48 protein-coding genes, 1 other RNA gene and 1 pseudogene (2 of these 50 running past the window's edge) are annotated in these 57,671 nt (G+C 56.5%); 18 read left to right on the top strand and 32 right to left on the bottom strand.

The genetic code is table 11. The features are described from left to right. From secG to rlmE, 6 genes are all read right to left on the bottom strand, one after another. Window positions 1–130, bottom strand: partial view of a preprotein translocase subunit SecG gene (gene secG / locus JFU04_RS25140; protein WP_010206600.1) — the 5' end (the start) only. Its footprint begins 254 nt before the window's first position; 130 of the gene's 384 nt are visible here — the first part of the coding sequence; its start codon is at window positions 128–130; the stop codon falls past the left edge of the window. A gap of 4 nt (window positions 131–134) precedes the next feature. After that, window positions 135–890 (bottom strand): triose-phosphate isomerase, encoded by a 756-nt coding sequence (gene tpiA, locus JFU04_RS25145; RefSeq protein ID WP_058427650.1) that lies wholly within the window; start codon window positions 888–890, stop codon window positions 135–137. 66 nt (window positions 891–956) lie between these two features. After that, window positions 957–2,294, bottom strand: coding sequence for a phosphoglucosamine mutase (glmM, locus tag JFU04_RS25150; protein WP_065910270.1), 1,338 nt, complete (start codon window positions 2,292–2,294; stop codon window positions 957–959). 16 nt (window positions 2,295–2,310) lie between these two features. Next, on the bottom strand, window positions 2,311–3,162 hold the full coding sequence (gene folP, locus JFU04_RS25155; RefSeq protein ID WP_201145892.1) for a dihydropteroate synthase: 852 nt from the start codon (window positions 3,160–3,162) through the stop codon (window positions 2,311–2,313). A gap of 8 nt (window positions 3,163–3,170) precedes the next feature. After that, window positions 3,171–5,081, bottom strand: coding sequence for an ATP-dependent zinc metalloprotease FtsH (ftsH, locus tag JFU04_RS25160; protein ID WP_032803717.1), 1,911 nt, complete (start codon window positions 5,079–5,081; stop codon window positions 3,171–3,173). 200 nt (window positions 5,082–5,281) lie between these two features. Then, window positions 5,282–5,932 carry a 23S rRNA (uridine(2552)-2'-O)-methyltransferase RlmE gene (gene rlmE / locus JFU04_RS25165; RefSeq protein WP_010206606.1) on the bottom strand — a complete coding sequence of 217 codons (651 nt, stop codon included), beginning with the start codon at window positions 5,930–5,932 and terminating at the stop codon, window positions 5,282–5,284. Between the two features lie 106 nt (window positions 5,933–6,038). Here rlmE and JFU04_RS25170 point away from each other — a divergent pair, with 106 nt between their 5' ends. Continuing rightward, window positions 6,039–6,347 carry a YhbY family RNA-binding protein gene (locus tag JFU04_RS25170; protein WP_010206607.1) on the top strand — a complete coding sequence of 103 codons (309 nt, stop codon included), beginning with the start codon at window positions 6,039–6,041 and terminating at the stop codon, window positions 6,345–6,347. 9 nt (window positions 6,348–6,356) lie between these two features. Here JFU04_RS25170 and JFU04_RS25175 read toward each other — a convergent pair whose 3' ends face one another. From JFU04_RS25175 to grpE, 8 genes are all read right to left on the bottom strand, one after another. After that, on the bottom strand, window positions 6,357–6,761 hold the full coding sequence (locus JFU04_RS25175; protein WP_120449941.1) for an MFS transporter: 405 nt from the start codon (window positions 6,759–6,761) through the stop codon (window positions 6,357–6,359). A gap of 28 nt (window positions 6,762–6,789) precedes the next feature. Further along, complete coding sequence (gene greA, locus JFU04_RS25180; RefSeq protein WP_003235048.1) at window positions 6,790–7,266, bottom strand: transcription elongation factor GreA; 477 nt, start codon at window positions 7,264–7,266, stop codon at window positions 6,790–6,792. Next, on the bottom strand, window positions 7,263–10,484 hold the full coding sequence (gene carB / locus JFU04_RS25185; RefSeq protein WP_065910267.1) for a carbamoyl-phosphate synthase large subunit: 3,222 nt from the start codon (window positions 10,482–10,484) through the stop codon (window positions 7,263–7,265). The genes greA and carB overlap by 4 nt, the downstream gene beginning before the upstream one ends. 105 nt (window positions 10,485–10,589) lie before the next feature. After that, the gene (carA, locus tag JFU04_RS25190; protein WP_065910266.1) at window positions 10,590–11,726 is read right to left on the bottom strand and encodes a glutamine-hydrolyzing carbamoyl-phosphate synthase small subunit; all 1,137 of its coding nucleotides are present in this window, start codon (window positions 11,724–11,726) and stop codon (window positions 10,590–10,592) included. A 259-nt stretch (window positions 11,727–11,985) separates the two neighbouring features. Next, window positions 11,986–12,792 (bottom strand): 4-hydroxy-tetrahydrodipicolinate reductase, encoded by an 807-nt coding sequence (dapB, locus tag JFU04_RS25195; RefSeq protein ID WP_106802602.1) that lies wholly within the window; start codon window positions 12,790–12,792, stop codon window positions 11,986–11,988. Between the two features lie 9 nt (window positions 12,793–12,801). Continuing rightward, a complete protein-coding gene (gene dnaJ, locus JFU04_RS25200; RefSeq protein ID WP_065910262.1) occupies window positions 12,802–13,926 on the bottom strand; it encodes a molecular chaperone DnaJ in 1,125 nt (374 codons plus the stop codon). Between the two features lie 317 nt (window positions 13,927–14,243). Continuing rightward, window positions 14,244–16,160 (bottom strand): molecular chaperone DnaK, encoded by a 1,917-nt coding sequence (dnaK, locus tag JFU04_RS25205; protein WP_065910260.1) that lies wholly within the window; start codon window positions 16,158–16,160, stop codon window positions 14,244–14,246. Window positions 16,161–16,262: 102 nt separating this feature from the next. Continuing rightward, window positions 16,263–16,823, bottom strand: coding sequence for a nucleotide exchange factor GrpE (grpE, locus tag JFU04_RS25210; RefSeq protein WP_106802601.1), 561 nt, complete (start codon window positions 16,821–16,823; stop codon window positions 16,263–16,265). Window positions 16,824–17,077: 254 nt separating this feature from the next. Between grpE and recN the strand changes: the two genes are divergently transcribed. Next, window positions 17,078–18,751 carry a DNA repair protein RecN gene (gene recN / locus JFU04_RS25215; protein WP_065910256.1) on the top strand — a complete coding sequence of 558 codons (1,674 nt, stop codon included), beginning with the start codon at window positions 17,078–17,080 and terminating at the stop codon, window positions 18,749–18,751. A gap of 87 nt (window positions 18,752–18,838) precedes the next feature. Here recN and fur read toward each other — a convergent pair whose 3' ends face one another. Next, on the bottom strand, window positions 18,839–19,243 hold the full coding sequence (gene fur, locus JFU04_RS25220; RefSeq protein WP_003194220.1) for a ferric iron uptake transcriptional regulator: 405 nt from the start codon (window positions 19,241–19,243) through the stop codon (window positions 18,839–18,841). A gap of 98 nt (window positions 19,244–19,341) precedes the next feature. Between fur and JFU04_RS25225 the strand changes: the two genes are divergently transcribed. Beyond that, entirely contained in the window at window positions 19,342–19,869 is a 528-nt protein-coding gene (locus JFU04_RS25225) for an outer membrane protein assembly factor BamE (RefSeq protein ID WP_065910254.1), read from the top strand. Between the two features lie 63 nt (window positions 19,870–19,932). Here the strand turns inward: JFU04_RS25225 and JFU04_RS25230 are convergent, their stop codons facing one another. After that, a complete protein-coding gene (locus JFU04_RS25230; protein ID WP_201145893.1) occupies window positions 19,933–20,235 on the bottom strand; it encodes an RnfH family protein in 303 nt (100 codons plus the stop codon). Continuing rightward, window positions 20,228–20,662 carry a type II toxin-antitoxin system RatA family toxin gene (locus tag JFU04_RS25235; RefSeq protein WP_005791512.1) on the bottom strand — a complete coding sequence of 145 codons (435 nt, stop codon included), beginning with the start codon at window positions 20,660–20,662 and terminating at the stop codon, window positions 20,228–20,230. Before JFU04_RS25235 ends, JFU04_RS25230 begins: the two co-directional genes overlap by 8 nt. A gap of 167 nt (window positions 20,663–20,829) precedes the next feature. Here JFU04_RS25235 and smpB point away from each other — a divergent pair, with 167 nt between their 5' ends. Then, window positions 20,830–21,312 carry an SsrA-binding protein SmpB gene (gene smpB / locus JFU04_RS25240; RefSeq protein ID WP_060752280.1) on the top strand — a complete coding sequence of 161 codons (483 nt, stop codon included), beginning with the start codon at window positions 20,830–20,832 and terminating at the stop codon, window positions 21,310–21,312. Window positions 21,313–21,347: 35 nt separating this feature from the next. On the opposite strand, the gene JFU04_RS25245 is transcribed toward smpB, so the two are convergent. Further along, window positions 21,348–22,115, bottom strand: coding sequence for a GntR family transcriptional regulator (locus JFU04_RS25245; protein WP_065910250.1), 768 nt, complete (start codon window positions 22,113–22,115; stop codon window positions 21,348–21,350). A 251-nt stretch (window positions 22,116–22,366) separates the two neighbouring features. Here JFU04_RS25245 and JFU04_RS25250 point away from each other — a divergent pair, with 251 nt between their 5' ends. From JFU04_RS25250 to JFU04_RS25270, 5 genes are all read left to right on the top strand, one after another. After that, window positions 22,367–24,061 (top strand): lactate permease LctP family transporter, encoded by a 1,695-nt coding sequence (locus tag JFU04_RS25250; protein WP_201145894.1) that lies wholly within the window; start codon window positions 22,367–22,369, stop codon window positions 24,059–24,061. Window positions 24,062–24,131: 70 nt separating this feature from the next. Further along, window positions 24,132–26,942: an FAD-binding and (Fe-S)-binding domain-containing protein gene (locus JFU04_RS25255; protein ID WP_201145895.1), complete on the top strand. Its 2,811-nt coding sequence runs from the start codon at window positions 24,132–24,134 to the stop codon at window positions 26,940–26,942. Window positions 26,943–27,077: 135 nt separating this feature from the next. After that, the gene (locus JFU04_RS25260; RefSeq protein WP_065910245.1) at window positions 27,078–27,359 is read left to right on the top strand and encodes a hypothetical protein; all 282 of its coding nucleotides are present in this window, start codon (window positions 27,078–27,080) and stop codon (window positions 27,357–27,359) included. A 102-nt stretch (window positions 27,360–27,461) separates the two neighbouring features. Then, window positions 27,462–27,858, top strand: a transfer-messenger RNA (tmRNA) gene (ssrA, locus tag JFU04_RS25265). 185 nt (window positions 27,859–28,043) lie between these two features. Next, a complete protein-coding gene (locus JFU04_RS25270) occupies window positions 28,044–29,300 on the top strand; it encodes an integrase domain-containing protein (RefSeq protein ID WP_201145896.1) in 1,257 nt (418 codons plus the stop codon). A gap of 76 nt (window positions 29,301–29,376) precedes the next feature. On the opposite strand, the gene JFU04_RS25275 is transcribed toward JFU04_RS25270, so the two are convergent. The 9 genes from JFU04_RS25275 to JFU04_RS25310 form a co-directional block, all read right to left on the bottom strand. After that, window positions 29,377–31,455 carry a UvrD-helicase domain-containing protein gene (locus JFU04_RS25275; RefSeq protein WP_201145897.1) on the bottom strand — a complete coding sequence of 693 codons (2,079 nt, stop codon included), beginning with the start codon at window positions 31,453–31,455 and terminating at the stop codon, window positions 29,377–29,379. Beyond that, a complete protein-coding gene (locus JFU04_RS25280; RefSeq protein ID WP_242485928.1) occupies window positions 31,455–34,328 on the bottom strand; it encodes a site-specific DNA-methyltransferase in 2,874 nt (957 codons plus the stop codon). The genes JFU04_RS25275 and JFU04_RS25280 overlap by 1 nt, the downstream gene beginning before the upstream one ends. Before the next feature lies 1 nt (window position 34,329). Next, the gene (locus JFU04_RS25285; RefSeq protein WP_201145898.1) at window positions 34,330–37,419 is read right to left on the bottom strand and encodes a BPTD_3080 family restriction endonuclease; all 3,090 of its coding nucleotides are present in this window, start codon (window positions 37,417–37,419) and stop codon (window positions 34,330–34,332) included. Between the two features lie 208 nt (window positions 37,420–37,627). After that, window positions 37,628–37,930, bottom strand: coding sequence for a hypothetical protein (locus tag JFU04_RS25290; RefSeq protein ID WP_201145899.1), 303 nt, complete (start codon window positions 37,928–37,930; stop codon window positions 37,628–37,630). 352 nt (window positions 37,931–38,282) lie between these two features. Continuing rightward, window positions 38,283–38,606: a hypothetical protein gene (locus JFU04_RS30355; protein WP_242485929.1), complete on the bottom strand. Its 324-nt coding sequence runs from the start codon at window positions 38,604–38,606 to the stop codon at window positions 38,283–38,285. Continuing rightward, the gene (locus JFU04_RS25295) at window positions 38,603–39,583 is read right to left on the bottom strand and encodes an integrase domain-containing protein (protein ID WP_201146449.1); all 981 of its coding nucleotides are present in this window, start codon (window positions 39,581–39,583) and stop codon (window positions 38,603–38,605) included. The genes JFU04_RS30355 and JFU04_RS25295 overlap by 4 nt, the downstream gene beginning before the upstream one ends. Beyond that, window positions 39,567–39,920, bottom strand: a complete 354-nt coding sequence (locus JFU04_RS25300) for a hypothetical protein (protein ID WP_201145900.1) — start codon at window positions 39,918–39,920, stop codon at window positions 39,567–39,569. The genes JFU04_RS25295 and JFU04_RS25300 overlap by 17 nt, the downstream gene beginning before the upstream one ends. Next, window positions 39,907–41,313 (bottom strand): YfjI family protein, encoded by a 1,407-nt coding sequence (locus tag JFU04_RS25305; RefSeq protein ID WP_201145901.1) that lies wholly within the window; start codon window positions 41,311–41,313, stop codon window positions 39,907–39,909. Before JFU04_RS25305 ends, JFU04_RS25300 begins: the two co-directional genes overlap by 14 nt. A 1,069-nt stretch (window positions 41,314–42,382) precedes the next feature. Further along, a complete protein-coding gene (locus tag JFU04_RS25310) occupies window positions 42,383–42,919 on the bottom strand; it encodes a LasR-specific antiactivator QslA (protein ID WP_201145902.1) in 537 nt (178 codons plus the stop codon). A 531-nt stretch (window positions 42,920–43,450) separates the two neighbouring features. Between JFU04_RS25310 and JFU04_RS25315 the strand changes: the two genes are divergently transcribed. The 3 genes from JFU04_RS25315 (at window position 43,451) to JFU04_RS25325 (ending at window position 46,680) form a co-directional block, all read left to right on the top strand. After that, window positions 43,451–43,750 carry a hypothetical protein gene (locus JFU04_RS25315; protein ID WP_201145903.1) on the top strand — a complete coding sequence of 100 codons (300 nt, stop codon included), beginning with the start codon at window positions 43,451–43,453 and terminating at the stop codon, window positions 43,748–43,750. A 457-nt stretch (window positions 43,751–44,207) separates the two neighbouring features. Next, window positions 44,208–44,723: a DUF6367 family protein gene (locus tag JFU04_RS25320; protein ID WP_201145904.1), complete on the top strand. Its 516-nt coding sequence runs from the start codon at window positions 44,208–44,210 to the stop codon at window positions 44,721–44,723. A 472-nt stretch (window positions 44,724–45,195) separates the two neighbouring features. Continuing rightward, window positions 45,196–46,680, top strand: coding sequence for a reverse transcriptase domain-containing protein (locus JFU04_RS25325; protein WP_201145905.1), 1,485 nt, complete (start codon window positions 45,196–45,198; stop codon window positions 46,678–46,680). Window positions 46,681–47,009: 329 nt separating this feature from the next. Here the strand turns inward: JFU04_RS25325 and JFU04_RS25330 are convergent, their stop codons facing one another. Both JFU04_RS25330 and JFU04_RS25335 read right to left on the bottom strand, forming a co-directional pair. Further along, on the bottom strand, window positions 47,010–47,606 hold the full coding sequence (locus JFU04_RS25330; protein WP_201145906.1) for a hypothetical protein: 597 nt from the start codon (window positions 47,604–47,606) through the stop codon (window positions 47,010–47,012). A 282-nt stretch (window positions 47,607–47,888) separates the two neighbouring features. Next, complete coding sequence (locus tag JFU04_RS25335; protein ID WP_201145907.1) at window positions 47,889–48,053, bottom strand: hypothetical protein; 165 nt, start codon at window positions 48,051–48,053, stop codon at window positions 47,889–47,891. A gap of 516 nt (window positions 48,054–48,569) precedes the next feature. Between JFU04_RS25335 and JFU04_RS25340 the strand changes: the two genes are divergently transcribed. The 6 genes and pseudogenes from JFU04_RS25340 to JFU04_RS25365 all read left to right on the top strand — a co-directional run bounded on the left by JFU04_RS25340 (window position 48,570) and on the right by JFU04_RS25365 (window position 52,702). Beyond that, the gene (locus JFU04_RS25340) at window positions 48,570–49,322 is read left to right on the top strand and encodes a hypothetical protein (RefSeq protein ID WP_201145908.1); all 753 of its coding nucleotides are present in this window, start codon (window positions 48,570–48,572) and stop codon (window positions 49,320–49,322) included. 312 nt (window positions 49,323–49,634) lie between these two features. Continuing rightward, window positions 49,635–49,949, top strand: a complete 315-nt coding sequence (locus tag JFU04_RS25345) for a hypothetical protein (RefSeq protein ID WP_201145909.1) — start codon at window positions 49,635–49,637, stop codon at window positions 49,947–49,949. Window positions 49,950–49,977: 28 nt separating this feature from the next. Further along, complete coding sequence (locus JFU04_RS30485) at window positions 49,978–50,535, top strand: pyocin activator PrtN family protein (RefSeq protein ID WP_342389451.1); 558 nt, start codon at window positions 49,978–49,980, stop codon at window positions 50,533–50,535. A 57-nt stretch (window positions 50,536–50,592) separates the two neighbouring features. Continuing rightward, window positions 50,593–50,801 (top strand): annotated as a pseudogene (locus tag JFU04_RS25355) (hypothetical protein). A gap of 150 nt (window positions 50,802–50,951) precedes the next feature. Continuing rightward, window positions 50,952–51,200 (top strand): helix-turn-helix transcriptional regulator, encoded by a 249-nt coding sequence (locus JFU04_RS25360; protein ID WP_201145910.1) that lies wholly within the window; start codon window positions 50,952–50,954, stop codon window positions 51,198–51,200. Next, window positions 51,197–52,702, top strand: a complete 1,506-nt coding sequence (locus JFU04_RS25365) for a YfjI family protein (protein WP_201145911.1) — start codon at window positions 51,197–51,199, stop codon at window positions 52,700–52,702. The genes JFU04_RS25360 and JFU04_RS25365 overlap by 4 nt, the downstream gene beginning before the upstream one ends. 174 nt (window positions 52,703–52,876) lie before the next feature. Here the strand turns inward: JFU04_RS25365 and JFU04_RS25370 are convergent, their stop codons facing one another. The 3 genes in view from JFU04_RS25370 to JFU04_RS25380 are tightly spaced (at most 9 nt apart) and all read right to left on the bottom strand, a layout consistent with a single transcriptional unit that may run on beyond the window. Continuing rightward, window positions 52,877–53,788 carry a restriction endonuclease gene (locus JFU04_RS25370; RefSeq protein ID WP_201145912.1) on the bottom strand — a complete coding sequence of 304 codons (912 nt, stop codon included), beginning with the start codon at window positions 53,786–53,788 and terminating at the stop codon, window positions 52,877–52,879. 9 nt (window positions 53,789–53,797) lie between these two features. Beyond that, window positions 53,798–57,007 carry a type I restriction endonuclease subunit R gene (locus tag JFU04_RS25375; RefSeq protein ID WP_201145913.1) on the bottom strand — a complete coding sequence of 1,070 codons (3,210 nt, stop codon included), beginning with the start codon at window positions 57,005–57,007 and terminating at the stop codon, window positions 53,798–53,800. Further along, window positions 57,007–57,671 carry the 3' end of a restriction endonuclease subunit S gene (locus tag JFU04_RS25380; protein WP_242485930.1) on the bottom strand. The gene runs 775 nt beyond the window's last position, so the window shows 665 of its 1,440 coding nt (coding positions 776–1,440); its start codon lies off the right edge, out of view; the stop codon is at window positions 57,007–57,009. The genes JFU04_RS25375 and JFU04_RS25380 overlap by 1 nt, the downstream gene beginning before the upstream one ends.

A 57,671-nucleotide genomic window follows, 5' to 3' on the forward strand; every position in this document is an offset into this window, starting at 1 on the left:
ACACAGTATTTGAAGCACCTGCACCGAAAGACGCACCAGCATCCGCACCTTTACCCTGTTGCAACAAAACCAGGGCAACTACGCCCAGGGCAGCCAACAGATGAAAAACGACTACGACTGTTTCCAGCATTTTTTCAGTTTCCCGCGGCGCGACAGATCGCACCGAACTCATCTGCATTCAGGGAAGCTCCACCAATGAGCCCCCCATCGATATCCGGCATGCCGAACAGTTCGACCGCATTGGCCGCCTTCACGCTGCCGCCGTATAGAAGACGCACACCTTGTGCGACTTCAGAATTCTCTGCCGCCAACTGCGCGCGGATGGCTGCGTGCACATCCTGCGCCTGTTGCGGTGTAGCAGTCAGCCCGGTACCAATGGCCCAGACCGGCTCGTAAGCAATAACTGCCTTTGCAAACGCACCAACACCCAGCTCCTCGATGATGCTGCCCAGCTGACGCGAGACAACTTCAAGAGTCTTGCCCGATTCACGCTGCTCCAGGGTCTCCCCTATGCACAACACTGGAATCAAGCCACAAGCCTGTGCCGCTGCGAACTTGCGATTGAGTGTCCCATCACGCTCGCCCATCATCTGACGGCGCTCGGAGTGCCCGACAAGCACATAGGAACAACCCGCATCGACCAATTGACTCGGTGCAATCTCACCGGTCAACGCACCTTGCATGGCTTCCACCGCAGAGTTCTGCGCGCCGACCTGAATCGACTTGCCTTTCAAGCCATCAACTACTTGAGTGATATGCAAGCAAGGCGGGAAAACCGCGACATCAACACCGCTAGGCAAGGCCAAGTGACGAAGGCCATTGATCAGCTCAGCGACACTGGCGCGGGTACCGTGCATCTTCCAGTTACCAGCTACCATAGTGCGACGCATGCTGTACCTCGTCGGTCAAAGTGGGCGCAGATGTTACCCAACCACATCATCACTGGCAAGCCGAATTCAGGCGCAAACTTCAGTTACCAGTTTTGCCAGGTCTTCGGCGTGGCCGCGAACCTGAGTTTCGTCGTCACCTTCGACCATGACACGCACCAGAGGCTCTGTGCCGGACTTGCGCAACAACACCCGGCCACGCCCCGCCATTGCCAGGGTCACACGCTCGCACGCCTCTTTGACAGCGGGATGCTCGATCGGGTTTTCGCCACCGGCAAAACGCACGTTGAGCAATACTTGTGGGCACTTGCGCAGGGCCTGGCGCGCCTGGGCCAGGCTCTCTTCACGGCGACGCAGGGCCAATAGCACCTGCAGCGCAGCAATGATCGCGTCACCGGTGGTGGTGTGCTGGAAGCAAACAACATGCCCCGAGTTTTCCCCACCGATCTGCCAGTTACGCTCAAGTAGCTCGGCGATCACATAGCGGTCACCGACATTGGCACGCACGAATGGAATGCCAAGATCTGCCAGGGCCAACTCCAACCCCAGGTTACTCATCAGCGTACCGACGACCCCCCCTTGCAGCTTGTTACGCTCATGGAGGTCGCGAGCAATGATGAACAACAGGTCATCCCCGTCGACCACGGCGCCGGTGTGATCCACCATGAGCACGCGATCGCCGTCACCGTCGAAGGCAATGCCCAGGTCCGCATGCTCGGCCAGGACCGCCGCCTGCAGTTGGCCCATATGCGTCGAGCCACAGTTGTCGTTGATGTTCAACCCGTTAGGCTGGGCCGACAGCACTGTCACATCAGCCCCAAGCTCCTTGAATACGCTCGGGGCCACCTTGTAGGTCGCACCATGGGCGCAGTCGACAACAATTTTCAGCCCGGCAAAATTGGTGCTGCTTGGTACGCTGCTCTTGCAGAATTCGATGTAGCGGCCAGAGGCGTCGTTGATACGCGACACCTTGCCCAGCTTGCTGGACTCAACCACCGTCATCGGTGCGTCCAGGAGCTCTTCGATCATCAACTCGATCTCATCCGGCAGCTTGGTGCCCAGACCCGAGAAAAACTTGATGCCGTTGTCATCATGGGGATTGTGAGAAGCACTGATGACAATCCCGGCTTCCGCGTGGAAGGTACGCGTGAGGTAGGCGATAGCCGGCGTCGGCATCGGCCCCAACAGCATCACATCGGCGCCCGCGGCGGACAAACCAGCTTCCAGTGCGGATTCAAACATGTACCCGGAAATTCGAGTGTCCTTACCCACTAGGATGCGGCAGGCGCCCATGCTACGGAACGCCATACCTGCCGCCCACCCCAGCTTGAGCATGAAGTCCGGAGTAATCGGAAACTCGCCGACCCGCCCACGGATACCGTCGGTGCCAAAATATTTTTTAGTCATAAGTGCTCCATCATTCTTATTCGGCTGATTCTACCGCGGCAATCATGCGCACCACATCCACCGTCTCGGCGACATCATGCACGCGCAAGATACGCGCACCCTTGGTCATAGCAAGCGCCGCGAGTGCGAGACCGCCGTACAACCGCTCACCTACCGGACGATTCAGTGCCATCCCTATCATGCTCTTGCGCGAAACACCGACCAACAGGGGCCGACCAAGGGCATGCAGGGACTCCATGTGCTTGAACAGGCTTAAGTTGTGCTGCAAGGACTTGGCGAAGCCAAACCCTGGATCCAGGATAATCTTTTCAGGCGCAATCCCGACTGCGGCGCATTGGGCGACCCTTTCAGCCAGGAAGCTGCTCACTTCACCCACCAGGTCATCATAGTGCGGGTTGTCCTGCATATTGCCGGGCTCACCCAGCATATGCATCAGGCACACCGGCAGACCGGTAGCCGCCGCCGCGTCCAGGGCGCCGTCACGCCGCAGGGAGCGCACGTCGTTGATCAACCCCGCCCCCAGGCGCGCCGTCTCACGCATGACTGCCGGGGTGGAAGTATCGACCGAGATAATGACATCCAGCTCGCGAGCAATGCGCTCGACAATCGGCGCCACACGCTCCAGCTCCTCCAACGGAGAAACCACCCGAGCGCCCGGCCGAGTCGACTCACCGCCGACATCAATCAGGGTCGCCCCCGCCGACACCATTGCTTCGGCATGGCGCAACGCAGCATCGAGCTGGCTGAAGCGGCCGCCGTCGGAAAAGGAGTCAGGGGTGACATTAAGAATGCCCATCACTTGCGTATGGGCCAAATCAAGAACCCGGTTGCCGCAAGGCAACCGGGTGGAGGACAACACAGAAGTCATTTCAAACCTTAGTGGTCAGCTGCCGGACCACCGATCGGGGTTTCAGGGCGTTCGTTCTGCACGACAGGCGGAGTGCCAGAGGTGCCCGAACCACCTTCCCAATCACGCGGCTCACGCGGCGTACGGCCCGCCATGATGTCGTCGATCTGGTCAGCATCGATAGTCTCGTACTTCATCAACGCGTCAGCCATGGCGTCCAACTTGTCACGGTTGTCGGTCAGGATCTGCTTGGCCGTGCCATAGCACTGGTCAATGATGCTGCGCACTTCGGAGTCGATCAGCTTGGCTGTCTCGCCGGAGAAGCTGGCACTCTGACCACCACCCCCACGACCCAGGAATACCTCACCCTCTTCCTCGGCGTACATCAACGGACCGAGTTTCTCCGACAAGCCCCACTTGGTCACCATGTTCCGCGCAATCTGACTGGCACGCATGATGTCATTGGAAGCACCGGTCGTTACGCCATCAAAGCCCAGGGTCATCTCTTCAGCAATTCGACCGCCGTACAGTGAGCAGATCTGGCTGATCAGCGCACGCTTGGAGAGGCTGTAACGGTCCTCTTCCGGCAGGAACATGGTGACACCCAGCGCCCGCCCCCGAGGAATGATCGACACCTTGTAGACCGGGTCATGCTCTGGCACAACGCGACCCACAATGGCGTGGCCGGCTTCGTGATAAGCGGTGTTCTGCTTTTCTTTCTCGGACATGACCATGGATTTGCGCTCTGCGCCCATCATGATCTTGTCTTTTGCCAGTTCGAACTCTTTCATCTCGACGATGCGCTTGCCTGTACGAGCCGCGAACAACGAAGCTTCGTTGACCAGGTTGGCCAGGTCGGCACCGGAGAAACCCGGCGTACCACGCGCAATAACTGCCGGAGCGACATCGTCACCCATTGGCACTTTGCGCATGTGGACTTTGAGGATTTGCTCGCGACCACGGATATCCGGCAAGCCTACGACAACCTGACGGTCGAAGCGGCCTGGACGCAGCAGCGCAGGGTCCAGCACGTCAGGACGGTTGGTCGCAGCGATGACGATGATGCCGTCATTCATCTCGAAACCATCCATCTCGACCAGCAACTGGTTGAGGGTCTGCTCACGCTCATCGTGACCACCGCCCATGCCAGCACCACGATGGCGACCAACAGCGTCGATTTCATCGATGAAGATAATGCACGGTGCGTGTTTCTTCGCCTGCTCGAACATATCGCGAACGCGGCTGGCGCCGACACCGACGAACATTTCGACGAAGTCAGAACCGGAAATGGTGAAGAAAGGCACCTTGGCTTCACCGGCAATCGCCTTGGCCAGCAAGGTTTTACCGGTACCCGGAGGACCGACCATCAGCACACCGCGAGGAATACGGCCGCCCAGGCGCTGGAACTTGCCCGGATCGCGCAGGAATTCAACCAACTCACCGACTTCTTCCTTTGCCTCGTCGCAACCCGCGACGTCAGCCAGGGTGGTCTTCACTTGATCTTCGGAAAGCAGGCGCGCCTTGCTCTTGCCGAAGCTCATCGGCCCGCCCTTGCCTCCCGCACCGCCTTGCATCTGGCGCATGAAGAACATGAACACGGCGATGATCACCAGGATCGGGAAGCTCGCCACCAGGAGTTGAGTCCAGATGCTCTGCTGCTCAGGCTGCTTGCCCTCGACAACCACATGGTTATCCACCAGGTCGCCGATCAGACCGTTGTCCTGAATGGCCGGACGAATGGTCTTGAAGCTGTCGCCATCGTTGCGTTTGCCGGTGATCACGTAGCCATCAACCGCCACGCGCTCGACCTTGCCATCCTTAACTTGCTGGATGAAGTCGGAATAGTTGAGGGTCTGCGGCTCGTTAGGGCTGGAGAAGTTGTTCATCACCGTCACCAGGACAGCCGCGATGATCAACCACAGGATCAGATTCTTTGCCATATCGTTCAATTAACTACCCTCTGAAGCAAGCTCCGCTACTGGCGCGCGCTTCGCATGATATTCACCGGCCTAACTTACTACATTACCTACAACTCTGGCAGGCGCCGTCTGTAACCCTTTGTGAAACTTTGACTACACAATATTCGTAAAGCTTCGTGACGAAAGCGATATAAAAAAACCTATCGACTCCCTTCAAACCTTCAAAGACGCTCATCACTGGCAGCACCTTCAATGCCGCGGAACCCCCGCGCCAGCAGATATTGCTCGCGAGACCGGTCCCGGGAAGAGTCCGGTTTACGCATCTGTACCTTGTCGAACAGCTTGCGGATGTTCTTGTGGTACTCGTCGAAGCCTTCACCCTGGAAGACCTTGACCAGGAAATCACCACCCGGACGCAATACCCGCCCCGCCAGATCCAGCGCCAACTCGCACAGGAACATGGCTCGCGGCATATCAACAGCCGGTAATCCACTCATATTGGGGGCCATGTCGGAAATCACAAGGTCTACCTGCGAATTTCCGACGGCTTCCAGGATCTCGGCCAGTACGGCGTCCTGGGTGAAATCGCCGTGCACGAAGGTTACATCCGGGATGCTGTCCATCTCGAGGATGTCGGAAGCGATCAATCGGCCTTGCCCGCCAATCAGACGACTGGCCACCTGGGACCAGCCACCGGGTGCTGCACCCAGGTCGATCACGCTCATGCCGGGGCGAAACAATTTGTCCTTGTCCTGGAGCTCCAGCAGCTTGTAGCTGGCCCGGGACCGGTAGCCGTCCTTCTGCGCCTTTTTGACGTAAGGATCGTTGAAATGCTCTTGCAGCCACTTAAGGCTAGTTTTGGAACGGGCCACGGGCCACCTCGAAAAATAAAACGGGTCGTGATTAACTGGGCGGTCCCGGACTCGCTCGGGTAAACTGGCCGCCGCTTTTTACAAGATCAGACGCAGGGGTCAGATTATGCCGCTCACTCAAGAGCAGAAGAAACAGTACAAATCCATTGGCCACCATCTGAAACCAGTTTTGATTGTGGCAGATAACGGTTTGACTGAAGGTGTGTTAGCCGAATTTGAACGCGCACTGAACGATCACGAACTGATCAAGATCAAGGTCAATATCCTTGACCGCGAAGCGCGCCTGGCCGCCATTGCAGAACTGTGCAAGGTTGGCAAAGCGGACCTGGTCCAGGTCATCGGCAAGATGGCGCTGCTGTATCGCAAGAACTTCAGCGTCAACAAGCAACTGTCGAACGTTCATCGCTTCAAATGACAACAAGGGTCACGGGCGTGCTTCGCGCGCCCCGCCACTCCATCCCGGTGCAGGCTGTATAACCAGCACCAGGCCGGAGAACCCTAGCACAAGATAGCTGAATAACTGCCAGCGCAACGCTTCCGGCAGCCACACATGCACGATGCAGTACATCGCACATGCATACAGCGCCATCAACAGCAGTTGGCCGCGAATATCCCGCCACAAACTCCCCAAGCCTTCGGCCTTGACCAGCACCAACGCCTGGAGCGTCACGCACGCCGCCGCAAAACCCACCAGCAGCGCACTCAGTAATCCATCGATCTCATCGATCAGCAACGGTGCCAGGCCAATCAGGCCCAGCGCCGGCAACACACCAATGTGCAACAACCACAGGCCGCCCACCCAAAGCATCTGGGCAAGCTGCCAAAGCATGGCGCCCGCACGAAGCGGGCGCCGCCGTTCAGACGTGACGGACTTCAACAATCTCGTACTCGATCACGCCACCCGGCGTCTTGACCGCCACCACGTCACCCTCTTCCTTGGCAATCAAGGCGCGGGCAAGCGGGGAGCCGACGGAGATCTTGCCGAGTTTGAAGTCAGCTTCGTCTTCCCCGACGATGTGGTAGACCACGCTTTCGTCAGTCTCGACGTTGGCGATTTCCACGGTGGTGCCGAAAATCACCTTGCCGGTCTTCGGAATGGTCGTTACGTCGATGACCACCGAGTTCTGCAGGCGGCCTTCGATGTCACGGATCCGCGCCTCGACCATACCTTGCTGCTCGCGAGCAGCGTGGTATTCGGCGTTTTCCTTAAGGTCACCCAGTTCGCGGGCCGTACCGATGTCCTGGCTCAGCTTTGGACGTACGACCTTGGTCAGATGGGCGTGCTCCTCTTCCAGGGCCTTGAAGCCCTGGACGGTCATTGGGTATTTGGTCATGCCTTCAATCCTGCGTGTAGATCCTGCAAGCGACGCACGGTCTTTTCCGGACCGAACTTGAGTGCTTCGCAGATGGCTTCGCCAGCAGCAATGGTGGTGGTGCAGTAGATCTTGTGCTGCAAGGCGTTACGACGAATGGAATAGGAGTCCGCGATCGACTGACGACCTTCGGTGGTGTTGATGATCAGCGTGACTTCGTCATTCTTGATCATGTCGACCACGTGCGGACGGCCTTCCGTCACCTTGTTCACGCGACGCACTTTCAGGCCGGCAGCCTCGATCAGCTTGGCGGTCCCGGCGGTGGCCACGACTTCAAAGCCCAAGTTGATCAGATCACGGGCCACGCCTGCAACCAGTGGCTTGTCATCATCACGCACGCTGATAAACGCAGTACCGCCGGTCGGCAGCACTTCGCTGGCACCCATCTGGGCCTTGGCGAACGCTTCACCGAAGGTATCGCCCACGCCCATCACTTCACCGGTGGACTTCATCTCTGGGCCCAGGATCGGGTCCACACCAGGGAATTTGGCGAATGGGAACACCGCCTCTTTCACACTGTAGAAGTTCGGAATGATTTCCTTGGTGAAGCCGATTTCCTTCAGGGTCTTACCGGCCATCACGCGGGCAGCGATCATGGCCAGGGACACACCGATGCACTTGGAAACAAATGGCACGGTACGCGAAGCGCGCGGGTTGACTTCGATGACGTAGATGTCTTCGCCTTGCAGCGCCAACTGTACGTTCATCAAGCCGACCACGCCCAGTTCCAGGGCCATTTTCTTGACCTGTTCGCGCATCTCGTCCTGGATGTGCGCCGGCAGCGAGTACGGTGGCAGCGAGCACGCCGAGTCACCGGAGTGAACACCCGCCTGCTCGATGTGCTGCATGATCGCGCCGATCACGACGTCAGTGCCGTCGCAGACCGCATCCACATCCATTTCGATAGCGCAGTTGAGGAAGTGGTCCAGCAGCACCGGGCTGTCGTTGGACACTTTCACCGCGTCGCGCAGGTAACGCTTGAGCTCTTCTTCTTCGTAGACGATTTCCATCGCCCGACCGCCCAGTACGTAGGACGGACGCACCACCAGCGGGTAGCCGATCTTGCTGGCGGCGCGGATGGCCTCGTCTTCGCTGCGCACGGTGGCGTTCGGCGGCTGACGCAGGTTCAGGCGTTCAACCATCTGCTGGAAGCGCTCACGGTCTTCCGCACGGTCGATGGCATCTGGGCTGGTGCCAATGATCGGCACGCCGGCCGCTTCAAGGGCACGCGCCAGTTTCAGCGGGGTTTGGCCGCCGTACTGGACGATCACGCCTTTTGGCTTCTCGACGCGCACGATTTCCAGCACGTCTTCCAGGGTCACCGGCTCGAAGTACAGGCGATCAGAGGTGTCGTAGTCGGTGGAAACAGTTTCCGGGTTGCAGTTGACCATGATGGTCTCGTACCCGTCTTCGCGCAGGGCGAGAGCGGCGTGTACGCAGCAGTAGTCAAACTCGATACCCTGGCCGATACGGTTCGGACCGCCGCCCAGGATCATGATCTTGTCGCGACCCGACGGGGCGGCTTCGCACTCTTCCTCATAGGTGGAGTACAGGTAGGCGGTGTCGGTGGAGAACTCGGCGGCGCAGGTATCAACGCGCTTGTAGACCGGGAAGATCTCCAGCTTGTGGCGATGCGTGCGCAGGTTCTTCTCGGTCACACCCAGCAGCTTGGCCAGGCGCTGGTCGGAGAAGCCTTTGCGCTTGAGGCGGAACATCATGTCGCGGTCGATGCTGGCCAGACCCAGGGTCTTGACCTTCTCTTCTTCCTTGATCAGATCTTCGATCTGCACCAGGAACCACGGGTCGATCATGTTCATGCCGAAGATGTCTTCGACAGTCATGCCGGCGCGGAAGGCGTCAGCCACGTACCAGATACGCTCGGCGCCCGGCACGGTCAGCTCGCGCTTGAGCACGCTCATGCTTTCCGGGTTGCTCAGGTCGAGCTTCTCGTCCAGGCCGCAAACGCCCACTTCCAGGCCGCGCAGGGCTTTCTGCAAGGATTCCTGGAAAGTACGGCCGATGGCCATGACTTCACCAACCGACTTCATCTGAGTAGTCAAGCGCGCGTCAGCCTTGGCGAATTTCTCGAAGGCGAAGCGTGGAAGCTTGGTGACGACGTAGTCGATGGACGGCTCGAAGGACGCCGGGGTCTTGCCGCCGGTGATGTCGTTCGACAGCTCATCGAGGGTGTAACCCACAGCCAGCTTGGCCGCGACCTTGGCGATCGGGAAGCCGGTCGCTTTCGACGCCAGGGCCGACGAACGCGATACACGCGGGTTCATCTCGATCACGACCATGCGGCCAGTGTTCGGGCAGATACCGAACTGAACGTTGGAACCGCCGGTTTCCACGCCGATCTCGCGCAATACCGCCAGGGAGGCGTTACGCAGGATCTGGTATTCCTTGTCGGTCAGGGTCTGTGCCGGAGCAACGGTGATCGAGTCACCGGTGTGCACGCCCATCGGGTCAAAGTTTTCGATGGAGCAGACAATGATGCAGTTGTCCTTTTTGTCGCGGACAACTTCCATTTCATATTCTTTCCAGCCGATCAGCGATTCGTCGATCAGCAGTTCCTTGGTCGGCGACAGGTCCAGACCACGGGCGCAGATTTCTTCGAACTCTTCACGGTTGTAGGCGATACCGCCACCGGTGCCGCCCATGGTGAAGGACGGACGGATGATGCACGGGAAGCCGAGGGTCTCGAGGACTGCGTTGGCTTCTTCCATGGTGTGGGCGATACCGGAGCGCGGGCACGCCAGGCCGATGGACTTCATCGCCTTGTCGAAACGCGAACGGTCTTCAGCCTTGTCGATGGTGTCGGCATTCGCGCCGATCATCTCTACGCCGAACTTCTCCAGCACGCCTTCGCGCTCCAGGTCCAGGGCGCAGTTCAGTGCAGTCTGGCCGCCCATGGTGGGCAGCAGCGCGTCCGGACGCTCTTTCTCGATGATCTTGGCAACGGTCTGCCACTTGATCGGCTCGATATAGGTGGCGTCGGCCATGGCCGGGTCGGTCATGATGGTCGCCGGGTTGGAGTTCACCAGGATGACGCGGTAGCCCTCCTCGCGCAGGGCTTTACAAGCCTGGGCGCCGGAGTAGTCGAATTCGCAGGCCTGGCCGATAACGATCGGGCCAGCGCCGAGAATCAGGATGCTTTTTATGTCTGTACGTTTTGGCATGGGTTTGTCACTCAAATCCGCAGGTCAGTCGGCAAGCCGTCTTGAACATTCTTTGAAGAGCCTGCGGGGGCCACCGACAGTCGGGGCCGCCCGCAGGCCACTCAGTCAGCGTCGCTTGGCCATCTCATTGATGAAACGGTCGAACAGCGGCGCTACGTCGTTCGGGCCCGGGCTTGCTTCAGGGTGGCCCTGGAAGCTGAAGGCGCTCTTGTCAGTGCGCTCGATGCCTTGCAGGGAACCGTCGAACAGCGACTTGTGAATTGCGCGGACGTTGCCCGGCAGGGTCGCTTCATCCACCGCAAAGCCATGGTTCTGGCTGGTGATCATCACAACGCCAGTGTCCAGGTCTTGCACAGGGTGGTTGGCACCGTGGTGGCCGTGCCCCATTTTCAGGGTCTTGGCGCCGGAGGCCAGGGCCAGCAACTGGTGACCCAGGCAGATACCGAAGACCGGAATTTCGGTTTCCAGCACATCCTTGATCGCCTGGATGGCGTAGTCGCAAGGCTCGGGGTCACCGGGGCCATTGGACAGGAACACGCCGTCCGGCTGCAGGGCGAGCACATCGCTGGCCGGGGTTTGCGCAGGTACCACGGTTACGCGGCAACCGCGCTCGACCAGCATGCGCAGGATGTTGTACTTGATGCCGTAGTCGTAGGCGACGACGTGGTAAGGCAGCTCAGCGGCCTCGATGGTCGCGTGGCTGTCAGTCTTCAAGTCCCAGACGGTGGAGCGCCACTCGTACTTTTCCTTGGTGCTGACGACTTTCGCCAGGTCCATGCCTTTCAGGCCAGGGAAGCCTTGCGCAGCAGCGATCGCTGCCTCTTCGGAAATATTCTCACCGGCCATGATGCAGCCGTTCTGCGAGCCTTTTTCACGCAGGATGCGTGTCAGGCGACGCGTATCGATACCGGCGATTGCCACAACATTGTTGGCTTTCAGGTAATCGGACAGCGACATCGTGTTACGCCAGTTGCTCGCGACCAGTGGCAGGTCACGAATTACCAGACCCGCCGACCAGACACGATCAGACTCGACGTCTTCCGGTGTAGTACCGGTGTTGCCGATGTGCGGATAGGTCAGGGTAACGATCTGTTGGGCGTAGGAAGGATCGGTAAGGATTTCCTGATAGCCGGTCATGGCGGTGTTGAACACCACCTCTCCAACGGTTTGACCGTCGGCTCCAATGGCTTCGCCGCGAAAAATGCTGCCATCAGCAAGGGCGAGTATGGCTGGCTTAGTCAAGAAGACCTCCCGTAAATAAAGCCTGAAAGGGCGATCGCAGGTTGTAAAAAAGCGGAGTGACGTATGGACACGTCACCCCGCTTCTTCACCGAATTATTCTGCGCGCTTTTAGTGGACACACTAAAGCTGTAGCTTACAGAAAAAGGCTTTTTTGGTCCACCGCTAATGAGCCTTAAAGGCAGGGGAATGCGACAGGACGTCGCTTAGCGGGTAAAAACGGGGCCTCAGGATAATCCTGAGGCCCGATTTTAGCTACTGATTAGTGCAGATCCAGCACGTCACGCATGTCATACAGACCCGGCTCACGACCTTCCAGCCAGAGCGCAGCACGGACGGCGCCCTTGGCAAACGTCATGCGACTGGAGGCCTTGTGCGTGATCTCCAGGCGCTCACCTTCAGTGGCAAACAGCACGGTGTGATCACCCACAACATCACCACCGCGCACGGTCGCAAAGCCGATGGTGTCACGCGCACGCGCACCGGTATGACCTTCACGGCCATATACGGCCACCTTGGACAAGTCCCGGCCCAACGCTTCAGCGATGGCTTCACCCATGCGCAGCGCGGTGCCCGACGGCGCATCGATCTTGTGGCGATGATGGGTCTCGATGATTTCGATATCCGCCTCATCCCCCAGCACGCGCGCCGCCAGATCCAGTAACTTGAGCGACAGGTTCACACCCACGCTGAAGTTGGCCGCGAAGACGATCGGGATATCCTTGCCCGCCTCCACCAGCAACTGCTTCTGCTCGGCACTCAAACCCGTAGTACCGATCACCATGGCCTTGCCCGCCTTGCGGCAGAACGCCAGGTTTTTCAGCATCACGTCAGGCAGGGTGAAGTCGATCAACACGTCGAACTCTTCAGCCACCTGCTCCAGGCTGCTCGACAACGACACACCGATACGGCCCAGCGAGGCCAACTCGCCCGCATCTGCACCAATCAACGTGCTGCCCGGGCGAACGATGGCTGCGGTCAACCCGGACGCCGGCGAGCGCTGCTGCACCGCCTCGACCAGCGTCTTCCCCATGCGCCCGGCAGCGCCCATAACGGCTATACGTCGCATATCCACTCCTTACAGGTCGCCGAAGAAGCGCTTCACGCCATCGAAAAACCCAGTGGTTTTCGGTGAATGGGAGTCGTCACCTTCCAACGAACTGCGGAACTCTTCGAGCAGCTCACGCTGACGACGCCCCAGATTGACCGGGGTCTCGACCGCTACGCGGCACATCAGATCGCCTGCACCACCGCCGCGCACCGGCGCAACGCCCTTGCCACGAATACGGAACTGCTTGCCGGTCTGGGTACCCTCGGGGATCTTCAGCTTGACCCGACCATCCAGGGTCGGAATCTCCAACTCGCCGCCCAAGGCTGCATCGACAAAGCTGATCGGCACTTCGCAGAACAGGTGCTTGCCGTCGCGCTGGAAGATCGAGTGCTCACGCACATTGATCACCACGTACAGGTCACCGGTAGGGCCACCCTGGGTGCCCGCCTCTCCCTCACCCGACAAACGGATGCGGTCTCCGGTATCCACACCCGCCGGCACTTTGACCGACAGGGTCTTGTACTCTTCGACGCGACCTTCGCCGTGGCACGAGTCGCACGGATCGGAAATGATCTTGCCCTGGCCGTGGCAGCGCGGGCAGGTTTGCTGCACCGAGAAGAAGCCCTGCTGCATACGGACCTGGCCGATACCGCCACAGGTCGGGCAGGTGATCGGCGAGGAGCCTTTCTTGGCGCCCGAGCCATCGCACGGCTTGCAATTGACCAGCGTCGGCACGCGGATGTTGACGCTGGTACCGCGCACAGCCTCTTCCAGGTTCAACTCGAGGGTGTAGCGCAAGTCGCTGCCACGCTGGGCGCCACCACGCTGGCCACCCCGACCACCGCCGAAGAAGTCGCTGAAAACGTCGCCGAAGATATCGGAGAAGTTCTGACCGCCGAAACCTGCACCACCGCCGCCCATGCTCGGGTCGACACCGGCATGACCATACTGGTCGTAAGCCGCACGCTTGTTCGGATCAGAAAGGCATTCGTAGGCCTCGTTGGCCTCCTTGAACATTTCTTCGGATTCTTTGCTATCCGGATTACGGTCCGGGTGGTGCTTCATCGCCAGGCGACGGTAAGCCTTTTTCAGGTCCGCATCGCTGGAGCCGCGCTCCACACCCAATACTTCGTAATAGTCACGCTTTGCCATAAGTCTTTGCACTCTTAAGGACGTTTGGCCAGACCCTCCTGAGCCTTGCCAAACTCGTTGAGCCCCAATACAGGCCCGGACCCAACTCACGTCAATTCAACGATCCTGGTCATTACTGCTTTCAGCCAGGGACCCGGCCAAAAACGCGGTGACTGTCGCCCGGGAAGCAGGAGCATTCCCGATCACACCGCCAACATCCGAGCGTTGTCGCATGTTGTAAAAATTCGCATACCCCAGACACGCCAACGCGGGAGCAAGCTCCCGCGCGGCGACATCCTACCAGTCACCGCTTGATAGCGGTCAACCGGGCGACCAACTTACTTCTGGTCTTTGACTTCTTCGAACTCGGCATCGACAACGTCGTCGTGCTTGGCTTCAGGCTCTGCGTGCTGTGCAGCACCATCAGCCGGCTGGCCTTGTTCGGCGTACATTTTCTGAGCAACCGGCGCGGAGACTTTCGACAGCTCCTCAACCTTGGCTTCGATGGCAGCCTTGTCGTCGCCTTTGATGGCGGCTTCCAGGGCAACCACGGCAGCTTCGATTGCGGTCTTCTCCTCAGCAGTCACTTTATCGCCAGCATCCGCGACCATTTTGCGGGTCGAGTGAACCAGTGCATCACCCTGGTTACGGGCGCCAGCCAGCTCGGCAAACTTGGCATCGGCGTCGGCGTTGGCTTCAGCATCACGGATCATCTGTTGAATTTCTTCATCAGACAGACCGGAGTTGGCCTTGATAGTGATCTTCTGCTCTTTGCCAGTGGCCTTGTCCTTGGCACCTACGTGCAAGATGCCGTTGGCGTCGATGTCGAAAGTCACTTCGATTTGTGGCACGCCGCGTGGTGCTGGTGGAATCTCGGCCAGGTCGAACTTGCCCAGGGACTTGTTCTGAGCCGCTTGCTTACGCTCACCTTGCAGCACGTGAATGGTCACAGCGCCTTGGTTGTCATCGGCAGTCGAGAACACCTGGGATTTCTTGGTAGGAATCGTGGTGTTTTTCTCGATCAGCGCAGTCATCACGCCGCCCATGGTTTCGATACCCAGGGTCAGCGGGCTGACGTCCAGCAGCAGCACGTCTTTCACGTCGCCGGCCAATACCGCGCCCTGGATGGCAGCACCCATGGCAACCGCTTCGTCCGGGTTCACGTCTTTACGTGCTTCCTTGCCGAAGAACTCGGTTACTTTCTGCTGTACCAGTGGCATACGGGTCTGACCGCCCACCAGGATCACGTCGTTGATGGAACCAACGTCGATACCTGCGTCTTTCAGGGCAATGCGGCAAGGCTCGATGGTGCGCTGAACCAGGTCTTCAACCAGTGCTTCCAACTTGGCGCGAGAAATCTTCACGTTCAAGTGCTTAGGACCGGTGGCGTCTGCAGTGATGTACGGCAGGTTGACGTCGGTCGACATGCTCGAGGACAGCTCGATCTTGGCTTTTTCAGCAGCTTCCTTCAGGCGCTGCATAGCCAGCGGGTCACCCTTGAGGTTCATGCCGCTTTCTTTCTTGAATTCGTCAACGAGGTAGTCGATCAGACGAATGTCAAAGTCTTCACCACCCAGGAAGGTGTCGCCGTTGGTGGCCAACACTTCGAACTGGTGCTCGCCGTCAACTTCAGCGATCTCGATGACCGAGACGTCGAACGTACCGCCACCCAGGTCATAAACGATCACAGTGTGGTCGCCCTTGGCCTTGTCCATACCGTAGGCCAGAGCAGCTGCGGTAGGTTCGTTGATGATACGTTTTACGTCCAGGCCCGCGATGCGGCCGGCGTCTTTGGTCGCCTGGCGCTGGCTGTCGTTGAAGTAGGCCGGAACGGTGATGACCGCTTCAGTCACTGCTTCACCGAGGTAGTCTTCGGCAGTCTTCTTCATCTTTTTCAAGACTTCAGCCGAGATCTGCGGTGCAGACATCTTGTTGCCATTGACTTCAACCCAGGCGTCGCCGTTGTCAGCCTTGGCGATTTTGTAAGGCACCATCTTGATGTCTTTCTGTACGACTTCTTCGTCGAACTTACGACCGATTAGACGCTTCACCGCGTACAGGGTGTTGTGCGGGTTGGTGACAGCCTGACGCTTGGCCGACTGACCAACGAGGATCTCGCCATCATTTGCGTAAGCAATGATCGACGGCGTGGTACGCGCGCCTTCGGCGTTTTCGATAACTTTGGCTTTGCCGTTTTCCATGACGGAGACGCAGGAGTTGGTGGTCCCCAGGTCGATACCGATAATTTTGCCCATGATTTACTCTCCCGAAACTTGAATTTGGATGCCGCAGCAGTGGTGGCTAACTGCGGTAGCACTTAAACGCTTGACTTATAGATGGGGGCCTTACGGCGTATTTCAAGCCTGCTCATCAATAGAAGGCGAAACCGGTGCAGGAGCCTTGCTCACTACAACCATCGCCGGGCGCAGCAAGCGACCATTGAGCTGATACCCCTTCTGGAACACTTTCAACACGCTGTTAGGCTCCAGGTCATGGCTTTCCTGCATGGCCATGGCTTGGTGATGCTCAGCGTTGAACGGTTCGCCGCCGGTTGGATCGATGGCTTCCAACTGATAACGCTTCAGGGTGTCCTGGAACATTTTCAGGGTCAGTTCGATCCCTTCGCGCATTGGGCGGATGTTTTCGTCGTCTGGGTTGGACAACTCAAGGCCACGTTCCAGGCTGTCGATGATCGGCAGCAAGTCACCGGCGAATTTTTCCAGCGCGAATTTGTGAGCCTTCTCTACATCCTGCTCGGCACGGCGGCGGACGTTCTGCAGATCGGCGGCAACACGCAAAGACTGGTCCTGCGCAGCGGCCAATTGCTCTTCGAGCACTTGCACACGCACGGCCAGGTCTTCCGAGCCAGCCTGGGTAGCGTCTGGAGTTTGCGTATCCTGCGTCTGTTCGTCAGCCATAGATTTCTCCTTTCAAAATCATGCGCGAACTCAACTCGCGCTTCTGTTCCGGTATATGGGGCCACAATTTCAGGGTTCAAGGGCGCAGGCGTTACCAAAAGTCTTTCCCATGACCGGGATCATTTCCTGCCTCATCATTCCTCATTGCGCTAAAAAAAGTGACGACTCAAGCAAATCGAGCTAAGCGCCAGGATTGTCAGCCCTGAATAAAACACTGTATAAATAACCAGACCTAAAGCCTGGGAGCGACGTTCATGCTCGTGCACCTGTCCGTACATAACTACGCCATCGTTGAACACCTGGATCTCGAACTGGATCGCGGGATGAGCGTAATCACAGGCGAAACCGGCGCCGGCAAATCGATCATGCTCGACGCGCTCGGCCTGACCCTGGGCGATCGCGCCGACAGCGGCGTGGTGCGTCCGGGTGCGGACAAGGCCGACATCCTGGCTACCTTCGACCTGGCAGACATTCCCGAAGCCGAGGCCTGGCTCGCCGAGCGCGACCTGAATAATGAGGGGCCGTGCATCCTGCGCCGGGTGATCACCGCCGAAGGGCGCTCGCGCGGCTACATCAATGGCACGCCCTGCCCGCTTGGCGACCTGAAAGCCCTGGGCGAGTTGCTCATCGATATCCACAGCCAACATGAACACCAGTCCCTGCTGAAAACCGACACCCACCGCCGCCTGCTCGACGAATATGCCGGCGCCACCGACCTGGCCCGCCAGGTGCAGCTTGCCGCTCAACGCTGGCGCCAGACCCGCCAGGAATTGGAGCGACTCTCCAACTCCGGCGACGAGCAGCGCGCTCGCCATCAACTGCTCAGCTACCAGCTTGAAGAGCTTGAGAGCCTGGCACTCGGCGAGACCGAGCTGGAACAACTCGAACAGGAACACAAGAACCTCACCAATGCCGAAACCCTGTTGGGCATCTGCCGCCAAGTGGTGGAGCAATGCAGCGAAAGCGATTCCGGCAATGTGCTCAACGCACTGACGGCCAGCCTCAACCGACTGTCCAGCGTCAACAATGCTTCGGGCTCGCTCAGCGAGGCCACCACCTTGCTGACCAGTGCGCAGATCCAGGTAGAAGAAGCCGTGGGCGAGTTGAATCGCTTCCTCGACCACTTTGATGCCGACCCCTCCCGCCTGCAGGAAATAGAGGAGCGCCTGGACACTATCTACACCCTGGCGCGCAAACACCGAATCCAGCCCACCGATGTGGCCACGATGCAGCAAAAGCTGCTGGATGAAATCGAAACACTGAATGCCAACGACGAATCCATCGAACGATTAGGCGATGAACTCGCATCCTTTGCCCGTCATTATCAAGAGAAGGCCCGCGAGCTGAGCGACCTGCGCCAGCAAGCAGCCGCCAGCCTGGCCAGTGCCGTAGAACAGGAGATCCAGCGCCTGGGCATGCCGGGCGGGCGTTTCACGATTGAATTGCGCGCCAATGCCAGCAATGAGCTGCAGCCCCACGGCCTGGAGCAGGTAGAACTGCTGGTCAGCGCCAACCCTGGGCAGCCGCTCAAGGCGCTGGCAAAAGTGGCATCCGGCGGCGAATTATCGCGCATCAGCCTGGCGATCCAGGTGATTACAGCCCAAACGTCACGGGTGCCTACGCTGGTATTCGACGAAGTGGACGTCGGTATCGGCGGGCCGACCGCAGAAATTGTTGGCCAGTTGTTGCGACGCCTGGGGGATAGAGGCCAGGTGCTGACGGTCACTCACTTGCCACAGGTGGCCGCACAGGGGCATCAACACCTGTTTGTGCACAAGGTGCGCGGCGATGAAGCGACACACACAGCCGTGTCCAAGCTGAACAAATCGGAACGTGTGGAAGAAGTGGCTCGGATGCTCGGCGGTATCGACCTGACCAAAGAGTCCCTGGCCCACGCGAAGAAAATGGTGGTGGCCGCGAAAGCCTGAAGCCAGCATTTTCTCCCTTATAGAAAGCACGAAGGCGACCCTAGGGTCGCCTTCGATCGTTTCGCAGAGAGAATCTGCGTCGTTTTTTTACTTTTTCTTACGGATGTACAGGACCAGATTATGGTCAACCAGATCGAAGCCATGCTCCTCAGCAATCTTATGCTGCAGCGCTTCGATCTCAGGGCTGGTGAACTCGATAACCTCATTGGTATCCAGGTCAACCATGTGGTCGTGATGACCACCGTCAGCCAATTCGAACACTGCATGACCGCCGTCGAAATTATGACGAACCACCAGCCCTGCGGCTTCAAACTGGGTCAGCACACGGTAAACCGTGGCCAGGCCAACGTCCTCGTTAGACTCCATCAGCGCCTTGTAAACATCCTCGGCACTCATGTGGCGCTGCTCAGCAGAATCGAGCATTTGTAGAATCTTGACTCGTGGCAGAGTCACTTTAAGACCGGCTTTGCGTAGTTCGCTATTTTCAACCATGGTTAGCTTTCTCGCGGATGCTGCTTCGCAGCTTCTCTTAATACGGGTATGATCGGCGTTTACGTTGTCCCAGCCAAGATAGTGGAAGTCGCCCACCGATGCAAAACACCAAGCTCTTGCTAACCAGTTTCACCTTTGTGGGACTGCTCGCACTCGCCGGTTGTTCATTCCCCGGGGTTTACAAAATCGACATCCAGCAGGGCAATGTCGTCACGCAGGACATGATAGACCAGTTACGCCCGGGAATGACCCGACGGCAAGTAAGGTTTATCATGGGCAACCCCCTGCTGACCGACACTTTCCATGCTGATCGCTGGGATTATCTCTACAGCATCCAGCCGGGTGGCGGTGAACGCCAGCAGGAGCGCGTCAGCGTCATTTTCAATGGCAATGACCAACTCGTCAGCCTGTCTGGTGACTTCATGCCCGGCGTGAGCCGAGATGAAGCCTTGCTCGGCAAGGACAACGGCGCCAACGTGACTGCCCCTGCGCAGGAAAACGAGAAGCCGAAGTCTGAAGTGCCAGCCAAACCAGGCTCATTGCTCGACAAGATCCAGAAAGACGTCGACGGCGTGGAAACTGTGCCGGTCCCGACGCCACAGCCTCTGGACACCAGCCCGCAGTAACTGAGCGGCGCCCAATAAAAAACCCGGCATGCCGGGTTTTTTATTGCCTGCTGCTTGGCAAGCCTATGGATTTTGCTGCTTGGCCAGCGCCGCCTTGGCTGCACGCAAGCGGCGCACTTCTTTAGGATCGGCCAGCAAAGGCCGGTAAATCTCAATACGATCGCCCGCCTGCACGACTCGCACGTCGGGGTCCGCAATCACCTTGCCAAATATCCCCAAAGGGCAATCAGCCAGATCCAGCGCCGGAAACTGCGCCTCGATCCCGCAAGCCTGCACTGTCGCTCGCAAGCTGGTGCCTTCGGGCACCGCCGCCGCCAGCAACACCTGCCGATCTTCTGCGGCGTATACCACCTCAATCTCAACCATGCAGTTGCTTGGCTCGCTGGCAAAACGCATCCACCAGGGTATTGGCCGCCTGATTGAACAGTGGCCCCAGTGTTGCTCGCACGATAGGCCCTGCGTAATCAAACGACAGGTCCAGGCTGATCTTGCACGCTTTGTCCGTCAGCGCCTTGAACACCCACACACCATGCAATTGGGTGAACGGCCCCTCCTGCAGGTTCATTTCAATGGATTTCCCGGGCACCAGCACATTGCGCGTAACAAAATGCTGGCTAAGACCGCCCTTCGCCACGCCAACGCTGGCGACCATGTGCTCATCACTGCTTTCCAGTACCTCGGCAGTCGAGCACCAAGGCAGGAATTCCGGGTAACGCGCAACGTCGTTGACCAGGTCATAGAGCGCCTGTGCCGGATAAGGCAGCAACGCCGAACGTTGAATATGCGTCGTCATGTGTGCGTCATTTCCACTGCTGAGGCAAAACATCGCGAAAGAACAGCCCGATCCGCGAGAGAAAAAAACCAAAGAACTGCCTGCATTGTCCGGGATTCGTCCAACACGCTCAAGCACGCAGGTTGACCGTAGCCGACACGCTCGCAACTCCCTATAATGCCGCCCCTATGGCTAAACAAAAGAAACACCCCACAGGGACCATCGCGCAAAATAAAAAGGCGCGACACGATTACTTCATCGAACATCGTTTCGAGGCTGGTCTGGTCCTGGCCGGCTGGGAAGTAAAAAGTCTGCGTGCCAGCAAGCTGCAACTGGTCGACAGCTATGTGCTGCTCAAGGATGGCGAGGCGTGGCTGCTCGGCAGTCATATCACTCCGCTGACCACCGCGAGCACCCACGTGATTGCCGACCCGGTACGCACGCGCAAGCTGCTGCTTAACGCCCGCGAGATCGACAAACTCGCCGCCGCCGTGCAGCAGAAGGGCTATGCCTGCGTCTGCCTGTCCTGGTATTGGAGCAAGCACCTGGTCAAGTGCGAGATCGCGCTGGGCAAGGGCAAGAAGGAATACGACAAGCGTGATACCGAGCGCGAGCGCGATTCCAACCGGGAATTGCACCGCGCCGTACGCAACAAGGGCAAGGAAGAATAATCCTTGTCGCGGTGTAGCTTCGGGAACGCCCGCGGCTACATCCCCTTGCGCCGCTCGGCACGCGCCACGCGCTGAACCTCCTGACGCACCTCTTCCAACACTTCCTGCACATACAGCAGGTGACGTGTTGAAACCTCTCGCGCCTGCTCCGCCCGCCCCTCGATAATCGCCAGGTACAAATCCCGGTGCTGACTGATCAGCATGTCACGGGTTTCCGTGCGCTGCTGATACATGCCGCCGATGTTGGTGACCACGTTACGCTTGAGCAGATCGAACAAGCCGCGAATTGTGTGCAGCAGCACCGCATTGTGGCTGGCCTCGGCAATCGCCAAGTGAAACCTTGCATCCGCCGCCCCCTCCTCCGCCCGGCTCACGTCATCGGCGCGGGTGTAGCAATCCTGCAGTGCTTCGAACGCCGCCGTCAGCCGCTCGCGATCCACCTCGGTGGCGCGCAATGCGGCGTAATAAGCACAAGAAGCTTCCAGGGTCTGGCGAAACTCCAGCAAGTCACGCTGCGCTTCGGGATTGTTCTCCAACAGGTGCAACAGTGGATCACTGAACGTAGACCCCAACGACTCCGCGACATAGTTGCCACCGCCCTGACGACTCACCAGCAAGCCCTTGGCCGCCAGCTTCTGGATTGCTTCGCGCAATGACGGGCGCGACACGCCAAATTGCTCAGCCAAGGCCCGCTCGGCCGGCAAGCGCTCACCCGACTTCAGCGTGCCCTCAAGGATCATGCCCTCGAGCTGCTCGACAATATCGTCAGACAAACGGCGCTGACGCACCTGATCAAACCCCATAACTCACTCTCCACCATCCCGACCACTCGCCGGGCCCTCTATTCTGGCCTATCGCCGCGCTTGCAGCACCTATCAGAACGCCTTGGATTTATCCGCTCAGCTCCCCGTCCTCGCAGACCTGAGACCAAAGTTTCACAAGCGGCAAATTGACACACCGGCCCGAAGCCTTTTAACCTAGCCCACAGCGATTGTAAATTGGTATTACCAATTATCCAAGCTGACTAAACAACAACAATCAGGGGCCACCCCATATGCAAACCTGGCAACAGCTCTACAGCCCGCTCGGCAGCCTCGGCCTGTCCGCAATGGCCGCCGTTATCCCGATCGTATTCTTCTTCCTGGCCCTGGCGGTGTTCCGCCTCAAAGGCCACGTTGCCGGGAGCATCACCCTGGCGCTCTCGATCCTGGTCGCGATCTTCGCCTTCCAGATGCCGGTAGACATGGCGCTGGCTGCCGCCGGCTATGGCTTCGCCTACGGCCTGTGGCCTATCGCCTGGATCATCGTGGCAGCCGTGTTCCTGTACAAACTGACGGTCAAGAGCGGCCAATTCGAAATCATCCGCAGCTCGGTGCTGTCGATCACTGACGATCAACGCCTGCAAGTGCTGTTGATTGGCTTCTGCTTCGGCGCATTTCTGGAAGGTGCCGCCGGTTTCGGCGCCCCCGTGGCGATCACTGCCGCGCTGCTGGTAGGCCTGGGCTTCAACCCGCTGTATGCCGCCGGCCTGTGCTTGATCGCCAACACCGCGCCGGTCGCCTTCGGCGCACTCGGGATCCCGATCATCGTGGCCGGCCAAGTGACCGGCATCGACGCGTTCAAGATCGGCGCCATGACCGGCCGCCAACTGCCCCTGCTGTCGCTGTTCGTGCCGTTCTGGCTGGTGTTCATGATGGATGGCCTGCGCGGCGTGCGCGAAACCTGGCCGGCGGCGCTGGTGGCCGGCTTGAGCTTCGCCGTCACCCAGTACTTCACCTCCAACTTCATTGGCCCGGAACTGCCGGACATCACCTCGGCCCTGGCCAGCCTGATTGCCCTGACCTTGTTCCTCAAGGTCTGGCAACCCAAGCGCACCGCGGGCGCGCAGATTGCCGGCGCCACGTCGAGCGCAGCAGTCACCGCCAGCGCTGGCGGCTTCGGCCTGCCGCGCAACACCGTTGCTTCGCCCTACAGCCTGGTGCAGATTTTCAAGGCCTGGTCGCCGTTCCTGATCCTGACCGTGCTGGTCACCATCTGGACGCTCAAACCGTTCAAGGCAATGTTTGCCGCCGGCGGCTCGATGTACAGCTGGGTGTTCAACTTCGCGATCCCGCACCTGGACCAACTGGTGATCAAGGTGGCACCCATCGTCACCAATCCCACCGCGATCCCGGCCGTGTTCAAGCTGGACCCGATCTCGGCCACCGGCACTGCGATTTTCTTCTCGGCACTGGTGTCGATGCTGGTGCTGAAGATCGATATAAAAACTGGTCTTACCACTTTAAAAGAGACCTTCTACGAGCTGCGCTGGCCCATCCTGTCGATCGGCATGGTGCTGGCGTTCGCCTTCGTCACCAACTATTCCGGCATGTCCTCGACCATGGCACTGGTGCTGGCCGGCACCGGGGCGGCCTTCCCGTTCTTCTCGCCTTTCCTCGGCTGGCTGGGGGTTTTCCTGACAGGCTCCGATACCTCATCCAATGCACTGTTCAGCTCGCTGCAAGCCACCACCGCGCACCAGATCGGCGTCAACGACACCCTGCTGGTCGCGGCAAACACCAGCGGCGGCGTGACCGGCAAGATGATCTCGCCACAATCAATCGCGGTCGCCTGCGCAGCCACTGGCCTGGTGGGCAAGGAGTCCGACCTGTTCCGCTTCACCCTCAAGCACAGCCTGTTCTTTGCCACGATCGTCGGGCTGATCACCTTGGCGCAGGCCTACTGGTTCACCGGTATGCTGGTGCACTGAGACCTGCACGCAATAGGGTAAGAATCGACGCCGGACACCGGTTCCGGCGTCAGCTATTTCTGGAGGACCGATGAGTCTGCCTGCCGCTTTCCTTGCCGACGTCATACAGCTGATCCCGAAGGATCGGCGTTTCGACGACCCACTTTCCACCCTCGCATTCGGTACCGACGCCAGCTTTTATCGACTGATCCCACAGCTAGTGATCCGCGTGGAGTCGGAAGACGAAGTCGTCGCACTGCTGCAACTGGCCCAACGCGACCGCGTGCCGGTGACCTTCCGCGCGGCGGGCACCAGCCTGTCCGGGCAAGCCATCAGCGATTCCGTACTGATCGTGCTGGGTGACAACTGGAACGGCCGCGAGATTCGCGGGCAAGGCACGCAGATCCGCCTGCAGCCCGGCGTCATCGGCGCCCAGGCCAATGCGTGGCTGGCGCCGTTCGGGCGCAAGATCGGGCCGGATCCGGCGTCGATCAATGCCTGCAAGATCGGCGGCATCGTTGCCAATAATGCCAGCGGCATGTGCTGCGGCACCGCGCAGAACACCTATCACACCCTGGCCGGAATTCGTCTGGTACTGGCTGATGGCAGTCGACTGGACACCGAGGATGCAGCCAGCGTTGCAGCGTTTCGAAAACACCATGCAGCCCTGCTTGAGCGACTGGCGACACTCGGCCGCGAGACGCGGGCAAATGCCGAACTGGCGGCAAAAATCCGCCACAAGTATCGTCTGAAAAATACCACCGGACTGTCGCTCAATGCCCTGGTGGATTTCGATGAACCGCTGGATATCCTCAGCCATCTGCTGGTCGGCTCCGAAGGCACGCTGGGCTTTATCAGCGCGGTGACCTACGACACAGTGATCGACCACCCCAACAAAGCGTCGGCGCTGATTGTGTTCCCGGATGTCGAGACCTGCTGCAACGCGGTGACCGTGCTGAAAACCCAGCCGGTCTCGGCAGTGGAGCTGCTGGACCGGCGCAGCATGCGCTCGGTACAGGACAAACCCGGCATGCCGGCTTTCGTACAGCACTTATCGGAAAATGCCTGCGCGCTGCTGATCGAATCGCGCGCCGCCTCCCCATCACTGCTGCACGAACAATTGGCGCTGATCATGGCGTCCCTGGCGGCGTTCCCTGTAGAGAAGCAAGTCGACTTCACCGAAGACCCGGTGGAAAACGCCCGCCTGTGGGCGATCCGCAAAGACACCTTCCCCGCCGTCGGTGCCGTCCGCAAAACCGGCACCACGGTGATCATCGAAGACGTCACCTTTCCGGTCGAGCAACTGGCGATCGGTGTGAACCGCTTGATCGAACTGTTCGACAAACATCACTACGACGAAGCCATCCTTTTCGGACACGCCCTGGAAGGCAATCTGCACTTCGTGTTCACCCAAGGCTTCAACAGCGCGGAAGAAGTCACGCGCTACCAGGCGTTCATGGACGATGTCGCGCAATTGGTGGCCGTGGAGTTTGGCGGCTCGCTGAAGGCCGAACACGGCACAGGCCGCAATATGGCGCCTTTCGTAGAGCTGGAATGGGGCAGCGATGCCTATCAGTTGATGTGGCAGCTCAAGCGCCTGCTGGACCCCAACGGCATCCTCAACCCGGACGTAGTACTCAGCGAAGACCCGCAAATCCACCTCAAGCACCTCAAGCCCCTGCCGGCCGCCGACGAGATTGTGGATAAGTGCATCGAGTGCGGGTTCTGCGAGCCGGTGTGTCCTTCCAAAGGCCTGACGTTGAGCCCGCGCCAGCGCATCGTGATCTGGCGCGATATCCAGGCGAAAAAACGCGCAGGCGTCGACACCACTGAACTCGAAGCCGCCTATCACTACCAGGGTATCGACACCTGCGCCGCCACCGGCCTGTGTGCGCAACGCTGCCCTGTAGGAATCAATACCGGCGACCTGGTGAAGAAACTGCGCAGCCGCGATGCCGACCGTACGAAAACCGCCGAATGGCTCGCCACCCATTTCGCCACGGCATTGCAAGGTGCGCGCTTTACCCTGCATGTCGCCAACGGTGCGCGCATGCTGTTGGGCGCCCCTCGCCTGGCGAAACTGTCTGCCACGGTGACCCGGTTGTCCAAGGGGCAAATCCCGCAGTGGACCAGCGCCATGCCACAGCCGGAGAAAGCCATCCGCTTCAGCCCGACCGTGACCGATGAGCGGCCCCGCGTGGTCTACCTGGCGGCTTGCGTCTCACGCGCCATGGGGCCGTCCGCCAGTGATAAAGAACAGATGTCGCTGTACGACAAGACCCGTGGCCTGTTGGAAAAGGCCGGTTACCAAGTGGTGTTCCCCGACAATCAAGACAGCCTGTGCTGTGGCCAGCCGTTTGCCTCCAAGGGCTATGCCGAACAGGCGGAGCACAAACGCCAGGAACTGATCGGCGCGCTGCTGCATGCGAGCCGTGGCGGACTCGATCCGATCTACTGCGACACCAGCCCCTGCACCCTGCGCCTGGTGCAAGACCTCGGCGAAACGCGCCTGGACCTTTACGACCCGGTACGTTTTATCCGCACACACCTGATGGACCGACTCGACTTCACCCCCCAGGAAGCGCCGATTGCGGTACACGTCACCTGCAGTACCCAGCATTTGGGCGAAAGCCAGGCGTTGATCGACCTGGCCCGACGTTGCTCAAAAACCGTGGTGATCCCGGAAGGCATCCACTGCTGTGGTTTTGCCGGCGACAAGGGTTTCACCACGCCGGAACTCAACGCCCACGCGCTGCGCTCGCTCAAAGACGCCGTGCAACATTGCAGTGAAGGCCTCTCCACCAGCCGCACTTGCGAGATCGGCCTGAGCCAGCACGGAGGCATTGATTATCACGGCTTGGTGTATCTCGTGGACCGGGTCACCCAGGCCCGCGCGCATTAATCCTGCAAAAAAACGAACCCCTGCGCGCCGGCGTAGTCATCTGCATAGGCCTCGACGAACGAGGCTCAACAGTGATGTCGCTGGCAGCCGTTGAACGCCAGCAGCGTCGAGCCCTTTTGCGCAAGGAGATACCCTATGAAGCGTTCCGCTCTTGCTGGCTTGTTCATTACCGCTGCGATGCTGGCCTCCCCTGTTTTCGCTGCGGGCGAGCCTGATCTGTGCAAGATCAATCTGGACAAAATCAACAACGGCCAAGCCTTGCTTGCCACTGACACCAGCGGCAAGAAGGGAGAAATCGACACCGCCGTCTCCCAGGCGAAAGCAGCCCACGCTGCAGGTGATGACAAGAAGTGCATCGAGATCACCTCCAAAGCCCTGCAAGACCTGCAGAACACTGAAAAAGGCGGCAACCAGTAACACGCCGTCGTTGATGGCCAACCTTCGGGTTGGCCTTCCGTGAGGGTTTGGCGTACACTGCATAGGCTTGTCACTCACTAAGAAACAACGAGTTACAAGCACGGGGCCGTTTAGGATTCGACGCCGGTCGCGAAACTTTAGGTGCATGCCGAGTTGGTAACAGAACTCGTAAATCCACTGTTGCAACTTCTTATAGTTGCCAATGACGAAAACTACGGCCAGGAATTCGCTCTCGCTGCGTAAGCAGCCTTAGCCCTGAGCTTCTGGTACCTTCGGGTCCAGCAATCACCAGGGGATGTCTGTAAACCCAAAGTGATTGTCATATAGAACAGAATCGCCGTGCAGTACGTTGTGGACGAAGCGGCTAAAACTTACACAACTCGCCCAAAGCACCCTGCCCTTCGGGTCGCTGAGGGTTAACTTAATAGAAACGGCTACGCATGTAGTACCGACAGCGGAGTACTGGCGGACGGGGGTTCAAATCCCCCCGGCTCCACCACTTCATCATCTAAAGACGTCCACGGACGTCTTTTTTTGTGCCTGAAATCCAGTAAATACAGGGTTTTCAGCGCTTATGGGAGCTTTGGAGATTTTCTGAGTTCCAGCCGCTTTGGTATCCCAGGTGGTATCCCGGACTACCAGGTGCTATTTTCAGGATACCAAAACGGTGCTGGAGGTAGCCCCATGCCTACTAACGCAACCCGCCTCTCTGATCGCCAGCTCAAGGCAGTCAAGGCAACTGGTAAAGACTTCGTCCTCAGCGACGGCGATGGCTTGCAGCTTCGAGTACGCGCCAGCGGCTCAATGATGTGGAATTTCAATTACCGGGAGCCGTTAACCAGAAGCCGTATCAATATGGCGCTCGGTCCGTACCCAGACCTCTCGTTAGCCAACGCCCGAAAGAAAGCCGTAGAGGCACGTGAGTTGCTCGCTCTTGGCATTGATCCCAAAACCCAACGCGATGAGATACGGCAAGCCAAGCTCGCTGAAACTGAACACACGTTCGAGAAGGTGGCCACGGCCTGGTTCGAGTTGAAGAAAGACTCCGTAACCCAGGCCTACGCCGAAGACATCTGGCGTTCGCTAACTCTCCATGTTTTTCCGAGCATGAAAACGACGCCGCTCTCGCAAATCACTGCTCCGATGGTTATCAAGATCCTCCGTCCAATTGAGGCCAAAGGCAGCCTCGAGACGGTGAAGCGATTGAGCCAACGGCTCAATGAGATCATGACCTACGGGGTCAACTCCGGGCTAATATTCGCGAACCCCCTCAATGGAATTCGAGCGGTGTTCAAGAAACCCAAGAAAGAGAACATGGCTGCGCTACCACCTGAGGAGCTTCCCGAGCTCATGATGGAAATCGCGAACGCCAGCATCAAGCGCACGACCCGCTGCCTGATCGAATGGCAGTTGCACACCATGACCCGCCCTGCCGAAGCAGCCACCACTCGATGGGCAGATATCGACTTCGACAAGCGCATTTGGACCATTCCGCCAGAGCGTATGAAAAAGCGTCGCCCGCACACCATCCCGCTGTCCGACCATGCACTCGCGCTGCTGGAGGCCCTAAAGTCCCATAGCGGGCACAGGGAATACGTGTTCCCGGCAGACAGAAACCCACGCTCCCACGCCAACAGCCAGACTGCCAACATGGCGTTAAAACGCATGGGCTTCCAGGACCGCTTGGTCAGCCACGGCATGCGCTCAATGGCCAGCACCATCCTGAACGAGCACGGCTGGGACCCCGAGCTGATCGAAGTTGCCCTTGCCCATGTCGACAAGGATGAAGTTCGAAGTGCCTATAACCGGGCAGATTACATCGAACGCCGACGCCCGATGATGGCTTGGTGGAGTGAGCATATTCAGAAGGCGGCAACGGGCAGTCTGTCGGCATCTGCAATCAATCAAATTAGAGACAGTAATGTCGTGCCTATACGCTGAGGGCTCACCGGAGTGTCTATGGCGCGCGGCATGCCTGTGCTCCTAGCAGAACCGGTAAAACCTAATACTCGGATAACTACTTTTGCATCAAATCCTGCAGAAACTCCGACTTCGGCTGGACAGCCGAAACATACAGTTGATCGCGGGCACGGGTGCAAGCCACATATAGCAACTGGCGTTCGGTGTTATAGATTTCGGTCAGCTCGACCTCGTCGGCAGCAGTGTCGATGCGCATTTGTGAAGGAATGATTTCATCATCGCAAGCCATCACCGCGACCACGCGAAATTCCATGCCTTTGGCCAAATGCATGGTGGTGATGCTTACAAATCCTTCTTCCGTTGCCATATCCTTGCCAAGAACACGCCCTTGTAGGCCAGCGGCCTTTACCGCTGCCTGTGCACGTGAGAGTTCGTCTTCAGATCGGACAAAGATGCCAATTTCCTGCGGCAGTACTCCACAGCCGTTGCATTGCTTCAACCATACGCCAACGGCTTGGCTTTCTGCATCTGCATCGATATAGCCGCGAATGGTCGGCTCCGGCCCATTGAACACGGAAATCGTGCCCTTGCGGCTTTCGACGTTGCCGTCTACGTCGGATACCTCGGGGTCGAGCAGGCGGTCGGCTTGCGAGCGAATCTGGTGTGAGGTGCGGTAATTGATATTGAGCGTACGTGAACGGCCACGTACATCCACGCCCACAGATTTCCACGAGAATGGCGTTTGAAAAATGCGTTGGCCAAGGTCGCCGGCGAAGAAGAGTGAGTTGGCGCGGTTGCCGGCAATCGCTGCGAGGAAGCGCAATTGCTGTACGCTGATATCCTGAGCCTCATCTACCACGATGAAATCAAATACAGGATGTTTGCGCTTGGGCATGACTTCGGCAAGCTTGGCGAACATTTCGGCGGTAGTGATCTTGCCGGCTTGTTTCAACTGCTTCTGCACCTGAGCGAACGCTTGCCAATACAAGGCCCGCTGCGCTTCAGGCAAGCGGGTCTTTCGGCCCAGCCGCTTTGCGTCCCTGTAAGCCTCCCATTCATGGGCCTGCAAGCTGTCTACTACATCATCCCATTCGGACAGCAGGAACGTAGCATTGGCTTTCAGACCAGGGAGCTGCGCAGCAGCAGCTTTAAGCAGTGAGGAAATTTCATCGCGGCTAGCGAATGTAGGCTTACCGAACTCCGCCGCATATAAGCGAATTCCGATGGCGTCCATCGCGGCGACGTCGATGCGTTCGCCGAGCCTGGGGGTATTCCAGATCAGCCGGTACAAATTGCCTCGTAGCGCATTGGCCAGCGTATCCGAGAAAGTGGAAAGCAGCACGCGCGCGTCCTCATCCTTACGGGCGAGATGAACTGCACGGTGCAACGCTACCACGGTCTTGCCGGTGCCGGCTGAGCCGGACACGCGCGCCGCACCGTTGTAATTTCGATCGACAAGTTGACGCTGTGCCGGGTGCAGGAACACCGTCCACTTGTCCCAGGGGTACTCTAGGGCACGGGCTAGCTCCTCCATATCGGACATGACGCGGAAGCGACGTTGTGCATCCGGATGTTGGAATGGATCAGCTCCCTTATCCGCCACTTCCGGCAATGCTGGTGTGCCACCCGTTGCCAATTCGAGCAGGGCTTCGGCCGCTTCGACGGGCAGATGGTCAGCCAGTTCCAGCAGCGAATCCTCGTCGGTGGCCATCACGTCGACAAGCCATTCCTGCGGGACGCCATAGGCTAGTAATTTAGCCTCGCTGTATTTTGCGAACAGTTTCGGCTTATTAGGCTTTGCCGGCGTATTGTCCGCTACGTACTTAGAAACGAGAATTTCTTCGACACGCTCACGGATTTCGACAAGCTGTGCCGCGCCGGTGGTCGGATGTACTTCAAGCTTGCGTCGCTCGGCCCATTGATAGGCCCTGTCGTGGTGGTCGACGTAGCACAGCAGCAGGCTGCCCGTTGTCTTATGGACGATCACACGTATGTCGCGACTGACTCGCACCGACCAAAAATTCGGGTCTTTAGCTCTTTCGAGCTTATGAAAGCTCATGCCTTTGCCGCTCGGATCAACCTGCAAATCGAACGCGGTGGTCTTGGTTGCCTTCTGCTCATCGCCGGTCAAGCGGGCGAGGCTGGTGGTAAACGTATCAGCGATGCGGAATTCCATCAGTTCACCTTAAATACCTTCATCACCTCATCGCCGAGGTGATTGATGACTTTCACCGCAAACCGGCCGTTGCTCGGTTTCGGGAAAGGGCGCGATGTGTCGGAGTTGAGTGTCGCCCAAGCGTCGCGATCGATTTCAGCCTTGAGAGTAGTTTTCAGGGCCTTATATGGGTCGTTCGCGCCTAGGAAGTAAGCATGGCGCACGAAGAAGGACTCCTCGTTGTAGTCGGTGTCCAGGAACCAGCAGGCGATGCCGTCCGCACCGTCGCTTCTTACTTCACCGGTGCTGGGGTGAAACACATCCACTCCGTTAATGCGCACCACCAGTTGTTCGTCGGCAGGGACCTCGATAACGTCGCGCTTGCCATCGTATGAGCGGATGCTGCGGCCTTGCGTGTCCAGCACGTCTACATCCGGCTCGCCGAAGACCACGAACAGGTTGCCCTTGCCGGTGTTCTTCAGGTCTTCGGCCATGTGAAGGTCGGCGTTCATGCGCGCTTTGAGCACGTTGATGCGACCCAGTTTGCTGAATTCGCTAGCGGGTGCGTCGTAGTTGAAAGCACAGGCGATGAGTACGTCAAAGTTGGCATCACCTGCTTCCCGTGCAGCATCCACGAGATCCGCTCGACTAATGGTGCCGAATTCTGGGCCTACCAAGATGCCCGCACGCTTCACGTGCCCATTTTCCAGGTAGTGGCCTTCGGCGCAGACCAGTTCCCCTGGCCACGGCGTCAATGAGGTGAATTCGATTTTGTCGGCTTTGTGCGCCTGCTGCACACCGGCAGAACGCAGGTTAGACAGGATCAGACTGGCGAAGTCCTGGCCGTATTCGGCTTGGGTTTCGGCCACATGGTCAATCAGGTTGTCTTCCTCGTCCACACCCAGCACGCGGTGCGGCGACAGCGACTCAACGGTAAACGGGCCAGCCACGCGTACACGCTTTTTGTCCGCGTACGGTTTGTCATAGAGAAACTCGGAATCGGCTTTGGCGTCGATTGAGGCGTCGATTTCCTTTTGCCGGGAAATACGTTGCTGCCACCAGTCGCCGTGCAGTTTCTTCGCCCCGTCACTCCAATTTGCACCTGTCTCGCGCGGGATTTCCCATTCCTGCCATTGTTTGCCGAGTGCCTTGTTTAAGGCTATGCGCAATGGTTCCAGTACTTGCTGGAATTTGTCCCATATGACGTCGATCTCGGCATTGTTCGCAATCGACTTCAAAGTAATACGCGACACTCGCTCATACACGAAGCCATGCACAATGTTGCCGTACGTGGAGTGCGAACTAGGTATGCCCCGTGTAACGTCAGCTTCCTTCCGTTGGCCCTCCGGAGAATCGGCCAACAAGTAGAACGGGTAGCGCGCGCCCATAATGCGAGCTCTTGCCAATGCCAGTGCGACTCGCGAGGTGTCGACGGTGATCCAGCGGCGCCCCCATTGTTCCGCCACATATGCCGTTGTGCCGGAGCCGCAGGTCGGGTCGAGCACAAGATCGCCTGGATCGGAAGCCATCAACAAACATCGTTCGACCACGGACGTTGCTGTTTGCACAACGTAAATCAAGCCGGTGCCGATCTGTAGCGATTCCCAACGATCTGTAATAGGCAAGACCGAGAAATCGTTGAGATAACGCTTATAGCTTACCGTTGAAGTGCCTGTGGCAACACGCCCCGCTTTCGCGAGAACCCCAAGACCAGCGACTGTTGTTTTCCAGTGATTCGACGTGCCTGAACGATATGACTTGTTCCGAAACTCAAAAATCTGCTCACTTGATGCCTGACCAGATGATATGAGACTAGTTTGTCGAAAAATCCGTCCTGGGGGAATTTCAACTTTTCGCTCCAGTTCATCACGCTTCAACCGACGTTCTTCGCCGTCTTCAAGTTCGATTTGATCGTAGCGGTCTGAAGAAACATGACCCGCTGTTCGCTGGGTGTAAAGCTGTCGATATTTGACTTTTTCTTTCGTGCGGGCGTACCAGAGTACAAAGTCCACGGTATTCGCTAGAAGACTTGCTGATTGGCTGCCGGTTTTCTGCACTTGGATCATCGAGATGAAATTGTCTTCCCCAAATATTTCGTCAAGCAAGGCACGCACGCGATGCACGTTCTCATCACCGATCTGCAAGAAAATCGAGCCGGATTCTGTCAGTAAATCCCGGGCCACTATCATTCGGTCACGCAAGTACGTCAGATAGGAGTGTATGCCGTCGCGCCAAGTATCCCGGAACGCCTTTACCTGCTCCGGCTCGCGGGTGATGTGCCCAGCGTTGCCGTCTTTTACATCGCGGCTGGTGGTTGACCACTGGAAGTTGCTATTAAATTTGATCCCATAGGGCGGATCGAAATAGATGCACTGCACCTTGCCGCGCAGCCCCTCGCGCTCGGCTAGACTCGCCATCACCTGAAGGCTGTCTCCCAAGATCATCCGGTTCTGCCAATGGCCTTCGTGCTGGTAGAACTCCGTACGATCCGCGCCTTCGGGCAAACCATTGAAGTCGCCGAACAAATCCAGCGTGCCGGCTTGGGGCTCTGCAGCTTCGCGACGTCCCTCCGTCTGGCGACGTAGATCGTCGATCAGCAGCTTGGGCTTGACCTTTTCTTGGATGTAAAGCGGCGGCGCATTGACGACCAGATCTGACCAGTCCTGTTGATCCTTGCCGCGCCAAATTAGTTGCGGGTCGAGGTCGCGGTTCCGCTGGGCCTTTTCGTCGCCCATTCCGTTGTCGCCGCGCGGATATCTCACCTTTATGGGTGCCTGCTCGTGGTGTTGCATCACCGACTGATGCTCCACGGTCGGGATGTTCTTGCGCTTAGCCTCAGTGTGCGTGATCTGTTCAACACTCTTGCCGGGCTGCTGCGTTCTTTTGGTCGCCATCTCAGTGTTCCTTGTTTCCCGCCGCAGGCGCAGCCGTTTCAATCATTTGGTTAAACTTCGCCTCGACTTCGTTGGCAAAATCTTCCTGCATTTCGTACACGTCGCCGAATTCTGCAAAGGCCCAGCGGCCGTGATTGCCGAGATGGTTCACGCCTGGGATCCAATAGGTATCCATCGTGGATTTCTTTATCTTCGCGTCCTCACGCCGGTAGCCCTTGATCTCAACGATCAAATTCAGTAGATCGCTCTTACCCCGACCATCATCCACTTGCACAATAAAGTCCGGGATATAAATGCGGTTGGACGAGCCGAAGCGGTAAGGCACTTCTAGGCCGAGGTTGTGGTTTTTGGTATAGGCCAGCACCTTGGGATGGGATTCAGCAATACGGCAGAACTCAGCCTCCCAGCCGCTATCCAAAATCACCCAGTTGACTTGGTTCTTTGGCTGGTTTTCCACCCCTACGGTTTCCCAGCGTTCGATGCCAGGGCGCGAGGTGTTGAAGCGAACGTGCGCGGTGCTACCAGCCGGGTTGAACGGGTCGAGAATAGCCTTAACCTGCCGCCCTTTTTTCAGTTCTTTCGCCGTAATGCCCTTTGTGATGTATTGGCAGGCTCTGTCCGCCAGCTCGCGGTACATCAATTGCGCCGGGCAGGTACCGCCCTTGCATTCTAGGCACTCGTCCAGCCACTGGCGCACAATGCGCTTGAGTTGGCCAAATAAGGCAATCGGTGCATCTTGGCCCTGGTCACGCCAATGCTGGAACAGCAAATGTTTGGTCAGCTCCATTAGTAGAGTGGACTGGCGCACGTCTTCCAGATGCTTAATATCCAGCTCCACCGTTTCGCCGATGATGCCAGCGTTATGAGTTTTGGTCGCGCCGACGTCCTCCGGCGTTAGAGTGAGGTGATGGTCTTCATTGAATTCGGCTTCGAGTTGCTCTTCCGGTAATTCAACGCGATAGCCTTGCACGCGCGGGAACCGGATTTCCAGATGGTCGCGCTCCGGTCGCAGAGCATTTACCATGATTGTTTCACGCGGCTTGGACGGAGTGACTAAAACCGGCTTGGCCGTGAAGTCGAAGGGAATGCCGAATACGTCGGCATATTCCACGTCGAACAGGCCCGTGTTTTCGTTCAATTCGTAGTTTTGACGTCGTAGGGCACGACCGATAACCTGTTCGCACAGTAACTGCGTACCAAACGCTCGCACACCAAGAATGTGGGTAACTGTGTTGGCGTCCCAACCTTCGGTGAGCATGGACACCGACACCACACAACGGATTTGTTCGCCCAAGCGGCCCTGCTTGCCAACGGTGTTCATCACCTCTCGTAGCAGTTCGCTGTCACTCAGGTTCTCCGCCTGGCGGCGGTCGCCAGTGCGTTCGATGATCTCGCGCTTGAAGCGTTCGATCTCGTCAGCGGCCATAGCCCGAAAGTTATCGTCCAGAGCCTCACCAGATTCGAGCTGCTCGCTGTCGATAAGTAGTGTGTTCGGACGCGCCAGCGGCTCGCCATGCTCGTCGAAATTGCGAAACAGCTCCAGCCGCCCCGGCACAGGAGTGATGGACCTATCTTCATTCGTGCGTTCGAAACCAGAGATGTAATCAAACACAAGTTTGGAAGTGGCGGTGTTGTTGCACACCACTATGAAGCACGGCGGCACTTTGATGCCTGCTTGATTCCAGGCTTCGTAAGTTTTGAGGTAGTGGCCGTACAAGGCCTCCAGCGCGGTTTGCAATTCCACCGGGATAGCCAATGGGTCGAGCAAGGCGTTCTTGCCGCGCCCCTTCTTAGGCATCTTTTTCCCAATGTGCTTCCAAAGTTCGCGGTAGATGGGCATTTCCGCACCAGGGATGTTGTCGGCCACCGGCACACGCGGTAATTTGACGATGCCACATTCGATCGCATCCATCAGCGAAAAGTCGCTCATCGTCCAAGGAAACAACGTACCTTCCACGTAACCGGAACCGGCCAGGAAGAAAGGCGTGGCTGACAGGTCCATGACCCGCTGCAGGCCCAGTTTTCGGTTCACTGCTTCCAGCCCAGAAATCCACAGTCGTGCGGCTTTATTATTCTCCTCAGCCTCGGCCCTCCTATCTTTATCCAGATCTTCGTCGTCCTCCGCAGCGTGCGGCTTTTCTCTGTAGCAATGATGTGCCTCATCGTTGATGACAAGGATGTTCTTCAGTCCCATCAACTCAGGCATGACTCGTTGGAGCATCTGCCCCTCGGTTTCAAGCGTGTCCAGCTCGCTGCCGATGCGGCCTTGCAGCAAGCGACGCCCTCCCTTGGACAACTCCATGCGCTCACGCAGTTTGAAAGAGTGGTAGTTGGTGATGACGATCTTGGCCTTGTCCAGATCCATCAGCATGTCACGTGGGACGATCTCGCGATTGGCGTAATAGCTGTCTGCATCGTTAGGCAGCAGTACGCGAAGTCGATCTTTGATAGTCAGGCCGGGGGCGACCAGCAGGAAACCACGGGTGAATTTCTTGCTCTGCGGATGCCGCACGGCATTGACTGTCTGCCATGCGATAAGCATTGCCATGACCGTAGTCTTGCCAGCACCAGTGGCCAGCTTCAGCGCCAGACGCATTAGGCCGGGATTGGCATCTTGGCTGACCTTTTTTAGGTGATCGAGGTAGAGCTCACCATTCTTGCCGAGCTGCGGGGCTACCTCAGTCAGCCAGATAGCGGTCTCGGCCGCTTCGACCTGGCAGAAGAATGGGCGCACACCGCTGAACTTAAAGTTGCGCCAGTGCTCCAGCAAACGCGCTGTCTCGGGCGTGACACGCCACTGCGATGGTGGCAACCGCCGCCAGGCATCCACCTCTCGCCGCACTGCATTAATCAATTCCGAATGACGGTAGCGCTGCCCATCGTCAGCAAGGTTCTCAACTTCATCCAGCGCCAGAGTGGTTTGCTCGCCATGGTACCGGCGTGGTTTCGGGATAGGACTTATGAAGCTGGAAGTTCGGCGAGACTCCACGATTTCTTGCGTGGGATGCCCTTTATCGTCGAGTTCCCAATGCAGCGACGGATAGCCATAAGGAGAATTGAGAATAGGCTGCTTGAAAAACTGGTCACTCACTTCTTTAGTCCCTAAAATTTTAGGCTGTTTCGGAGCGACTCAAAGCTCGAGGCCCGATCTTCAGCTACGTCCTTGGCCGGATGGCTTGTTTAGGATCGTCACCCAGCAAACGGGTGATATTGTCGATCAAATCCGTGATTATCCCTTAATGAAATGGATTGTGTAGCATTCATTAACCCCGTTTTTTTGTCATACGAGCCTTAGCCTGTCAGAGCCAGTGACTAGGAATCTCAACCTGATAGTTCTTCGCCACAATGGTGAGGGTGGCAAGGATTTCTGCATGGCGGAGCTCATCATTTGGTTGCCAGCTTGCTCGATGGCCCAGGAGAGCTTTTAGCTCAGCTAGGTTGTACATGCCCAATCGATGAAAGTTGCCCCAGGAAGGTTCGCCGAAAAGGTTGTAGATGACCACGGTAGAGTCGCGCTCACTTGCCAGACGCTTCTCGCCTGTGATCTTTTCGGCAGCAGCCTCAGCCTCGTCGCGGTCGTCGTAGGTATTCAGTAATTTCATTGATGCATCAGCAGTGGTGAGTGAGGCCGGATTTTACTATGTGCGAGCCAATGTATCCTGTGATTTTGGACTGCCCCAACGGTTTTGTCGTCAAGGATGCGTCTCGCAGACCAACGACTGTATCCACCGTGATAAGTACTGTTACGCATAACCTTAGCAACCTAGAACTGAATGACTTCGCCGGATGCACGCGCTTGGACGTTCAATATGGCTGAGATTCCAATGTCGAGTAATTTGGCATAGAGGTTCAAGTGCTTGAAAGGAGAAGGCCTCTTGCGAGACAGCAAGTGTATGCGTCTGCTTAAAAGCCATGGAAACCTTATCTACCCGAACGTCATTGCATCCAAGGACTTTACGAGCAAGGTTGTCTCGCCTTAACGGTGCAGCGCTTATTGAAATTGAGCAGATGTTCGGCTTTAAGGCTTTCACGCCGGCTACGAATCAACCCTGCTGTTAATTCATAGTAGTAAACGGTAGCCGGAGCTGAACATCGCAAGTAGTGCTCCAGAAACCATCTCACGTGTTTGTCTCTCCAAGACCAGGGTGTCACGCACCCCCAGCGCTCACGAATAACCTCGTGCATCCTTTCGGCTTGCCTGATGTGCCGCTGGCGCGTTGTGTAGGCACCTCTGAGCGCCGGATTCAGAAACAACGCCATATCAAATTCGGACTTCATCCCCGACCTCCGATGTAGGCACTCACCACATCGATGCGGTTGTGCCCCAATTCGTGGCTGATCTGCTGTCTTGCACGCTGATCAAGCTCTCGATCTTCTCGATGAACACGACCGCCATTGACGGGTGTATTCAAGCCAGTCAGTTGCTCATAGCGCTCACAGGCGTAAGCCGCCCGTAGCTCATGAAAACCTTTCAACCCCTGCTCATGCAGGAAGTCCCGCGCCGGTCGCACAACTGCCTGCATAAAGTCTTTGTAGCTTTCGTCGGGCGCCAACAAATTCCGACTGCCATTGGGTGAGGTCGCGCTGGCCCAATCCAGGGCATCGCGAACTTGATCCGTCACCGTAATCCAGCGCGGTGCCGAGGCTCCTGATCGACCGCCTTTGGTGCCATCCTGGATGTTGATCTTGCCCAGTCGTTGAGCCTCTCGTTGCAACCGCGGCAGGTCGGCCAAGATCGCTTCACGCAGGCGCATGCCCGTCTCCCGGGCTAAGAGAACAATGGCACTCACCCTCGCTTGGTGTCGCTCTGAGAGCATTTGCGCAATCAGCCTGACCAGGACACGGTCTTGGCCTTGCGGGGCCTCACTACGCACGCTTGAACGCTGTAGGCCTAGCGCCTTACTCGGACTGGGGATTTTGACGTACTGATCACCGCGCAGCGCGGCCATCGTTCGGTTCACGCTGGACAGTCGGTTCTGCGCGGTGGCGATGCCGACGCTTCCCTGATCAACCTGCTCCCGCACGTGGACGGCGTACCGCATGAGGATCTCGCGGTCGATCTGGCGCGCGTCATTGAGTCCCGGACCTTCATCGGCTCGACACCAATTCACGAAGGCCTGCCAGCGATCGCTATGGGCTTTGACGGTAGCAAAATGGCCGTCGCCAAACAGATCTTTCAGTGCTTGCGGGCCGGCGTAGCTGAGCTGGCGACCGAAGCCAAAATTACGTCCCGCTCGCTTACCGACCCGAGCCATTTTTCTGTCCCTGATCGACTGCAGCGAGATCATGCAAGAGGGCTCGCCAGTGCGCACTCACGATGGCGAGCTGGGCCCAATCCGTTGGACGAAAACACAGCCTGTTATCAGAGACGTACAGATGCGCGCCCTCCTCTTTCAACCACTGAATGGTGGCTGTCGTCGAGGTGATAGGTTTACGGAGGGTGGCGACACCGGCGACACCGGCGACAACCCTTGCCTTGCCTGCCTTTGAGCGTGGCGACAAAGTGGCGACAGTAGCGGCGACAAAACGCACTTTCGACTCCTCTTGGCGCTGAGCCAGATGGTTGCGCAGCGCTTCATCAAGATTGAACATGGCGCACCTCGAAGGTGTGGCCGTCGGTGATCAACCACTGATGATCAATCAACTCGACCAGCAGCTTGGCAGCATGACGACTGCTCTTGCGGGCAAAGCGGGGGCCGTTGCGATTTAGCTCCCGAATACTGAAGGTCTTCCAATCCTTAACCTGGAGCCAGCGCAGCAGCCGGTCCGCCTCTTGCTTTACCCGGCACACCGGCTCTTGTTCGGTCAGGCGCTGGATCTCGGTGAGGTAGTAGCCAACCAAGGTCGAGGCCCGTTGGATATGATCGACGTCCACGACACTGCTCTCCTCCACCACTGCCAGGATGCCGGCGACGCGCAGCAGATTGTCGGCGGCCTTTGATCCGCTCGGCCGCACGCTGGCCAGCTCCCCAAACTCACCCAACTGAGCTTCGATGGCATCGTGCAGATCAATCCAGCGACGACGAGCCAATGGACTGAGGCTCAGCGGTGAGAGCCGCAAGGCACCGTCAGAGGCAAGTGACCAAGGCTGATGAAACAGCGCCGAAAGGCGATGGTGATAGCGCATTAGGGCGGCATCTTTGGACAAGTCGACAGCCTGATAACTACGTTGTCCAGCCAGGCTCGTGGGCCAGGTCATTAGGCAGCGGCCGAGGATGCCTTGCCCTTGCAGTAACGGGTCACTGAGTAACTGCATGGCCAAATACGGCTGCAGCATCAGGTGCAGGCTTAGGCGTCGATCGTAGGCTCGCAGGCTTTCGCCTACCATGGAGCGAGCACGATCGATCGGGCTGCCGTCCCAGAGCGACGACAAGGTCGTGATCGCTTTCAAACGGTTATCCCGGCTCATGGTGCTGCTACCGAGGAACTGCCCTCCTTCGTCACAGAACAGGCCCATGCTCGGCAAGTCATGACAGAGGCCTTTGACCAGGGCCTCGATAGTTGGGTCCGTTGTAATCAGCCGCGGGGCAGAGGGCACCGCTTCGAGCGCCACAACGTTTGTAGAGTCGGGATCGGCGGGATTGAGACGCTGCGCCTGTCGCTGTGCAACGCGGTATCGGGCAAGTTGTTCGCGGTAGCACTGCCACTGTTCACGCTCCCATTGCCGTGCTGGCAGCAGTGCAAATCGATCCGCTGCGGTCTTACGATCACCTGACGCAGCCACCGTGATTAGGTACAGCAATAGCGGATAACTGCGTCCGTCGAGATGTAAGCCCGCATGACCTTGGGTGGCCAGGGCCGAGGCGGCCAACACCGATTGCGCTGCCAGTGCTTGGGGCACGCCGATGACCTCGGCGATGCGATCCACCGCAGGCCCAAGAATCCCACCCAGTGCCTGCACCGGATAAGGCTGGGGCGCGGGGTTCGACTCAACCAACGGTCGAGGTGGTCGTGGTAGTTCAAGCTTCGGATCTAACTGCTGCATGGGCCCTCTCCTCGATCATTGCTAGTTGTCCTCACGTAGTCCCGCCACGGCTGTTGAGTGTTATCAGGGATCAAGGCCCCTGCGACCTGTGAGGTGTTCACTGACGCGGAACGAACGGCTCCTTACGACCGGGAGCAAGGGCATAAACCCATGAATCTGGCCTCCTTAGACGCATCCGAAGATGCGGGCGGGTGGAGGCTGTGCCGACTGACGAGTTCGGCACCTGGAGATCATGGGTGGGAGAAGGCAAAGATCTAGACATCTGAGGCATGCCTGACTGTCAGTCAGGTGCAGCCTTTCCATTGGCTGCGGCACCGGTGCCTGTGTCATTGCGGATGGCGACGAATCGGATTTGTCAGATCGATTGTCGCGAGGAGAGTTGCGGCACTGCCTTGTACAACGTGGCTTGCAGCAGTGGTACGAGCGCCCGTCTCTTTCCAAGAAAAAGAGACGGGCGCGGATTGGCGCAGCGAAGTGTACCAAGAGGTGAGGTTGCTGCAGCGCAGCGAGGTAGGTCCATCGTCTGCCGCAGTGGGCAGATCAGTCGAGTAGGCGTCCATCACTCCTGGGGAGTGATCGTGCGAGCCGCCGGACGCTAATCGCACTGTGGGAGAACCACCATGAAAGTGGCGTAGCCTTGAGGGTTCTGGCTACCTGGGCAGGTGCTGTCAAAGACAGCGATCCGTGCGCCAATTTTTATACCCACTCGAAAAGGCGGTCAAGCGTCACGGCCGAAGCGCTCTGAAAGTGGCGACTGTCGCCACTTCTGTCGCCACGCTCCAGGCCCCGTCCTGCATGGGTTGTCGCCGGCGTCGCCGCTGTCGCCATGCCTACATCCATGCCCAGCGAAAAGTTTCGCACACACACTGAAATGGCGCCGCGCTCGATAGAGATTGCAGGGAATTACTGACGGGTGAAAGCAAGCGTGGCGTTAATCAAATTTGAAAATGGGAGAGTGGAACGCGGCGGTCTAGAGAAAAAGCGAGTGAACCCTCCGATCGGCGCGATCAAAGATCGCTTGATCGGAGGGTTTGGCGGGAAAAGCAAATCTCAAACGTCAATTACAGACTCAGGCATCAAAGCGGGTTGATTGGGAAGTGACGGACTCACGTCGCATGATCAGCGTCTGCTGCAACCGTAGCAAAAAACCGGCTTCAAATGCCTCTTGTGGATCACCTGGACGATAACGCTTTCGGTTCTGAGACAGCGCCCACCATAACGGAAGTGATGAGCCTTCAAGCCAAGTCTCCGCGCAACGAACGCCCTCCTTTATTACCGGCGCCAACTCATCACCCCACGGTGTTTGGATCGCGGGAGCCCCTTCAGCGGACGGGACAGAGACATACTCATGGATCTGTTGATGGACGCTTTGAGCCGGAATGCCAGTTAAATTCCGGAATGCCTTGTCGTACAACACGGCGGCGTCATCCAACAACTCTACTGCAAGCTCAACGTCTTGCGGAAAATGAAGCAGAACACTCTGGGCTCCGTTAAGCCGGAGAGTGGCAGCCTGCCGCAGTTTAATCGCTGCATCTTCAGGGGTAAGCGATGAAGTATCAATGCTGGTAGGTTTGGGGAGGCCGATGAGAAGCGAAAGATCAAACATCGCGGAATCCTCCGAAATAGTTTGCAGCTTGAACCGTTTGGCCCGGGTGGCGCACGTGCTTAAAAGGGGGACAGGTCATTTTCCTTATCTCCTCGGACAGTTAAGGAGCCGTCCACCCAGCCGTTCTGACACGAAATGGGTGGCGGACCGTACGGGGGTCAGAAACCGGCGTCCGAGGGAACCGGCCAGGCCGAAGCCTGCCCCGCACGGACCGCCATAGAAAAGCAGCAGCTAGGCCTCTGTAAGCACCTAATCGCCGGCTATGGCGCTATGCGCCTCGAACAATTCAGGTTCTGACACCCGGCCACGGGATTGACCGCGACGGAACAAAGCGTAAATGCGAAGCCGCGACAACACAAGCATGAGTATCAATACGACTGCATCCGAACAAGCGCTCCGAGCAGAAACTCACGCACATCCGAATTTAGTGGTTATGACAAGCCAGGTACCATGTAATGCCTTCTTATTTCCGAAGCCGTCCACAGTGATAGAATCGGTAACGCTAAACACGACACCCTCTCGAGAAATGTTGTGTCTACAGACCTGACGGAAGAAGAAATGCGTCGGGCGCTATTCGGTGAGCCTCAGGCCACTGCACCGGAACTAGTGATTGAGGAGCCGACGAAGGTAGTGAAGAAAAAGAAATTATCAAAAACCTTTACTTCCAGATTGAGAGTCACCCTGAGGGTTGGGAATGAATTCGAAGGCAAAATGCAAGAGGTCGTACATGAGGCCGATACGCTTAGCTCCCTAGTTGCAGAGCAAGACGCTAGGAGGATAGCGAGGAAAAAATTTAGGTTTGTGGAAGTTATTTCGGTCAAGTCGCTGTAAACGGCCCGTGAACCTCCTTTAAACCGCATTCCATTCTAGAAGTACCTAACCTACCAGATGATGTTGATTGAGGTGTCAAACCTAAAATACGGTAGCTGTTAATAGGCTTTAAACTAACAGGCGATCCAAAATCTCAATGACTCACTGATCGCCAACTCTCTCCGCAGCCCTCGGTAGCGACGGGCGGAAGCAGGCCACGGGCGGACACATCAACGATGTCTATGAAACTAAAAGCGATTAACACTCGGAACCGCCAGCAGGGCATTGGCGGGCCGCAATACTCCAGAGCCCCTACGGTGAGTAAAGAGCAGGCCTCAACTCCGGACGAAATACGTCTCCCGCGCTGATAGCGACAGTGTTTTGCACTCTGAATCAATATATCTCGTAGGCTGCACATTTCAGGGCGATTATCATTACTAGGCGGACATATCGCCACCCAAGAAAGGAATCGAAAAGCATGAGCGTTAATGACAGCTTGAGAAAGCCGCTGGACTCTGAACCAGATGGCCCGTATGGTGAAATTACCGATATCTCTATAATCCTGACTGAGACTGCACTCAGTCGCGTCGGGGTTTCGTTGGAGAGTCATTGGAAGGAGGCGGGAAAAGGTTGGATGTACCGGGTCGATTCAGCTGATCCCAAAATCCCACAGCTACGCCATGTGCATATAGCCAAGATTAAGAATAAATCAGCCAAGAATATGCAAGTTTCGTGGAACGTGGACGGCACCCGGCATGACAAGGCCTCTTTCAACGTTGATCTTAGCAAGCAGAAGTACGTTCGTGAACTGGCAATGAAGGTTTTGAAGCTGAGTGATACCGTTAGCCTAGAAAACGCAGATACTCATAAAATCAACTTTGATCCTCTGCAAAGCGACGTGCCGACAGCTTCAGAGGATGGATCAGAAGTCTATATACGCTTTGGTCACATTGAAACTATTAAGACACGCCTCCCCGCGTGGCTAAGAATATAGAGGCTGTGAGTCGACACTGAAAATTAGCGGTCAGCGAGATGTTGCAGTTTTAGGGTGGTTTTTGACCGATCGCGATTGACCTTTCGGCCAAGGGCGACCTCTATGATAGGCAAAAATGGGCCTATTTTAATCATTAAATATCCTTAGTAGTCTGACGTACCGCCCGATTGATAAATGAGGTTAGAAAAGCCATCGACGCCTTATTGTTATACTGTAACGCCAAAAGCGTATAGAAAATTAAAAGCTTGAAAGGTGCGAGCAAAGCGCTATTATGCTCTGACTCCCCTATGGGGATAACGGTATTGCCTTCTACCGGTTAGCAATAGCCGGTCTTCAGCTGCGAGGACTCGCACTGATGGGGGGGAGGCGTCAAAGCCTTCCCAACCATGTGATAACTTACTTTTACTTGGGTTTATACCGTGGAAAAGCCTGAGTCTAACTTGGGCTTTTTTGTTTTTATGGGAGGAAGATTATGAGGTTAGAGAAACAACTTGAAGTTATAATTCTTGAGGAGGCCGACAAGTTAATTACTCGCTATCATGAATACCATAATAGAGTGCATCTTGAAGCCAAGAGGAATGCAAGACGTCTCGGGGATACTGCGCCCACCAAAAAAATATATACCCCTGACTATTGGGATATCAATAAAAAGTACAATCCATTCTATGTTAGGAGCAAACACAAAAGTATTGCTCGATCAATTGCAAAAAAAATAGAAGATCGTACCTACACTCCGAACAGCCCATACATTAAATCTGTTCCTAAGCCTGATGGCGGTATAAGAAAGGTAGCAATCTACCAAATTCCCGACGCGGCCATATCAAAGATGTTCTTCAATAGACTTCTGGCTAAAAATCGACATCGCTTTAGCTCATTTTCTTATGCCTACCGAAATGACAGGAATGTTCATTTTGCAATACAAGATATCTCCGTTGACCTTCGAAGAAACGAAAGAACATTTTTAGCTGAGTTTGATTTTTCGGACTTTTTCGGATCTATTTCTCATACATTCCTTAAAGACCAGTTCTTAGAGAATGGATTCTTTATCAGCCCAGAAGAAAAATTCATAGTTAATTCGTTTTTGAGAGAGAGAAAGGTTGGTGTTCCTCAGGGTACGTCCATTAGTCTTTTTTTGGCAAATCTGACCTGTTGGAAATTCGACCAAGATTTGGAACGAGAAGGTGTAAAGTTTTCGCGCTATGCCGATGACACAATTGTATGGTCTCCAGAATACTCAAAAATATGTAACGCATTTGGTTATATCAATGATTTTTCCAAACAAGCGGGCGTTAAAATCAACGTTACTAAATCCGAAGGAATATCACTACTAACGAAAGATGGCTTACCATCTGAAATAGTTGCAAAAACGCGTCTAAACTTCTTAGGATATGCTCTTTCAGTTGACAAGATCTCGATTAAAGACACATCACTTAAAAAAATTCAGAAGCAAATCTCATATATTCTCTATCGTAATTTAGTTCAGCCTCTCAAGCAGAAAAGTCTGGCAGGCCAGCGCATACCAGCGAATGATAAAGACGTCAATCTGATGTCAGCCATTTTGGAGGTGCGCAGATATATGTATGGAGGCCTCAGCCATAAACAAATTAAAGATTATTTGTCTGGCAGGGCCAAAAGAATATATTTCAAGGGGGTGATGAGCTTTTATCCCTTGGTCGATGACGCCATTCAGCTAACGATGCTTGATGGATGGCTCCTCTCAGTTATTCATCGAATTTTAAAGTTGCGCTCAACGCTACTCATAAGCCACGGACATAATAGATCGAATCGTTTCCCTTTTAACGCATCTAGAATACAACTTTTAAATACTTGCTCAAAAAATCCATTGCTCGAAATTCCTAGTTTTTTACTAATACAAAAGGCCTTGAAGAAAGGATTGGTTGAGAGTGGCATTGAAAGGGTTATGAATCCCGACTCTCTAAACTATGACTATCGCTGATCGTCGTCCATCGAAGCTAATAGCCTTAGAATTTCGAAAGGGCGGACGGCTGTTTTTGTCCGATAAGGACCAGTTATCTGGCCTAGCTCATACGGCATTTGCGCCTGACTTGATCCTGCGCATGCTCAGCGAATTGTCGCAATCACCGGACGGGGTTAACAGGCTGATCGCACTACTGGCCTGTCAGTCCTACTTAAGAGCGCTGATGCTGTGACCTACATCTCCGCAGAACAAATATGCCGGTACGTCCTCATCCCTTGAGTCTTGATCTTAGCGGTGACTGGCAGTATGCCGCCACCTTACAAAATTTCGCTTAAAGGCACCACAGGTCAACGACGCTTGCCCGTACCGTAGCTACCTGGCAGTGCCCTGCGGCTTGTTATTGTGTCCCATCCGCGAGTTGCCGATGGCGTCATGCTTCTAGAACCGCCCTCCTCCTCGTCAATGTTTCTTAGAACGGCGTCGTAATTGCGCTTGAGGATAGAAAAGTTTTCGATCTCCTCCGCTACCTGCGCTTCTAGTTCCGCGATCCGGTTTTCTCTCACTCCAAGCGCTAGCTCTAGAGCTTCGACTTTCTCGACCTGCTGCTCAGCTATCAGCTTATGCTTCTTTAGGGCGCGATTGCGCTTACCCAGTTTCTCCAATGCACTACTCAGCTCATATTTTGACGAGGCCTTTTGCTCTTCTAAAAGCTGGCTGCTGACCACGCTGTTTTTTTCGTGCAGCTTGAGCAATTTTTTAAAGTCGGCGAATGTGAACTCTACAAAGTCAGTGGCTTTGTCCCCGCCTGGTAGCATGATCGTCGTGAGATTTGTGAATCGCACTGACTCAAGAAACCGGAATTTTTTTTCAGTGAGAACCCCACCACCTTTAGCATCAGAACGGCTCATCCGAGCAACAGTTTTGCCAATAGCTTTGCGAGACATACCACTGCCACCTCGTTAAATTGATAGCTTTGATCATAGCGCGAGGGAGGCTCGAGACACAGTGCTTAACGCCTAGTCAGTCAAGCTATACCGGCCATCCCTCCTAGCATCTGGTCAGTGATCGAGCCGTCACCTATTGCCCCCAACAGATCAGCCTCACGATTGAAGCAGGCCTGCACGAAGGCCCGCACTTGCGAGTGCGATGCCCAGGATCTGCTCGCCCGTCAGATCAACGAAGCCCGTCGCAGCCTGGAAGCTGCATATCCTTGCGAGAGGTGACTATCACCCGTTCCTCGTTATCGAAGCATCTAGCAGCTGTTTGATTCGCGCCGACACATTGATTGAAGTTTCGGCGACCAGCGAGACCTGCTGTGCTGGAAGGATCTGCTGTTGAACAACCCCTACCGGATAATGCTCCTCAAAAACAATTGCAGGCAGCGTGGACATTTACCGTCATCCTTGGCTAGTCGACACGTGCCCTCGCAAGCAACGGGTCACGTTGATAGCTTGGGCACCAAATTTGAAAGCAAATTGATACTACACCGCTCCGCCGTTGAGTTACTGCGAAGGCAACTTAGAGCCAAGCCGCAACTCGCGATTGCTACCTGTTGTTCCGACAGTTGTAAAAAGACCACCGCTTACGATGGATGTGAAGCAATGTTGCCAGATCGACTACAAGCAGGAGTGGGGGTCACTTGAAAATTATTTGTGAGGTATTCCAATTGGTATTCCAATCAAAATAAAAAACCATTATTAATTATAATAATCAATCACATAAAATACCAATTCAGATTACCCCGGCCCACCAAATAAGTTATACAAAACAGGCACTTAGCGAATATCGCAGGTGCCTTTTTTGTGCCCAAAAGGGCAGGTTTGGCTCGGTTATGCCAGCTTAATGACAGCTTGCCTAACGAGTCGCACAGGACTTCTACATTACTGACGAAAATATTGGTGGATCGGATGGAAACCAAAAATAATCCTACTGGTAGACTCCTCGACATACTCGTGGACGTCAGATCAAAAGCGGATAACCACTCAGCTCGAAAGGTATGGGCTTCGGTTTTCGACTGCGATCCGGACAACACATGCGAAATTCTGGGATCGCTTGCGGATCTGATCAAGCTAGTGGCAGAAGCCAAAGACGCAACCGTAAAATTTATACCTGGTGACGTGACGCTGTTTTTGGCGCCCTTCCCAAAGATCGAGTCCATGCTGAGCCGCGTTCACTTCGATACGATTTGGCAACCATCGAAGGCTCAGCTCGATGACAACACAATGTCAGGCCTCGCTTTTGGTAACCTTGCATTAATACCTTTTTACGGCAAAAACGCTCTTAGTGAAGATTTAATAGCCGAGTTCATCGACCAACTGAATGAGCTTCTTCAGCAATGTCTAGCTTCTGAGCTACCGCATGAACTCCAAGAGCTGTTCATTAAAAATCTGGAAGCGCTCCGGCATGCGCTGATGGCGTACAAAATTTCGGGCGCGCGTGGATTGGAGGCTGAGCTAGACAGGACAGTTGGCTCTTTATTTCGACATCATGAAGAGATCAAAGCAGCCTCTTCAGATCCGCAAGCAAAAGCGTACACGACTCAGGTTTTCGATATCATTTCAAAGCTTAACGACTCGGTGCAGTTCGTTCAAAACGCCGTCGTTTTGGCAGGGCCAACTGCAAGCGGCATCGCGCTATTGCTTAACCAGCTCAGCTCCTGACGCAGTTTATGATTGCAACGTAGGCCGGATCTCATCCGCTATCGCAGCAGTATAGGCTGGAGAAGGTCGGACGCCTCTTACTGCGTGGCTTGCAGCGGTTCAATGTCTAAAACTTATCAGTGAGATAGCGCCTGTTTCGACCAATGAATCCGGAATAGGCAGAGGTAGTTATAGACAGCTTTTTGGCCGTTGCGCGCCACGTTAGCGATCTCATAAAACGTGGCGCGGATATGCCAGCTTAATGACAGCATCTGCGATGATCATCTCCTGCATTCGCGCTAAGCTCAGGCGATAATCAGGAGCGGTGCAAAGATGAATGAAAATGCAGAAGGACCTAACAGTTATCATTCACGCGCGAAGGAAGCCGAGGCTTTCGTGACGTCGACCAAAGGCCCAAGACCCGTAGCGAACGAAGTCAAAGACTGCATACTGGCTTCTACGGCTGCGGGGCTAGCCGCGATGACCGCGCTGGCGATTGCAGGCGTATACGGTGAACGCTTCGAATATATAACTATCATCGTCGCAATGAGTGCCGGCGCTTTGAGATTCTTCGTGAGTCGACTTGAGCAGAGAGAGTGGCAAAATGCTTGGATCCGAAGGATGGAACAAACTGCACCGGTAGATTAATGCCGCCGTTATGCGAAGGAGTCGAGCGATGAACACTCTTTTTCTCTTAATGGCTCAATATCATGGCCAGGCGATTGTATCCTTGAGCCGGGTATGCGCCGACTATTTCACTCATCTGACACCAGCAAATCTACGAACAAAGGTCTCCTCAGGTGAGATTGACCTACTGATTGTCTCCATGGAGCTGAACGAAAAAACTGCACGAGGCGTTCATCTGTCGGATCTTGCTGACTACATTGATCGACAGCGAGATAGAGCCAAGCTTGAGTTTGATCGGACGAGGAAGCAGGCTACCAAATCCTTGAGCCAAAAGCCGCGCGAATTCGAAAAACCTGAGGCTGATACATTTTCTCAACCTAGAGAGTCAAATGATCTTAGTCGACAACCGATCCTTTTCATTAGGCTAGCGGAAGTAAAGCGAATTACAGGTATGTCGACTAGTACGATCTACAAAATGGTAAGTCAGAGCACATTTCCACGACAAGTTAAACTAGGTGATCGAGCTGTGGCCTGGGTTAGGGTGGAGGTAATCGAGTGGTGCGATCTTCGAATCAAAAAGTCTAAAATGCTAAAGAGTGAGAACTAGGGATTTAGCAGAACAACCAAAAAAAGCACATCTCTCATCTCAAAAATCGGACCTCCCATGCCCAACTCAGCCCTGCTCCCCACTCTGCTTTACAAGATCAACGAAAATCAGCTCGCGCTCGAGGCAGCCATTATGGATTGTCCAACTGGGTGGAGCAGCAAGGATCGTCAGAAGTCTCCGACAATGTGCGCGGCGCCCTGGACACCATCGACAAGAATGAAGAGCTCATCAAGCTGACGCTAGCGGTGCTGATGGCGCCCGAGTGATAATCAGTCTCAGCCAGCGGTATCCGCGGCTGTCGCCTTTACTTCAACAATCGACAGAAAGTTTTCCGGCGCTTTTTTGGTTTGAAATCGCCCCCCAACTGACCGGACAGGATATTTAATAGGAGTCGACTTACACACAGAGCCCCACACATGTCGACACTTCCCCCCAAGAAATACCTGATCAGTCACACCTCTCTTCAGCACTGCTTTGACAAGAGCCGCTCCGGACTAGAAAAGCTTCGCGAAACCGATGCCAGCTTCCCTCGCCCCATCAAATTTGGCCCGAGCAAACAGGCTGGAGTTTACTTCGTTGTCGCAGAGGTGGAGGCCTGGCTGGAGAGCAAGATCAGCGAGCGTGATGGTGTCGTTCTGGATCTCGCCGGGCGAGAAGACCAATGACTACATACGAGCAGATACCGTCGTTCTTGGCAGAGATGCCCGCGCCGGCACTTGCCGCATACATGAACCCCAACATTGTGCCAAAGCCACTCCCGAGCGGGTTGGCCAGGGTCATGCCCTGGCTTGATGAACTATTGCCTACTGCTCTTCAGGAGTACGTGCGGGATGTTTCTGAGCGTACCCAGTGCCCACCTGATTTTGTAGGGGTCGCGCTTATCGTGGCAGTCAGCACCGTAGTCGGCCGCAAATTCACCGTCTACCCGAAACAACACGATGACTGGATGGTCATTCCCAACCAGTGGGGCGTCATCATCGGGCGACCGTCTGCGATGAAAACGCCGGCACTCAAACAGGCCCTGCTTCCATTGCGCGCATTAGATGCCAAAAAGCGAGAACGCTATAGCCAGGCTCAAGCCGAGCACGAGGCCGCTAGCGAGCTATACGACATGAAGCGCAATGCAGCCAGGGTAAAAGCCAGAAAGCTATACAGTGGTGGTGACGAGAATGCAGCTCAGGCAGAACTGAAACGTCACTCAAGCGAGAACCCACCCCCAATCCAGCGGCGCTACATCGTCAACGACGCAACGGTCGAAAAACTCGGCGAGCTGCTCAACGAGAATCCAAACGGCCTAGTAGTTGAGCGCGACGAGCTGGGGGGCTGGCTGGCAACGATGCAGAGCGAAGACGGCTCGGTTGCGCGAGCATTTTATTTGGAATGTTTCGACGGCAACGGCTCATTCACCTATGACCGTATCGGCCGAGGAACCATTTATATCAAGTCATGTTGTTTATCGTTGATCGGCGGGATTCAACCCTCACGAATTGCGTCCCTTGTAAACGCTGCCGTCAGCGGCGAACTGGATGACGGCCTGATTCAGCGCCTGCAGCTGGCGGTATATCCCGACGATGTTCGAGAGTGGCGCTATATCGACCGTTGGCCGAACAAAATCGCTGCTGAGCGCGTCTCGGAGGTTATCGAACAGCTCGACCAGATACCTGAGGAGCCTCGCTCCGCCCTAAGATTTACCCCAGAAGCCCAGGAGAAGTTTATCGCCTGGTATACCTCCCACATGCAAGCAAGCCGGAGCGATCATCTTCACCCCGCATTGCAATCCCATTACCTGAAAATGCCGAAAACCATTGCAGGCTTGGCCCTCCTATTTGAGCTGATTGAAGGCGGACGGGAAGCCGTGGGCGCTGAGTCTACTGACCGCGCCATCAACTGGGCGAACTACCTAATGAGCCACGCCCAGCGGCTGTACGGGGCGGCAATCAACGCACCACTAATCGCTGCGCGGCTGATTCTGCAGCGCCAGCAGAAATTGCCCGAGCCATTTACTGCCCGAGAGGTGCGCCAGAAGGATTGGACAGGATTAGGCTCGCAGGACGCGGTAAATAATGCGCTCGCCGTTCTAGCTGAACATGACTTCATCGTTGGCTACGAGTTGGCCGGAGAAAAAGGTGGCCGCCCATCGATTCGCTATGTCTGGCGAAAAACGTAGCTCAACCCAACCTTTTCACTAAAAAGACCGGTAGGGCGACCTACAAAACCTACGAAACTTAGTTCTGTAGGTTTCGTAGGTAGCCCTTACCCCTGGCAGGGATAAAAACTGCCACAACAACAGTGATCTCCGAGTTCATACCTACTTGGGTGAGCCGGCTACCTGGGTTGTGACTCACTCCTCTGCGAAGTAGTCGCTGTCGAGCTGCTTCACCTCGTACACCTGCTTAACGCTCACCCCCAGGTTGTTCTCCACCATCAGACGCGCCAGCTCAACACCGTCGATCAGCACCACCTTGATATCCAGCCCCAGCGCTGCAGTACGGGCACCATCGGAAAAGTCCGAAGTGGTGATAAACACGCCCTTTCGCGCTCGCTGACGGGTTAAGGCTCCGATGAACTTGTCGATCTCCGGGCGATGCACCGTGTTGGTCCAGCGCTTGGCCTGCAGGTAGATCACGTCAAGACCGAGCTTGTCTTCTTTGATGATGCCGTCGATACCGCCATCATTGGTCGCTTGAGTCGCCTTGCCGGCTTCCTTGCGCGAACCGCCGTAGCCCATGGCGATCATCAGATCGACCACCAGCTGTTCAAAGAAGCTAGGTGTCGCTGCCCGCACTTGCGCCAGCAGCTCGTCTGCCAGTGACTGCACTAATGCCTGATGCGCTTCGGCCAACTGCTCATCCGGCGTGGTCTCGGAAATCTCAATCTCCAGCGCAGCAGGTAAATCAGCTACTTGAGGCTTGGCGGTATGGAAGTTAGCGAACTCGGGGAACTGCTTTAACCAGCTCACCGTGATGCGCTCCGGCCCATTGGCCAGGGCATCGAGTCCGCGCGGCGTGATCTGCACCATGCCCTTGGCGGGAATGCACAGCAGCCCGGCCTTATTCAGGTAGGTGCGAGCCCAGCCCACACGGTTGTTGATCACCGTCTGATGGCCGGAGGGCAGGCGTTCCTTGCGCTCATCCTCCCTTAGCTGGAACTGATCGGCCACCCGCTCGCGCAACTCATTGAGCGGTAACGGCACGCCGTTCTGCACAGTGGCCAGCACCGGCCGCATCACGCTTTGAAAATCCGGAATTGCCATCAGTACTCCTTAACCTTGTTGGCCGCCGCGCAAGCCACTCTCATCGAGCCCGGCTGCCGTCTTCAGCATCTTCAAAATCACTAACGCAAACGCCCGGCTTTTAGTTTCGTTATCCAGCACTTCCAGTGACAGCTTTTCGTGGTCGGTCATGGCATCTAGCACAGTGTCCAGCACGCGCTTGGGGAACAGGCCGTGCATCACTTGCTCAACCGAGTGATTGTTCACTTGGGCCATCACATCTTCCTGGCGGCTGATGCGCTGGGCGATGCCGGTGAGGAATTGCAGTTGGTCGTCATCGCTCACCTCGGCACCGAAGATATCGTTCAGCGCTTCGATGATTTCCGATAGGCGCTTTTTCTCCGGGTCGTGGGGCTTACCGCTGCCCACATCGCTGCCGGGCTTGAGAGTGTATTCGCCGTCTTCTTCGCTCAGCCGCAGCTGGTGCTCGGCGCGCTTGCTCAGGCGGTAGTGGCTCAGCTGCAGTTCGCCCACGTCCACGTCGTCTTGTTGCAGACGATCCACGCGCAGCAGCGGATGTAGGTGCTTGGCGTAAACGCACAGCTGCTCTAGTTCGCGGTCCTCATAAGGCACGATCTGCGAGAGGAACTCGTACAGGCGCACAAAGCTCTGCAGGTTCTTGCGGAACAGGTCGAGCTGATCAATCTGCTCGCCAGCCTCTTTCAGCGCGTGCTCGGCTTTTTTCAGGCCGGCGCTGTCGCCGTTGGCTTCGGTGGTGCGCTTGTAATCCAGCGCCTGCTGGCGCGATTCGATCGAGAAAGCATAACGCTTGGCAAAGCGCTCTTTAGCCGGGGTGCAGTAGTAGCTGAGCTTGCTAGCAGCCGCCTTGGGGTCGAAGAAGGCCATGGCGAACGCTTCGACCTCCTGCCAGTGATAAATCCCCTCGGCATCCAGCGTCTTCTGCAGGTCATAGATGATCTGCGGGTCGGTTACATCGGTCAGCTCGGCCTTGGTGTAGTACGGCAAGAAGGCGTCGAGAATGTCCTGCGGCTCGTTGAAGAAGTCGAGGATAAAGGTTTCCTTGCTGTCACCGAAGTTGCGATTCAGCCGCGACAGGGTCTGCACGCAGTCCACGCCTTGCAACTTCTTGTCCACGTACATGGCGCACAGCTTGGGCTGATCGAAGCCGGTTTGGTATTTGTTGGCCGCGATCATTACGTTGAAGTCCTGGGTGTCGAACGCTTGCGCCAGGTCACGGCCATTCAGGCCGGCGTTGAGCAGGCTGCTGCTTTCCGTCACCTCTTCGGAGATCACCTCATCCGGCAACACGCTGCCGGAGAACGCCACCAGCGGGTGTACATCGCTGTAACCCATCTGCTGCACATACGCCCTCACCGCCAACTGGTAGCGCACCGCTTCCTGGCGGCTGCTGGTCACCACCATGGCCTTGGCCTGGCCATTCAGCAGGCCACGGATATTGGCGCGGAAGTGCTCGACGATCACCTCGACCTTCTGGCTGATGTTGTACGGGTGCAGACGCACCCAGCGGGCCAGCTTGATGCGCGCTTTCTTGCTGTCCACCTCGTCGTCTTCGCCATCCGGGTGGGCGATCTTCCAGGCGGTGCTGTAGGTGGTGTAGTTACGCAGCACGTCGAGGATAAAGCCCTCCTCGATGGCCTGACGCATGGAATACAGGTGGAACGCCTCGGGCTTGTTGCTGGAGCTGGCTGGCAGCGTCGGGTCGGCCGGGCGCCCGAACAGCTCCAGGGTCTTGGCCTTGGGCGTGGCGGTAAAGGCGTAGTAGCTGATGCGCTCATTCGGTTGACGCGCCTGCACGGCGGCGTCGAGCAGCTCTTCGGCGCTGACTTCTTCACCATCCAGCGCATCGCTGCCAAGAATCTGTTTCAGCTTGCTAGCCGATGAGCCGGTTTGCGAGGAATGCGCCTCGTCGGCGATTACCGCATAGCGCCCGCTGGCCAGCTTGGGGTACTTGTCCAGCGCATCGAACAACGCCGGGAAGGTCTGGATAGTGACGATGATGATGCGCGTCTGCTCGGCCAGCGCTTCGGCTAACTGCTCGGACTTGCTCTGGCTGCTGGTTTCACGATTGATCTGCTTGACCACGCCTTGGGCATGTTCGAACTGGTAGATGGTGTCCTGCAGCTGTTTATCCAACACGGTGCGGTCGGTAATCACGATCACCGAGTTGAACAACCGTTGGCCGGCATCGTCGTACAGCGAGGCCAATTGATGGGCGGTCCAGGCGATGGAGTTGGACTTGCCCGAGCCGGCGCTGTGCTGGATCAAGTAGCGCCTGCCTGGCCCTTCCGCGCGGGTGGTGTTGATCAGCGTGTTGACCACTTCCCACTGGTGGTAACGCGGGAAGATCATCATCTCCTTGGTCACAGGCGTGCCGTCGAAGCCTTCGCTGGTTTTCTTCTCCAGGTGCAGAAAGCGCCCCAGCACCTTGAGCCAGGCATCCGGCTGCAGCAGCCGTTGCCACAGGTAGCTGGTAGCGTATTGGCTGTCATCCTCAGGCATCGGGTTGCCCGCGCCGCCTTCGGCGCTGCCGAGATTGAACGGCAGAAAAAAGGTGTCAGTACCCGCCAGTTTGGTGGTCATCGCCACCTCGTTCTGGCCCACGGCAAAGTGCACCAGCGCACCGCGGTTGAAGGTCAGCAACGGCTCGGGCTTGCGCGTGAGCGGGTCTTTTACCGGGCGGTCGTAACGATACTGGCGTTTGGCGTTTTCCACCGACTGCTTGAACTCGCTTTTCAGCTCCAGCGTGGCGGTGGGGATGCCGTTGACGAACAGCACCAGGTCCAGCCGTGGGTTATAGCTCTGCCCGCCGCTAGCCCCATCACGCGCATGCGGTGAGTAGGATACCTCCGGCACCACACGCAGGCGGTTGCACTGGTAGCGCTTGAGGGTGTCCGGGTTCATGCCGTGGTCGGGCTGGAAGCTGCATAGTTCCACCTTCACCGCCGGCAGCTTGAAACCATGGCGCAGCACATCCAGGGTACCGCTCTGCTCCAGCTCACGCACCAGCTTTTGCACCAGCACATCGTCCGGATTGTTCGGGTTGGCCTTGGCGAACTTGTCCCAACGCTCCGGCCAGGCGTCCATGAAGTAGCCCAACACATCCTCGGTATACAGCGCTGTGCGGCGGTCGTAACCGCTGGCTGTGCCGACCAGCCAACCTTGCGCGGCCAGGGCGTCGATGATGTCTTGTTGAAACTGAGCTTCCTTGCTGTCCGCCATTACACGGCCTCTTGTACTAATTCGGGAGTTGTCACGCTGGCCGGTGGCTGCCAGCCGCGCACGTCGATTTTGCCGGTGACGGCGGCGGAGATTAGGGCGGAGCGGCGTTCTTGGAGCAATCTAATGCCCTCAGCAGCTTCTTTGCTTAAGAAATTAAACTGTGCTCTTAGCTTTTTTACTGCGGCGACAATCTCAGCCACCTCGTTGCTTGGGGGGACAGGCACATCAATTGATTTGACGATGTCAGTGTTCAAGTTCGGCTGCCCCGAGCCAGCAGCCCTATCCCTAAGCCCCTCAGTCAAGGTTGCCAGATAGAGATATGAATACTCTTTATCCAGAGAAATATTTTCGAAGCCAACTACTCCGTCATTAGCATTTGCGTCGATCATCAGTATTTTCGGAACACCCAAGGTCGCTCCGCTATTTGAAAGCAACAAAGTGCCCTTAGAAAAAACCCGGCATTGATCGCTGCCTTTCTTTGTCAGAAACGTCTCTGTTTCATCCAGATAAATTTCATCGTCTTTCGTTATTTCTGCAACCGTTACCCAAGGCGAATAATCACCATTGAACAGTTCTGGGTCACCGGCTGGTCGTGGTGAGCCTCCCCTAACAACAGAAGAAATATACCCAAACTTGCTTACCACCCAATGCGCCGGCACCTCGC

Source organism: Pseudomonas sp. TH21, assembly GCF_016651025.1.
Classification (GTDB): Bacteria; Pseudomonadota; Gammaproteobacteria; order Pseudomonadales; family Pseudomonadaceae; genus Aquipseudomonas; species Aquipseudomonas aylmerensis.

What these genes read in the sequence shown, in the direction of transcription:
- tpiA (WP_058427650.1), bottom strand. Translation starts at nt 890, where the DNA reads ATGCGTCGCACTATGGTAGCTGGTAACTGGAAGATGCACGGTACCCGC.
- glmM (WP_065910270.1), bottom strand. Translation starts at nt 2,294, where the DNA reads ATGACTAAAAAATATTTTGGCACCGACGGTATCCGTGGGCGGGTCGGC.
- folP (WP_201145892.1), bottom strand. Translation starts at nt 3,162, where the DNA reads ATGACTTCTGTGTTGTCCTCCACCCGGTTGCCTTGCGGCAACCGGGTT.
- ftsH (WP_032803717.1), bottom strand. Translation starts at nt 5,081, where the DNA reads ATGGCAAAGAATCTGATCCTGTGGTTGATCATCGCGGCTGTCCTGGTG.
- JFU04_RS25170 (WP_010206607.1), top strand. Translation starts at nt 6,039, where the DNA reads ATGCCGCTCACTCAAGAGCAGAAGAAACAGTACAAATCCATTGGCCAC.
- JFU04_RS25175 (WP_120449941.1), bottom strand. Translation starts at nt 6,761, where the DNA reads ATGCTTTGGCAGCTTGCCCAGATGCTTTGGGTGGGCGGCCTGTGGTTG.
- greA (WP_003235048.1), bottom strand. Translation starts at nt 7,266, where the DNA reads ATGACCAAATACCCAATGACCGTCCAGGGCTTCAAGGCCCTGGAAGAG.
- carB (WP_065910267.1), bottom strand. Translation starts at nt 10,484, where the DNA reads ATGCCAAAACGTACAGACATAAAAAGCATCCTGATTCTCGGCGCTGGC.
- dapB (WP_106802602.1), bottom strand. Translation starts at nt 12,792, where the DNA reads ATGCGACGTATAGCCGTTATGGGCGCTGCCGGGCGCATGGGGAAGACG.
- dnaJ (WP_065910262.1), bottom strand. Translation starts at nt 13,926, where the DNA reads ATGGCAAAGCGTGACTATTACGAAGTATTGGGTGTGGAGCGCGGCTCC.
- dnaK (WP_065910260.1), bottom strand. Translation starts at nt 16,160, where the DNA reads ATGGGCAAAATTATCGGTATCGACCTGGGGACCACCAACTCCTGCGTC.
- grpE (WP_106802601.1), bottom strand. Translation starts at nt 16,823, where the DNA reads ATGGCTGACGAACAGACGCAGGATACGCAAACTCCAGACGCTACCCAG.
- recN (WP_065910256.1), top strand. Translation starts at nt 17,078, where the DNA reads ATGCTCGTGCACCTGTCCGTACATAACTACGCCATCGTTGAACACCTG.
- fur (WP_003194220.1), bottom strand. Translation starts at nt 19,243, where the DNA reads ATGGTTGAAAATAGCGAACTACGCAAAGCCGGTCTTAAAGTGACTCTG.
- JFU04_RS25225 (WP_065910254.1), top strand. Translation starts at nt 19,342, where the DNA reads ATGCAAAACACCAAGCTCTTGCTAACCAGTTTCACCTTTGTGGGACTG.
- JFU04_RS25230 (WP_201145893.1), bottom strand. Translation starts at nt 20,235, where the DNA reads ATGGTTGAGATTGAGGTGGTATACGCCGCAGAAGATCGGCAGGTGTTG.
- JFU04_RS25235 (WP_005791512.1), bottom strand. Translation starts at nt 20,662, where the DNA reads ATGACGACGCATATTCAACGTTCGGCGTTGCTGCCTTATCCGGCACAG.
- smpB (WP_060752280.1), top strand. Translation starts at nt 20,830, where the DNA reads ATGGCTAAACAAAAGAAACACCCCACAGGGACCATCGCGCAAAATAAA.
- JFU04_RS25245 (WP_065910250.1), bottom strand. Translation starts at nt 22,115, where the DNA reads ATGGGGTTTGATCAGGTGCGTCAGCGCCGTTTGTCTGACGATATTGTC.
- JFU04_RS25250 (WP_201145894.1), top strand. Translation starts at nt 22,367, where the DNA reads ATGCAAACCTGGCAACAGCTCTACAGCCCGCTCGGCAGCCTCGGCCTG.
- JFU04_RS25255 (WP_201145895.1), top strand. Translation starts at nt 24,132, where the DNA reads ATGAGTCTGCCTGCCGCTTTCCTTGCCGACGTCATACAGCTGATCCCG.
- JFU04_RS25260 (WP_065910245.1), top strand. Translation starts at nt 27,078, where the DNA reads ATGAAGCGTTCCGCTCTTGCTGGCTTGTTCATTACCGCTGCGATGCTG.
- JFU04_RS25270 (WP_201145896.1), top strand. Translation starts at nt 28,044, where the DNA reads ATGCCTACTAACGCAACCCGCCTCTCTGATCGCCAGCTCAAGGCAGTC.
- JFU04_RS25275 (WP_201145897.1), bottom strand. Translation starts at nt 31,455, where the DNA reads ATGGAATTCCGCATCGCTGATACGTTTACCACCAGCCTCGCCCGCTTG.
- JFU04_RS25280 (WP_242485928.1), bottom strand. Translation starts at nt 34,328, where the DNA reads ATGGCGACCAAAAGAACGCAGCAGCCCGGCAAGAGTGTTGAACAGATC.
- JFU04_RS25290 (WP_201145899.1), bottom strand. Translation starts at nt 37,930, where the DNA reads ATGAAATTACTGAATACCTACGACGACCGCGACGAGGCTGAGGCTGCT.
- JFU04_RS30355 (WP_242485929.1), bottom strand. Translation starts at nt 38,606, where the DNA reads ATGAAGTCCGAATTTGATATGGCGTTGTTTCTGAATCCGGCGCTCAGA.
- JFU04_RS25295 (WP_201146449.1), bottom strand. Translation starts at nt 39,583, where the DNA reads ATGGCTCGGGTCGGTAAGCGAGCGGGACGTAATTTTGGCTTCGGTCGC.
- JFU04_RS25300 (WP_201145900.1), bottom strand. Translation starts at nt 39,920, where the DNA reads ATGTTCAATCTTGATGAAGCGCTGCGCAACCATCTGGCTCAGCGCCAA.
- JFU04_RS25305 (WP_201145901.1), bottom strand. Translation starts at nt 41,313, where the DNA reads ATGCAGCAGTTAGATCCGAAGCTTGAACTACCACGACCACCTCGACCG.
- JFU04_RS25310 (WP_201145902.1), bottom strand. Translation starts at nt 42,919, where the DNA reads ATGTTTGATCTTTCGCTTCTCATCGGCCTCCCCAAACCTACCAGCATT.
- JFU04_RS25320 (WP_201145904.1), top strand. Translation starts at nt 44,208, where the DNA reads ATGAGCGTTAATGACAGCTTGAGAAAGCCGCTGGACTCTGAACCAGAT.
- JFU04_RS25325 (WP_201145905.1), top strand. Translation starts at nt 45,196, where the DNA reads ATGAGGTTAGAGAAACAACTTGAAGTTATAATTCTTGAGGAGGCCGAC.
- JFU04_RS25330 (WP_201145906.1), bottom strand. Translation starts at nt 47,606, where the DNA reads ATGTCTCGCAAAGCTATTGGCAAAACTGTTGCTCGGATGAGCCGTTCT.
- JFU04_RS25335 (WP_201145907.1), bottom strand. Translation starts at nt 48,053, where the DNA reads ATGTCCACGCTGCCTGCAATTGTTTTTGAGGAGCATTATCCGGTAGGG.
- JFU04_RS25340 (WP_201145908.1), top strand. Translation starts at nt 48,570, where the DNA reads ATGGAAACCAAAAATAATCCTACTGGTAGACTCCTCGACATACTCGTG.
- JFU04_RS25345 (WP_201145909.1), top strand. Translation starts at nt 49,635, where the DNA reads ATGAATGAAAATGCAGAAGGACCTAACAGTTATCATTCACGCGCGAAG.
- JFU04_RS30485 (WP_342389451.1), top strand. Translation starts at nt 49,978, where the DNA reads ATGAACACTCTTTTTCTCTTAATGGCTCAATATCATGGCCAGGCGATT.
- JFU04_RS25360 (WP_201145910.1), top strand. Translation starts at nt 50,952, where the DNA reads ATGTCGACACTTCCCCCCAAGAAATACCTGATCAGTCACACCTCTCTT.
- JFU04_RS25365 (WP_201145911.1), top strand. Translation starts at nt 51,197, where the DNA reads ATGACTACATACGAGCAGATACCGTCGTTCTTGGCAGAGATGCCCGCG.
- JFU04_RS25370 (WP_201145912.1), bottom strand. Translation starts at nt 53,788, where the DNA reads ATGGCAATTCCGGATTTTCAAAGCGTGATGCGGCCGGTGCTGGCCACT.
- JFU04_RS25375 (WP_201145913.1), bottom strand. Translation starts at nt 57,007, where the DNA reads ATGGCGGACAGCAAGGAAGCTCAGTTTCAACAAGACATCATCGACGCC.